This window comes from Methanocalculus sp. MC3 (assembly GCF_054767395.1).
Genome location: NZ_BAABMP010000002.1, coordinates 798777 through 856447 on the forward strand (window position 1 = coordinate 798777; position 57671 = coordinate 856447).

The following is a 57671-nucleotide window of genomic DNA, read 5'->3' on the forward strand; positions in this document are numbered from 1 at the left end:
CACGGTACTTTCCAAGATGCGTGAGGAGTGAGGCGATCGAGTGGATCGTTGATGATCCGGCAGGCTCCTCTTTCAGGAGCTGTGAATAGATATCGACTGCTTCATGGTACCGGCCCGCAGATTCAAGGGCGGATGCATACCCCCTGGTGAGCTGGTGATCATCCCGCCTCACCCTGAGGGCACGGGAGTAACTATCGATCGCCTCTTCATACCGTCCCATCCTGAGGAAGAGGGAGGCAGAGAACCTGAGGTATTCGATTGTATCGGGATTGTCTGCAAGGAGTGTCTCAACCTGGGCGAGGGCCCGCTCGTCTTCACCGAGAAGAGAGAGCACCCGTGCCTGGGCAAAGGAGGCTCCCGGAAGCTGTGCGGCTTTTTTGTATGCCGTCTCCGCCAGCTTCAGATCCCCGACCGATTCTGCAAGGCCACCGAGTTCGAACCATGTCGCGAGATCATGATCCTCCTCCTGGAGGTATTCAGAGAGGGCACTGCAGGCCTCACTCCACTTTCCTGAGAGGATCAGTGCCCGTGCCCGTCCCCGGTAGACCTCTGCCGGGGCATTGCCGGTTGCAATGGCACGATCATATGCCCGGACCGCATGTGCATATTCGGAATCTGCTGTCAGCGCATCACCCATGGCACGCCAGATACGGGGGTCATCGGGATGCACTTCCCCGGCATGTTTGAGGTTGCTGATAGCCTCTTTCTGCGCATCGACCTTCATGAGTGCATCGGTTGCTGCCATCAGGAGAACCGGGTCATCCGATGTCTCTGAGAGAGCCTTCCGGTATGCATCGGCCGCCTCCCCGGATCGGCCAAGCTGCGTCATCAGCTCGCCGAGCCGCCGGTTGACCATCGGAATATTCGGGTGCTGCCGTGCAATCGACTGGCAGATCTCTGCTGCATCATCCAGCCGCCCGAGCCGTGAGAGGACGCCTTCCATTGCAATGAGGAGTGCGGGGCTCTCCGCACCCTGGTTCATCGCTTCCTGGTATGCATCGCCTGCGAGCTGATCCTGGCCCAGGTGTTCATATGCGGTTGCCCTCGTGCACCAGCCCCCGATATCATCGGGGTGGCGTTCACAGAATTGTCCGAGGACTGTTTCTGCCTCGCCATAGTCACCGGTTGCATTCAGGAGAGAGCCGAGCCGGTACTCTGCATCGGGGATGGTATCCCTGACCTTTTGGTAATGTGCGATGGCAGCATGGTACTTCCCGATATGCTCTGCTGCCATCCCGGCGAGATAAAGGGCGGTCGGATCGTCGGGATGGGAAGAGAGGTAGCTCTCGAAGTGAGAGAGTGCGTCTGAATATCTTCCTGAGCGGATGAGCGACTCGGCTGCTAACGAGAGTGAGAGATCGGATTCGGATCTCCTGAAGGCATCTGCTGCTTCTGCATACCGCGAACGGAGCATCAGGATGCTGCCTGAGAGGGCATGGAGATGGAGGGATTTTGGATCGACGGAGAGGGCGGCATTTAAGTCAGAGAGTGCAGGATCAGGTTGTCCTGCACGCCTGAATGCATCTGCCCGTCCGATCAATGCAGAGGGATTATCCGGGTTGAATGAGAGGGATTCGGTGAAGGCATCGATTGCTTCGTCATACTGCCCAACTGCTGAGAGGATCTCCGCATGCATAAGGGCAAGTCCTCCGGTCTCACCCGGGATATCTTTCAGGCGGGATATGAGTTCTCCGGCATAGCCAAGATCGCCCATTCTGTACGCAAGGGTTGCGGTCTGGAGGACGGCACCGGCGTGTTCCGGATCGGCGACCAGAACCTGCTTCAGCTCCTCTGTTGCCTCTTCCATTCTTCCGGCTGCTTCAAGGGCAGAGGCCCGGATCATCCCGACAGACGGAGTCTTGCGGAGTTTATCGGGGAGATCGTCAAGGAGGGAGAGAGCTCCCCGTGCATCGCCGGTGAGAGAGAGGAGTTCGGAGCGGAGCACAATCGCCTGCCAGTCTGTTGGGGAGAGGTCGATGAGCGCCTTGAGATCCTCTCCGGCTGCGGTATATGAGCCAAGCGCAATCTGCGCCTCGGCCCTGCGCCGGAGTGCCCTGATATCTTCGGGATCATCTGAGAGGATCTGGCCGAAGATCTCAGCTGCTTCCCGGTATCTCTGGTTCTTCATCAGGATCTCTGCATAGAGGCGCCGGGATTGGGAGAATGCCTGCGGATCGCCCCTGACCGCTTCAAGGTGCTGCATTGCAGCTGCATAATTCCCAAGTGCAGCCTCTGATTCGGCAGATATCAGCTGTATCTGTATCGTCTTCTTCTCTTCAGGCGGGAGGCGGTTGATCATCTTCAGTGCGTCTTCATATTGCCCGACACCTGCAAGGGAGCGTGCCTGGAGACCGATCAGGACGATATTCTTCGCATCGATCTCGATCGGATCCTGTGCTGTGCCGCCCTGATCGAATGAACGCCCAAAGAGGCTCATCTCACCGTCGCTTGTCACCCAGGCGACCTTCTTTGTGCCATCGGGATGCTGCATCCTCCGGAAGCTCTCAAGCGCCTCCTTGTACCGGCCAAGGCTCATCATCGCAAGTCCCCGGCGGTACCAGCCGTTTGCATTGGTGGAGTCGTGCTTGAGGAGGTGATCAAAACATTCTGCTGCCCGTTTCACCCGCCCAAGCCGCTCTGCCGTGACACCGAGGAGATACCATCCCGGGTAGAAGTCCGGGTTTTTTGTGACGACCTTCTCAAAGCCATTGTATGCCTCCTCGTACTGGCCTGCCATAAAGAGGCAGTGGGATCGTGCAACACCAGCGGCACTGTCATCTGTTACCCCCCGCATCACCTCGGCATAGGATGCAGCGGCGGCGGCATAGTCGCCGTTTGATTCCTCGATCCGTGCCCGAGCATACCAGGTGCCGGGATCTTCGGAATTGAGTGCAAGGGCTTCCCGGTATGCGGCAAGTGCCCCTTTCATATCCCCGGTTCCTTCAAGGGCACGGCCTTTTGTGACATGCATCACTGCCGGTTTGTACCCGAGAGAGAGTGCTGATCCGATGGCGGCAAGGGATTCTGTGAACCTGCCAAGACGCATCAGGAGGTTGATTCGCCATGCGATGATCTTTCCATCTTCCGGGGTTTGGGCAAGGATCTCGTTGAGTACCTGCTCCCCCTCCTCATACCGGCCAAGCGCTTCAAGCCACTCGGCTTTCCAGAGAAGGATATCCCCGCGTTTCAGATCAGATGCGGGGAGGCGGTCAAGGCTTGCGACAGCCTCTGTAAACTTTCCGCACCGGGCATAGACACCTGCCATTGCAATCCAGACGGCAGGGTCATTGGGAGAGAGTTCTGTTGCCTTTGAGAACGCTTCCAGTGCCTGGGTGGTATTCCCGAGATACCGCTCCCCGGATCCGATCAGGTACCAGGCCTGGGCATTCCCCGGTTCGATATCGACCGCCCGCCTGCATTGCCGCACTGCATCCTCGACCTTCCCCTTCTCAAAGAGCGCCTCGGCCTTCTGGATGTATGGAGCGGCAGACTCACTTTTCCCAAGAATATTTCCAAAGAGATCCATCGTTATCCACTCTATCATTAGAGGTTGCTCTTCAAGAAGAAGGGTGTTGTGATCGATAGATCAGTGAGGGGAGGATGAATTGTGGAGAAAGGGGCGGAACACTCCTGAAGTACAGGGGATCCGGACACAATTCCGGGGCGGGATCGGCCATATAAAGGGGAATGGTTAAAAATTTTGGAGATTTACCATCTCCGGACTGCGAGCAGGGCAACCAGCAGGGCCGCAAAGACGGCAAAGACCGGGAAGGGTGTGGGAGTTGGCTGTGGCAGGGGGCTGAGTGTCGGTGCGAGATCAAGTGTTTCGCCACTGGCAATTGATAACGCACCGCTCCATGTGCCGTATCCCGCAAGTGAGATGGTGACCTGTTGGGGGCCTGCTGCGAGATCGGGAATGGTGACCGGGGTGATGCCATAGTACCTGTCACCGACGTTCACATTCGCCCCGGCAGGGATGGAGGTGACCCGGAGTGAGCCGGTTTCCGCCGGGAGAGGTGTTGGAACAGGAGTTGCCGGTGCTCCCGGGGAGACGAGATCGGCAACGAGCATCTCGGTTTTGCCGGGATAGACGGTGACGGATCGCTTCCAGTTATTATATGCAGGCGGCCTCAGCTCAACGATCTGGAGGCCCGCGGTGAGCCCTGAAACGGTGCCGGGGGTATTGGTTCCGGTATTTGCCCCGTTGATGATGATCGGGTACCCGGAGGGTGAGGAGGTGATAGAGATTGATCCGGTCTTTGGGAGGGCAAGGGGGTTTGCATTGATGATTGCAGTTGCACCTTCCGAGACCGCCACCCGCTCGGACCACGAGTAGTATGAGCCGGATTTAAGTTCGAGCACCCGGACGCCGGTCGCAACGCCGGTGAGTACCGAAGGCGTCGCACCCATCGGGATGCCATCCAGCAGGATAGTCAGGCCGGGATGGGCCCTGATATCGATAGATCCCATCTTCGTCGATGCCGTTGGTTGTACCGCCGGGATCGAGAGTGTCACAGTGATCGTATCATAGGCGCACCCGGCACATTTCGCCAGCGCACCGGCATGCTGCGGGGTGTCCGAGGCATAGACCGTATAGGTTCCGGCAGAGAGCCCGGATTTTCCGCTGATCCCCTGCGTAAACCAGGTATATTCCCACCTGCCTTCCGGCGTCACATAGGCCTTCACCATGTTCCCGGTCTCAGCAAGCGCCTGCCTGTCATTGAGCGAGACGCCATTTGGATTCATTCCGGGGCCGGTCATGAAGAGGTAGAGAACAGAGGTATGTTCTGCTGTGCCGGTGAGGGTGATTGGGTCTCCAAGGGTGAGATCAACAGATGACGGGGTCGAAAACGATACCGCGGCTGATGCCGGAAGGGCGAGGAGTGCAAGCCCGATCAGAAGATAGATGATCCTGTTCATGTTGTTTACACCGGCCTGATATCGATGATAACGCCATAGGCATATGGCTTGCCTGGATAGAAGAGCCCGGCAGGGGAGCCACGCTCCGGCACCTGTTCGGTGTGTGTGAGGATATTCTGTGAATAGAGATGTACAGAACGGGTTTTATACGGCATTCCGGAGTACCTGACCTCGGATGCGGTTTTTGGCGCATATCCTGGTTCAAACTGGTCGGTATTGTATGCGAAGAAGGTGAGCATCAGGGGATAGCCCGCGGTTGGGATTTGAGCCTGCCGTCCCCGTGCATTCATCTCAAAGCTGAGATAGAGGGCATTGTCCTGTGTCAGGGGAGATGCCGAGAGCGTGACTGGTGTTCCTGCCAGTTCAGGGGGAAGTACGATGATGGGCGATTCAACCGGGGCGATCGGCACCGAAGTCGGGGTTGGTGTGGGGATCTCCGGGGGTGCCTCTGCTTCTGATGTGCAGCCGGAGAAGAACGGCAGCAGGAGGCAGAGGAGAAGGAGGATGGCGATACGTTTCATGATAGATGGATGATCGCATGGGAATAAAAAATGATATCATGCCGGATCTGGTACAGTCCGGGATGCAGAAAGGACAGTATTTATTGCCTATTCGTCCATTAGTAGATCATATGACGGATGAGGGTTACCCGACAGCGAACGTGCAGGGGAAGGAGATCCCCTACGATCCCGAGACGCTCCGGCGGATTAAGGAGCATCCCTGCTTTTCAGAGAAGGCATGCCATGCATTCGGCAGGGCCCATCTTGCGGTTGCGCCGAAATGCAATATCCAGTGCAATTACTGTGTCAGGGATTTTGACTGCGTGAATGAGTCGCGTCCCGGCGTGACAAGCGAGGTGCTCAGCCCCGGGGACGGGGTTGCCCGCGTCAGGGAAGTGATGGAGAAGTTCCCGTACGTGAAGGTGATCGGGATCGCAGGCCCCGGTGAGCCGCTTGCAAACCCGGAGACGCTGGAGACGATCAGGCTTGTGCATGAGGAGTTTCCCCATCTCATCCTCTGCCTGAGCACAAACGGCCTCTTGCTCCCCGAGAATGTCGATGAGCTGGTGAAGTACGATGTCTACAACCTGACGGTGACCTTAAATGCAATCGACCCTGAGATCGGGGCGAAGATCTACTCGCATGTCACCTACAAGGGGAAGAAGTACGAAGGGGTGGAGGGCGCAAAGATCCTCCTCGAACAGCAGCTGAAAGGGATTCAGATGGCTGTCGAGCGGAAGATGATCGTGAAGATCAACACGGTCTACATCCCCGGCGTGAATGACGAGCATATCCCCGAGATTGCGAAGAAGGTCGGCGCAATGGGCGTCTATAACTTCAATATCATCCCCCTCATCCCGCAGTACAAGTTCGAGGGTATCACCCCGCCGACACCGGCAATGAAGCGGGAGATGCATGACCGTTGCGAACCGTATGTGAAGCAGATGAAGCACTGCCAGCGATGCCGGGCAGATGCGGTCGGCATCCTCGGAAAGGATGTGCAGTCCTGCCTTTCACACGGATCTGGCGAGAAGAAAAACGAGTAAATACACAATAGTTCAGGCAAGAGGCAATGAGCAGGATCGTGCTTGTTGATGAGGAGACCGGACAGCGGGTCCGCCACCCGCTCCGGACCCTGAAAGAGGCGGATCAGCACCGCGAATGGTACGAGCGGACGACCGGCCGGAAGTTCCGTGTCGTGAAGGTCTTCAGATCCGGGATCGGGGCCGGGCGGATTGAGAAGAAGGAGTGAGTTGAGGGGGCGAGCGGGGGAGGCCGCCCCTGTATGCTTCGTCCCTCTTCTCGATTATTCATCCCATCTTATTTTCTTACCCTGTGTCTCGTCAGGGGTATAAGATACAAAGATCGAAATTATAGTCTCTTTTAGTTTCATTCATTACATAACATATATAGAAGTTATTTATAAGATGGAAATATAGAGAAAGAAATATGAGGCTTACAAAACTTGCGTTTCTGTTTCTGATCATTCTTTGCGGAAACAGTTTTTTTCCTGCGACAGCTGCCGCGGACTGGCCCGAACAGGTCTTTGCCCCGTATATTGATTATGGGCTCTGGGAGGGTTTCACCATAAACGATGCGTATGATGCAACCGGAGTGAAGTACTATACGTTATGCTTCATAACCGTGAACAGCGCCGGTAAACTCAGATTTGCAGATCATACTGAACCTGACTGGAGACTGGGAGATATCAACGCCCTCCGCGCCAAGGGAGGCGATGTGATCATTTCCTTCGGCGGAGCAGGTGGTGAGGCAACCGAACCGGCGATCAAAATAACCAACCTGACCACTCTGGTTGAGGCATACAGTTCGGTCATCGAGACATATGGTGTTAACTCTATAGATTTTGATATAGAGGGAGCAGCTGTGCAGAACCCGGGTGCAAACAGCAGGCGCAACCAGGCGATAATACGGCTCAAGGAAAAATACCCGGATCTGAGGGTATCGGTTACTCTTGCGGTCACTCCTGAAGAAGGCTTCAACGCATTTGAAATGGCTTTTCTTAACGATGTACAGAGTGCCGAGGAGAGATACAAAGCTGCAAATCCCGGAAAAGAGGTGCTCATCTTCGACAGGGTCAATATCATGCTTATGAACTATGGCGACTGGTATGTGAAAGATCCAAGCAAAATGGGAAAATACGGGATAGATGCCTCAAATGCCGTGCATAAGCAGTTGAAACAGGGCTATTATAAAGGTAAGTCCGATGCCGAGGTATGGAAAAGGATGGGGCTGACCCCGATGATCGGCCAGAATGATGCAAAGGGGGAGATATTTTATCAAAAAGATGCCCGTGAGCTTGCAGAATTTGCAGGAAGCAAAGGCATCGGTATGATGTCCATATGGTCCCTGACCCGTGACCATGGTGGCTGTGACGGCAGGTACCCGCCTTCAGCTACCTGCAGCAGCATCCCTCAGGAGAAATTTGAATTCACCAATATCATAAAGAATTTCCCCTCGATGAAACCTTCCGCTACTGCCGCACCCCTGCCGTCGCAGGTCTATGCCCCGTATATTGATGTCTCGCTCGGTACACCCGACAAAACGATCACCAGCATAGCCGAGAAAACAGGGGTGAAGTACTTCACACTTGGTTTCATAAATGCAGGTAATAATAACGAGCCCATGTGGGGATGGCGCCCTGCTGACGGCTATTACAGGGATCAGATCGACGGCATCCGTGCTATGGGAGGCGATGTGATCATTTCCTTCGGTGGAGCGGGCGGTGAGACGACGGAGTTTGCACGGAGAATCACGGACCTTGATCATCTTATAGAGAAATACCGTTCAGTCATCAATGCATATGGTGTGAAAAATATCGATTTCGATATCGAGGGAGCAGCTCTAAACGATCAACCATCGATCGACAGGCGCAACCGGGCAATCAAAAGTCTTCAGGATTCGGATACTGCATTATATGTGTCATACACGCTCCCGATCAATCCCTCAGGACTCACACATGAAGGGCTTGCCCTGATCAAATCCGCAAAGGATGCCGGGGTCAGGATTGACAGGGTCAATGTCATGCTTATGGACTACGGTGGCTCGGCAGCGCCGGATCCGGATGGAAGGATGGGGGACTATGGAATAGAGGCTGCAAAGAACTTGTTTAAACAGTTAAAAGAGATATACTCTGAAACCAATGACGCAGAACTATGGGAGATGATCGGTCTGACCGTGATGATCGGCCAGAATGATGTACAGGCTGAGGTCTTTTATCTGGAGGACGCACTGAAGGTTGCAGAATTTGCAGGCGACAAAGGTGTCGGCATGATGTCCATATGGTCTGCCCACCGCGACAATGGAGACGGCGGCCGGAATGTGGTGGCAAGCTGGGCCTACAGCGGTATCGAACAGGAGGATTTTGCCTTCTCCGATATCTTCAAAAATTATGCCACCATGAGGCCTTCCGCCGTAATAACCCCTGAACCAACTCATGCAACCGGTTTTGTCCCGAAATGGGACTCTGAAAAGGAGTATGACACCGGTGATCGCGTACTTCACAATCTTGCTATGTACGCGGCGAGATGGTGGACCTTAGGCGAGGAGCCCGGTATCGAGTATGTATGGATGCTGGTTTCAGGTGAGCCAAAACCCACTCCCACTCCTTCAACAGGTCTGATCCTGGAGTGGAATGCAAATACGTTGTATTTCCCTGACAACCGTGTCCTTTATGAGGGTGATATGTACGCCGCAAAATGGCTTACAATAGGCGAAATTCCCGGCTCTACATTTGTATGGGAGCTTATTTCAGATATCAAACCCAAACCGGTCCCAACACCCGGCACTGTTACACCCACTCCTGCAACCGGCCTCATTCCGGAATGGCGATCGAATCAAATCTATGAATGCGGAGATACTGTCCTTTACGAGGGTGGTATGTACACTGCAAGATGGCGGAACAAAGAGGAGGTCCCGGGAAAATCATATGTATGGATGTCTGTTTCCGGTGAGCCCATGCCTGCTCCAACTCCCTCAACAGGTCTTCTTCAGGTATGGTCTGCATCAAAGATGTATCTCTCCGGCGACATTGTCATTTACAAGGATTATATGTACAGGGCAAGCTGGAGGACTAAAGGTGAAATCCCCGGAAAAGCATATGTTTGGGAGCTGGTTTCAGAAGTAAAAATACCGACACCCACACCAACACCCACTCCTACTCCGATTCCAACTCCGATTCCAACACCCACCCCCGATTATTCCAGGGGACTGCTACCCCCACCTGTTCCGGATTATTCAAGAGGATTATTACCAGTTGATGATAGGGATTCTGGATCTACGGATTCAGGATCTACGGATTCAGGAGGACTGCTGGGGGGATAATAAAACTCTTTTTTTTGAGGATGACCGGCCGCAGGTTCCGCGTGCAGAAGGTCTTTGAGTCCGGGATCGGGGCTAAGCGGATTGAGAAGAAATAAGGTATCAGACAGGTATCAACCGGGACGAACACCCCGATAATCTTCCAATACTTTTTCTGGATGGACGGCACAATATGTTACGGCGCGAGGGTAGCCAAGCCCGGCCAACGGCGTCGGACTTAAGATCCGATCCCGCAGGGGTCCGCCGGTTCGAATCCGGCCTCTCGCATACATCTCATTTTTTTCACTGAACTGACAGAATCAATTAGCTCAGGTTTATCTGCCATCTCTTTCAGGATTACTCATCCAGGATGACGATTAGAACCTGTTCCCTGAACGAGAACGTATGTATAATCCTCAGAAAAGGTGAGTGTTCATAGAACAGATTTTATATTTCAGAAATCGCAATACTACATTACCGAATAAGATGAGCGGTCCGTACCTAAATTATCAAATTGGTGAGATAAGGTCATATGAAATTCAGAGTGATCATTGAAGTCGACGAAGATGGGATCTTTGTCGCCGAATGTCCGTCCCTTCCGGGTTGTATATCCCAGGGGAAAACCAGAGCCGAAGCCCTTGAAAATATACACGATGCTGCAACAGGGTACCTGGCAAGCCTCAAGAAGCATAATGAGCCAATTCCCCCTTCAATATATGAAGAAACTGTAGAGATAACCGCCTGATATGCCTAAATTGCCAATATTGTCTTATCTTGAAGTAATAAAGGCACTTAATAAGATAGGCTACTCTGTTGACCATCAAACAGGTAGCCATATTATCCTCAGACAGGAAAAAGAACCTCATCGAAGGCTTACTATTCCAAACCACAAGGAAATTTCAAAAGGAACGATACAAAGCATCATCAGACAGGCGGGGCTCACAAAAGACGAGTTCATACAATTATTATAAGCGTAAAAACCTGAAATGAACAAATGCGGGTAGAATTATATAATCAGGAAGCTTCTAAACAATTTTTTTCCCAATAACCACATCCATCCGCGTGATAACAATCTCTCTGTGAATGCAATAGACATAAGATCCAAACCCCTGAAGATCTATCGGTTCGAATCCGGCCTCTCGCATTTATCTGTGGCAACACCGCTACTATGGAAATTGGTTGCCTTGAATAACCAAAAACCATTTTGTGAATGTTGTGGCATGCCCGGTGCGGGACATATCTCTGGATCTGTTTTATCGAGCGTCCAGGCTCAAATATGAAGAGAGCAGACAGTATCAGCAACCGGAAACCTCCTAGCTCCTCGCCCCGGTCGGCGAGAAGCCTATAAGAGAGTGCCCGTCGATGTAGTAGTCAGCCACATTCACCATGATCGAGAGCCAGAACATTGAATTCAAGGAGTCCTGGAAGGACGAGTATCTCAAGACCCTCTGTGCATTTGCAAATACAAACGGCGGTATAACTGCTATGGACTATGCATCGATTGTGCCGGAGGTATCGGAGAAGACCCGGTACCGTGATCTTCTCGATCTCGTCAATCGTGGCTTGCTGGAAGCATTCGGTGCGAAAAAGGGCAGAAAATACGTTTTAACCAGGCCACGTCCCGGGAAAGCCTGATGGGTCGAGAGTATATCTTGCAAGATAACGGACATTTATCGGACATTATCGGACATCTTCTGTTTTTGGGGTGTCTGATATCTGGCGTGTTCACCTCACCCTCACCCAGATAATTGTCTTAAACCCATATCAATGACAGCCACGAAGGATATAATCCGGCTATTACCTAAATTAGTAAAAGGAGTTTTTTACATTGGATATACCACGTATCTTTACTATTTCAGAAAGCGCTCACCGAATCCATAACCCGTTCACACCAGAGAAATACGCCACTCTCGGCAGAGCGTTACGCTTGGAGCCGGGGGCCCGCCTGCTCGATCTCGGCAGTGGTTCGGGCGAGATGCTCTGCACCTGGGCACGCGATTTTGGAATCACCGGTGTCGGCATCGATATGAGCCCGCTGTTCACCGAACAGGCGAAACTCCGTGCTGAAGAGCTCGGTGTCGCCGATCGGGTTCGCTTCATTCACGGCGACGCTGCCGGCTACATCGCCGACGAAAAGGTCGATCTGGCAGCCTGTATCGGCGCCACCTGGATTGGCGGGGGATTCGCCGGAACCATCGATCTTCTGGCAAAGAGCCTCCGCTCCAAAGGGATCATCCTCATCGGCGAGCCCTACTGGAGGCAGCTGCCGCCAACAGAGGACGTTGCCAGGGAATGCGATGCGAACTCCATCTCCGATTTCCTCATGCTCCCGGAACTTCTCGGGTCTTTCGACACGCTCGGATACGACGTTGTAGAGATGGTTCTGGCGAACCAGGATGGCTGGGACAGGTATGAGGCTGCCAAGTGGCTCACCATGCGCCGATGGCTCGAAGCAAATCCAGAGGACGGCTTCGCACCGGAAGTCAGGGCCATGCTGACCTCGGAGCCAAAACGCTACGCCGCCTATACGAGAGAATATGTTGGCTGGGGTGTCTTCGCCCTGATGGCGAGGTGATTGAGGAGGCACGGCAAGGTGAGAGGCGGGCGAGTGCGGTTGTTTGATCTGCTGCTGTAGGAACAGGGTTGGCAGGTCGAATCTGGTCTCTCACATTATTTTATTGCCTGTAGCTATTTTGCCAGAAGATCATGGGTCGCCTTGCGCTTTTTTATGAGCATATCGATAGCTTGCTCCTCCTCCTTTTCTTCAGCAATGATTGAGGAATAAACCAGGAGAACAAATTGAGGTAGAGTTGAATGTCAGGCTGAAGATAAAGATGATAAGTGGTGAATATTGTTCCCAGGAATGATAATTTGAGGCTGGGGAAACAGCCTCCTTATCTATGATGATTTATTCATTTAATCTATGAAAAACCTGAACACACGTCTGCTGCTTTGCCTTTGTGCTCTTCTTCTCATAGCTTCCCCGGTTGTAGCAGAAGATCCCAGAAATGACGCAACCTCATACACCCGTGCCATCAATACAGCTGAAGATCTTACTAAAACCTGGCAGAATCTAAACGATGATATTGAGTATGCAAACCGCGGACTTCTCGCAGCACCGGACTCGCGGATCATTCTCAACGCGGCTGGCAAACCGGTTCTGGACGTAACCGGGCTCTTTTATCTCCAAAACAACACCGCACCCGTGACAGTTAATGCTGCCCTGTACGAACAGGCGAGGCTGAACAGCATTCACGGGCTCTTTCAGGTTACTGATTCCATCTACCAGGTACGCGGATACGATATCTCCGTGATGAGCCTTATCAAAGGAGAGACCGGCTGGATCATTATCGATCCGCTGGGCTGTACCGAGAGCGCAGGGGCGGCTCTGGATCTCGTCACCGAAACGCTCGGCGAATATCCGGTAAAGGCAGTAATCTACACGCATCCCCACGCGGATCACTGTCTCGGTGTTGGAGGGGTCACCACTCAGGAGAAGGTCGACTCACGTGAGGTCATCGTCATCGCCCCTGAGGGGTTCATGGAGCACCTTGTCAGCGAAAATGTGTACGCCGGAACTGCAATGAAGCGCCGTTCGATATACATGTTCGGTTTGACGCTTCCGGTTGACGAAAAAGGCTATGTGGATTCGGGAATCGGGACGATGATGGCCCACGGAAGTATGACTTTTATCCCTCCGACGCATGATATTACCCATACAGGACAGACTGTGACGGTCGACGGTGTGGAGATGGTGTTCCAGCTGACGCCCGAAACCGAAGCCCCGGTGGAGATGAATATCTGGTTCCCGCAGGAGAAAGCGCTCTGTATGGCGGAAAACTGCGTTGGAACACTCCATAATATTCTGACTATCCGTGGTGCCCAGGTACGGGACCCGCTTTCCTGGTCACGGTACCTCGATGAAGCCCGCCAGCTCTATGGAGGGGAGGCCGGGGTGATGTTTACCTCGCACAACTGGCCGCGTTTTGGTAACGAGGCTGTTGTTGAAACGCTTGAGATACAGCGAGACATGTACAGGTATATCCACGATCAGACACTGCACCTCATCAATCAGGGATATACGATGGATGAAATCGCTCATATGATCACTCTGCCTGATTCCCTGAGGAAGTATGGATACACACACGAGTTTTATGGGACGGTCCAGTTCGCAGCAAAGGCCGTATATCAGAAATACCTGGGATTCTACGATGGAAACCCAACACATCTGAACAATCCCGATCCTGTTTTGTTCTCCTCGGTGCTGGTTGAGTATATGGGTGGGGCAGATGCAGTAATACCCAGGCTCAGAGAGGATTATCAGAAGGGAATGTATCAGGAGGTGGCAACGATTGCCGGCTACATTGTCTACTCAGACCCGACAAACATGGAGGCAAGAACTATCCAGGCCGATGCACTTGAGCAACTTGGATACCAGTCGGTCTCAGGCCCGTACAGAAATGCCTATCTGACGGCAGCCCGGGAGCTCAGGAGTACCGGTGAATCGGAGGCAGAAGATACCAGCACCCATGGAGCGGCCCCGGCATTGGGATTGCTGTCGGCACTGTCTCCTGATCAGATCTTTGAATATCTTGCAATACGGCTGAATCCGGAGAGAGCCGATGGGGAAAACGTTCGGGTTAATATCATCATGGAATCTCCGGAGGGCAATACTATAGCGGTTGTTCATCTGAAGAACTGTGTCCTCCATGCATGGATGGAGACGTTTGATGAAAATGCTGGTGTGACTATTTCAGGCGAAAAAACTGCAATGAAAAGGTATCTGCTCCAGGGCAGGCCTTCGAAAGAGAATCTGATGCGTTTTGCCACGGTCTCAGGAGATGTGGATTCGTTTATCCGTCTGATGGGCATGTTTGATACCTTCACCCCGGATTTCCCTATCGTCCTCCCATAAACTCAATATACAAAATCTTTTACCTACGGAGAAAGAGCCGGATAGAAAGTGTTGATCACTCCGGAACAGAGCACGTGGTTCTCTACAGGGAAAATCAGGGCCTGTCAGCCACTTCTCAGAGAGATGCCACAAGTGCCAAATACTGTGAGGTGTGATTATCGCATCCGGAGATGATCCCACCATGAAACATATTCCATTCCTTCTCACACTCGCGATTATTGTCTGCACCCTCCTGGCTTCGGGCTGTACCGGATCCGGTGAAGCGCCAGCACCCGCTGCCCCGGAGATTACCATGACCGTTCCTGTTGAACCCATCCCGGTCATGAGCAGCGGGGGGATGAACCTTGCCTATGAACTCGAATTCCACCCATCCGGTAATGAGACGTTCACACCTGAAAAGGTCGAGGTGATCGATCCCAGGACCGGTGCTGTACTGATAACCCTTGAGGGTGATGATCTCGACCAGCTCTGGCATCCGGCATCCTCTCCACCGCCAACCCGGGAGGAGATTGATACATTCACCAGCAAGATGCCGATGTCGCGGGTCTCTGTCTGGCTCGTCGTGAACCCGGAATCTGTCCCGGACCGGCTCATCCACCGGGTCACCCTGGACCGGAATGCAGACGGGCTCCCCCCGGCCATCCTTGAAGGCGGGGAGGTGGCAGTAAGGAAGGATCGTGAGCCGATTGTGATCGCCTCCCCGGTCCGCGGTCCCGGATGGCTGATCATCGAGACCACGTATCCATATACCCACCACTTCCTTGCACAGATTACAACAAACGGAGCAACACGGGTTCCGCAGCGGTACGCACAGGATCTGATCGGGATCGATCCGGAGACGGGCCGCCTTGCCTCTGAGAACATAACAGACATTCACAGCTGGTATGGATACGGAAAGGAGCTCTATGCAGTCGCAGACGCAACCGTTGCAGACACGCTCGACGGGCTGCCGGACATCCCGACCATCTACTCCACCCCTCCTGCCGACATCACGACCGCAGCCGGCAACTATGTCATCCTCGATCTCGGGAATGATAAGTATGCCTGCTACGGCCACCTGATCCCCGGATCACTTACGGTGCAGAAGGGCGATATGGTGAAAGAGGGGCAGGTGATCGGCCTTGTCGGGAACAGCGGGAACTCAGATGTGCCGCACCTCCACTTCCAGATCGTGACCGGCACCCCGTCCTTCCTCGGTGCGGAAGGATACCCCCACGTGTACCGGTCGTTTGAGTCAATAGGAAAGGCGGACCAGGCACTCATCGATACGAAAACCTCGCAGGAGGATTTCTCCGGCCTTCAGTTCTGGGAAGAGTATCCCGACTTTATAGCATGGTATGAGACGCCCATCCCCCGTGAGGCGATGCTGCCGGATAATCATAATGTGATCCGGCTTTTCTAACTTTTTTGAGGGAGATTGGGGAATATCCGTTCTTTCAATTCGGGATCCGGGTTCTTCACCACAAACTTCATTGTTTATGGAGCATTACAACAGCATTATATGTTTATTTTCATAGGAGTGGAGAGTATCTCATGAGAATCCTTTACATTTTTATTGTTCTTGCGCTGGTTGCTCCGGCGATGGCAATCATGCTCACCCCGGAGAATGCGGATGGTGCTGATACTGATATCGGGCTGAAAAAGGTTGCCGTATTCGGCAACGGCATACGCTACGAGGCGGGATCGTATCACGTCGTCGTCCTCTCCGGCACCTACCGGGAGATGGGACAGCAGTTCGGCGCCCTGATGAAGGATGAACTCAGGGAAGAGTATGCCATGCTCCGCTCCCACTTCACGGCATCGGGATACACCGAGGCAGAAGTGAGTGAATATGCTCAAACAGCAACGGCATTCCAGGCGAAACGGATGAAGGAGATACGGGCAGGCATCGCGGAGATGTCAGATCTTTCCGTTGATGAGGTCAATATTCTCTATCAGGGACCGATCGTCTATCTCACGACCTTTGGTGCGAAGGCAGGATGCTCGTTCATGGCAGTATGGGGCGACTACACCCCGGACGGTTCGGTCGTACTCTCCCGGAACTACGATCTTCCCGATGTCTTCTCGGTATTCTACCCCTACTACACACTCACAATCTACAACCCGACTGACGGGAGCAATGGTGTCGCGACCTTCGGCCCGGCAGGGGCACGTCCCGAAACCCTGATGAACAGCGCCGGACTCTTTATCGCCGATGATAACGCTGCGGATTCAGGAGGCGAAATCGAGATCGCCGGCAGACCTGACCTGATCGGGGAGTTCTTCCGGATGATGCTCGATTACTCTGATATGGATGAACTTGACGCCGGGATCATGAGCACCCGTGCAAACACCGCATGGATCGTAAATGCGGCCGGGCCGGATCGTGCCTACTCCTATGAGGAGACGGTGTACGATATCAAGCAGCGCGAGGGGGCTGGCGTGATTGCAGCCGCAAACCACTTTGTAGACCCGTCATGGCGGCTTGCGGCTCCACCTGCAGAACACTCGACCTCGCGGTATGCCAACCTGCTCCGCCTTGCCGAGGAGAACCGGGGTTCTATCGACGGGGAACGGATGGTCGCGATCCGCGACGTGCAGGTTGAGGAGTGCGGCGCGACCTTCCGGCACAGCATGCTCGGGGGTATGCTGTACTCATCGGAACATCAGGTGGTCTATGTCCCGGAGACCCGAATGCTCTGGATGAAGGTCGTGGACCGGGACTGGCAGAAGGTGGACCTCGGAAACCTCTTCTCAGTATGATCTCACCGGGAGAGGAATCGCTGAAGATGCTATTCCATCTCCGCGATTTCCATCGGGATCGGCGGGAATGATAAAAATGGGTGAAAGCTTTGGGATCAGGTGGTCACTCCGCCGCTCTGTCTTCCTGTATCCCGGTTCGGCTGCTGTCCTTCTTGCCGGAGATGCTCATCACGGCACCGATGTCCGGGTTAATCAGGCAAACCGGGAAGTACCCGAATAACGACCTGTAGTCGATCTTCAGCATCCGGTGCCGGATGAGATCGATCCCGATCTTCTCTAAACTGCCCTTCATCTGCGGGGTTACGCCCTCATCTGCGGGTGCCGTCTCGAGGGTTGAGATGGCCGGGAGGATCTCCTCCCGGATAGCCACGATCTTCGATTTCAAGAGGGTTTCCGCGAGCGTCCTGCTGTATCTCCCCTGAAAATGCCGAACCGCAATCATCTGCGAAAGGAAGATCAGGGCAAAGATCCCTATGTTGATGTGGACATCGGCTTCGGCAGATGTGAAACTGCCGTAGGTGATCCCGGGGAGGACGAGCGCTGCTATGAGAAGTATACCCGTGACGGTGATCAGGACAGCGGCGGTGAGTGCGAATTTCAGTCCCTTGCTCCAGGCTTCTTCATAATGCTCTTTGAAGGTGGAATGGATGCCGAGCACTTCCGAGAAAAAGCCACTGGAATACGGCTTCACATGCACAATCGCGATATAGAACACGATTAATGCAATGGACTGGACGGTGATGATGATGGAGGAGAACGCCTCGAACTGGCCGAAGACTGCCCAGCCTGCGAGTGCAAAAGCAGCGGAGAGGGCAAAGAGCATGAGAAAGCCCGGTGCCAGCGGCTGGCAGTTGATGAAGAAGAGGTTCCAGCCGAGTTCGAGGAGGTAGTTCCTCTGCCGGGTAAGCCCTTTGATCGTCTCGGTTGTGTCGGCAATACCGATGCTGCTTTTTCCGGAGGTCTCTTTTCCCGAAGCCTCTTTTCCCGAGGTCTCTTCGCCTGCGATCCCGTCCCGGCTCTTTCTCTCACGCACTGTGAGTTCCCTGACTTTGAGTTCCCTGATGTACCCTATATACATCTTTAAGTCTGCCATATCGGTCGGAAGCATGGTGAGGAAGGGGTTCACCATCAGGAATGTGAAGGACGCCATAATCCAGTACAGGTAGAACTTCCAGGTGAATGCAAACATGAGCCCCAGGTTGATTACGAGCGCCGCCCCGAGGATGAGCGAGGTATATTTAAGGCTCCATTTCGTCTCATCGAGGCGTTTCAGATCGTCTTCTGCGTTGCTGCAGATCTCTTCCGCTTCAGCCCGGGATGATCTGAGATTCTGAAAAAACTCCTCACGCGAGATCTCCGGGAGATCTTCCTTATTGGGTCTTATGAATTTGTTCAGGTAGGGAAGTTCCATCAAGGATGGTTTCGTTACGATTGCTAATATAGGTGCATCTTTCCCCGGTGCGGAAGGATACCCCCACATGAACAAGTCGTTTGAGGTGAGAGGAGAGGCGGATCAGGCACTCATCGACACGAAAACATCAGAAGAGGGTTTCTCCGGCATTCAGTTCCGGGACGAGCCTCCGCCCAAACGGGATCATCCTCATAGGCGAGCCCTACTGGAGGCAGCTGCCAACATTTTCGCCTATGGAATACTGATCGGAGCCCTCACGCAGTTTGGGATAGATCTGATGTCGAGGGTGTAATTGGTGTAAATGGTGTAGAGAGGCGGCAGGTGAGCACGTTTCGACCGCCACGTCTGTGCATTTTGAGACCGCCATTGACATTCTGCCTGCCGCTGACAAAAACCAAAAAGTGGCACAGGCTGTTCCACTTTTGACAATGACACATTCAGAGTGATCAATTCTTCGGGAGGGGAAAAACCAGTTTTTCCTCCTCCTCTTTTTCTTCAGCAATGATCCGGCTGATCAATGCATTGTTCATGCTCTCGACGGCCCGGACTATCGGTGAGGACGAATTGATCGAATACCGGGGAATCTTCCTCATATTGGCATTGAGGATTCCCCATGCAACAAACTTCTTCACCACTCTGCCAGCCGTCACCCGGCTGACACCAACTTCTTCCGAGAGTTCAGTGACATTGAATTCCATACCCTCGAGCGGCAGCAGGAATTCAAGCAGCCGCAGTTCACAGGTATTTCCAAAGACTCCTTCAAATGGACGGGGCATATGTATCACGTTTTTCGGATCATCGTTATTTATGATAGCAACTTCCACCCACAGCAGAGTGAAGTGATAACTTATTTTATCACATATGATAAAAATATTTTGCACTTATGCGAAGCGCTTAATTTTTTAAGAGTGAAATCCTCGATTAGGACTGAGATTCCTCCGTTTATAGAGGATATTCAGAATAAAAAGGTCCTCTTCAGAGAATTGAAAAACCATAGTAGCAAGAGAGAATTTAATTTCAGGTTATAAATATCAATATAGAGGCATGTAAGTCCAATTTTATCAGATTTCTGAGTGGCTATAAAAGTCAGGGTGGTTGAGAAGAAACTATTTCATAAAAACATCAAAAAGAATTAATTAATACGTTTCAACTGATAGATTATATAAAAACGAGTGTCCAATGAAAAAACGTTATCTTGCTCTTGATATGTTCTCCGGGGGTGGTGGCCTTACTGAGGGATTTGTCAGGCAGGGATTTGATTTCGCCGCACATATTGAAATGAATAAAGATGCAGCAGAAACTCTTAAAACACGCCTATGCTATCATGATCTCAAGCAGAATAAAGAACAGGACATCTACGCTGATTACTACAAGGGAACAATAAGTCGTGAGGAATTCTTTGCCAGAGCAAAGGAGACAGGTGCTGGGACAGAGTCTGTTATTAACAATGAGATAAACAACGAATGTGAAAATAGAATGATTGAATTGATTAAAAAGAATCTATTTGATCGATACGACAGAGATACAGTAGATGTTGTTATTGGCGGACCTCCCTGTCAGGCTTATTCATTGGTCGGAAGGGGGCGGGATCTGAATGGGATGAAGGACGATCCAAGGAATTACCTCTATCGGCACTATATCAGTTTCCTAAGGGCTTTTGAACCGGAATTGTTCGTCTTTGAGAATGTTCCAGGTATAATGAGTGCGAGAGACAAAACCATCTTTCCGGATATTCTTGAACAGTGTAAAGCAGCCGGATACTATATCGACCCAAAACCAAAAATACTCAATGCCAGCATCTTTGGGGTTTTACAAAATCGGAACCGCATCGTCATTATCGGATGGAAGGAAGAAAGGAATCACTCTTACCCAGAATTCGAACAATTACCCCTGAAAGGGCAGGTCTGGGATCTCCTAAACGATCTTCCGGAGCAACAGGCAATACGGGATAATAAGGATATTTTTCTTCCCTATACCAGAGATGCTTATGAATATACACGTAATGCAAAGATCAGAAACGGATTTGGCGGAGTCCGTCATCACGCAGCGAGGTTTCACAATGACCGGGACAGAGAGATATATCGTTTGGCAATTGAGCAGTGGAACAGGGGGAAAGGAACCCGCCTGAAATACAACGAGTTGCCGGAACAACTTCAGGGGCATAAAAACAAGGAGGTATTCATAGACCGTTATAAGGTGGTAAACGGTAATGGTCATTCCCATGCTGTTGTGGCTCATCTTGCAAAGGATGGGCATTATTTCATCCACCCGGATATTAAGCAGGCCCGCTCATTAACAGTTCGTGAAGCAGCACGGCTACAGTCGTTCCCCGATGATTATTACTTCGAAGGATCGCGTTTAGCAAAATATACCCAGATTGGCAATGCAGTTCCACCACTAATGGCTGAGGGTATAGCCGCAAAGATCAGACAAATGCTAAGATAATACTCACTTTTATATGCATGGGAACAACCATCATTTTCATCCTGAATATCTGTTGCCTTTGTGGGCATCATCTATGTTTTGTTTTCTGAATAGTTCCAGCAATACTGTTCACAATTGATTCGGGATCATTTCTCACATCATGTTCCCAGAACCTCAGGACAGTCCAGCCATCTCCTGAAAGCTCTGCATTGACCCGCAAATCACGTTCGAAATTTCCGTTTATTTTTTCCATCCAGAAATCCCGGTTCTTCTGTGGTTCCCTGAAACACTGTGGACATTTATGCCAGAAACAACCATCAATGAAAATTGCTACCTTCATTTTTATAAAGACAAGATCCGGCTTTCCAGGGAGATCATAGTGGATACGATAGCCCCGGACTCCTCTAGAGTAAAGTAAACTCCGAATAATTAATTCAGGTTTAGTATCTTTTCCACGAATAGCGGACATATTTCTGCTTCTTTGCTCAGGAGTGTGGATATCTGTCATGATAATAAAATATTGTTTAACAGGTTGTTTCATTTGAATAACTTGAACCAGAATTATTAATTTCCTAAATAAGAGGTTTTTTTCCCAAATATAGTTGCATTCATGTAAATAACAAGTCTTATCGTTATATAAAATAATGATTTTTCATCGGGGATAAATATGCGGGATGAATACATTTCTGAACTTATAAAAGAATTACGTGGCCCAAAATTTGGAAGAGAAGAGAGTCTTTATTCGAATCCATTCACTGAATATATTACAGGAGTCATAATTCCAAAAACCTGTAAAAAGGTGGAAATATCTCCAGATTCTGAGCAAGTTCGAGAGGGATCGGAGGAGAAGTTTTCTGAAGATACTGTAGATATTGTTGATTCAGTTTATGTTGTTCCAAGTGAGCTTGATCCTCAGATGAAACCCAAATCATTTGGCATTTCATTTACTCTTTCAGGAATGAATCCGGAATTATCTGTGTGTGTTTCATGGGCCAGATATTTTCCTGTAATCTCTGAGGATGACTCAGAGGGCATAGATAAAGAAAAGGAACACACTTCATGGAAAAGATGTCCATATTTAAAAGTAATTCATCTTAAACCCGAAGATCTTCAGAACGGAGAGTTCATAGTTTATGAAAACAGTGACGGGAAAGTTAGACTTGATATAAAAATAATCTCGCGTGAAATAAATTCGAAATATATTATCTTAAGCTTAATTAATAATTTAACCATTGGAGAATGTAAGGGCGAAAAACTTACTAAGGCCTCTCTCTTTCAGCCAACAATACGAGCCAATATTGAAAAAGATGGAGAATTAATTTTTTCTGATAAAAAGGCCACAACAGAATTAGAATATATATACACTGAATCTCCGGTAATGGCAAGGGGACACATGTGTTCAGCAGTTTGGAAAGATGTTGATTATCAAAAGAGAATAGATCCTCTCATTCTCTGGCCCGAATGCACACATTCTGAAGAAGCAAAACAGTTTATTGACTGTGATGTCCGTTCTGAATTTATTCCTCTTCATTCTTCACCTGCTCCAGAATTTGACTTGAGTGTTCCAAATACTACTAATATACCAGTATTTTCTGCACGTCAGTTATCTGAAATATGGACTCCCAAAGACATCGATAAGGCTCTTCAGCCACTTCTTACATCTTATCATGAATGGATAGTGGATCAAAAGAATCAGATAATGCGGGGAATTTTTGATGAGAACGCTATCAGCAGTAAGATATTGAAAGAACAGGAATTGTCGCTTAGAAAACTTGTAAGTGGTGTTAAATGTATAAAGGAAAATGAAGATGCCCGACTTGCTTTTTGTTTTGCAAACAGAGTAATATTACTTCAGAATACTTGGAAGAAAGGAAAGAAGGCTTCAGATGCTAGCATTGACTTCACATGGCGCCCATTTCAACTTGCTTTTTTTCTAGCAAGTATCGAATCGTTGTATAATCCTGATTCAGAGTACAGAAACACTCTTGATCTTCTCTGGGTTCCTACTGGTGGAGGGAAAACAGAAGCATATCTTGCGATGATGGCATTTACAATAGCTCTGCGTAGAAGGAACGCATTGAATGGAAAAAACGATTGTGCCCACGATCAGTCCGGAGCAGGCGTATCTGTTATAACCCGATATACTTTACGTTTGCTCACCGTGCAACAGTTCAGAAGAACACTTATGATGACAATCGCTGCAGAATACCTGAGAGTTCAGAAACAGAACGGCTTTCATGGTTGGAGGCCGACAGAATGCTTGTATAAGGATTCTTGGCTCTATGGATTGACACGCTTTTCTACAGGGATGTGGGTTGGTGGAGGTGTTTCTCCTAATCATCTTCGTGGGGATTATGGTGCGATTAAAGCTCTAGAGTCGAAAACTACTGAAGGGGAACCTGCCCAGATAGTTAAGTGTCCTGTTTGTGGCGAGTGGCTTTCTATTCCCCGTGCTGGCCTTTCTGAAGGGAAAAACAACATATTTCTGATAATACAGTCTGATTTGCCGATTGATGAGATTAACGAGCAAATTACTAGTATTATTTTTCCGGAATATGTTACCTCAGCAATTATTGTACAGGACAACCTTCCCTCTGGATATTGTACCCTAAAAATTTCTCTCTTTTCTACATCAAAAATTGTGGATAACCAATTAGATGAATTTGTAAGAGAGATGGGAAAAGCAGGGAAGTTTTCAGTTTCTTCCTTCAGACCATCACGTCCTGGTTATTTCCCTATATCCCCAGAGCCTTCAAGAACCAGTAAAAAACCCAGGGATTTTGAAATTTACTGCACAAATCCCGAATGTGATCTAAATACATTAGGAGATTGGAGTGAAGCTGTTCCGGGTCCATGGGGTAAAGATACGGGAATTGAAGGTATGAAATTCTGTATTCCTGAAGGGCCCTTTGCTAACGGTAACAGAATGCCGATTCCAGCTTATACAACTGATGAGCAGATTTATCATCGGTGCCCAACAGTAATCGTCAGTACTGCTGATAAAATGGCACGTCTTGCCTTTGAACCGCGGGCGGGTGCAATGTTTGGCGGAGTAACCAGATATAATAAGTATTATGGCTATCTTAGAGGAGATGATGAAAAATATTGTCCTTCAGATTCCCTGAAATCAGCTCTAAATCCTGAAAATACTATTGATATTAGTTCATTTCAACCACCAGACATGATTGTACAGGACGAATTACATCTGATGGAGGGACCACTAGGAAGTATGTTTGGCCTCTATGAAGCCATTATAGACGGTTTAATCATTCATGGAGGAGGCAGACCAAAATTTATTGCTTCATCTGCAACAGTCAATAATGCACGTTCTCAGGTGAAACAACTCTTCAACCGAGATACATTTCAGTTTCCTCCATATGGTCTAAGTTATAAAGATAGTTTTTTTGTAAAATTCCCCGAATCTGATACAGCTTGGGATGAGGAGAAGCCGGGAAAGATATATCTTGGAATTTATGCACCTGGAATGGGACCACTTACACCGATTATCAGAATCTGGTCAAGACTTCTTCAGACTGGATACGAACATCAGGAAGATAACTACATTAATAACTTCTGGACACTTGTCGGGTTTTTCAATTCAATTCGCGAACTTGGGGGAAATCGATCGCTCTATCGGGAGGACATTGTTGAAAGAATCAGCCAAATCTCCAATGGAAATCCCCGTATTCTTGATGCCGAAAAAGTAGTAGAACTTTCCAGCAGGATTGATTCAACTGACATCCCTCAAATTCTTGAAGAACTTGAAGAGGGCGGAGAAAAGAGATATACTGATAATCCTGATGCCATTTTTACAACATCAATGTTTGGAACGGGAGTTGACATCCCGCATCTTGCCTTAATGCTTGTAAATGGTCAGCCAAAAACTACAGCACAATATATACAGGCAACAGGGCGGGTCGGACGAAAACACGGTGGATTGGTGACCATATTCTATAAAGCAGGCAGACCACGAGATCTTAGCCACTATGAACTTTTTACCGGATACCATAACAGAATAAATCTTATGGTTGAACCAGCTTCTGTATCACCATTTTCCGAAGGTTGCCTTGAGAGGGCAGCAGGTCCGGCAATGGTTGCATTTTTAAGAAATATGACAACATCACAGAATAGCTGGTCATCAAATGACGGACACCTTGTCCAAGAACCAACGGCTAACGATGATTTCAACAAATTTTTAGATCTCTGTTTTATAAAACGAGGTGATTTAACACCTGATGTTATTGAATTCATAAAATCTCAATATAATCGTTGGGAAAACTGTTCCACAATTATCGGATCAGATACACCATTGATGTTTTATGAAAACGCACAATACAAAAAAGCTGAAAATCATGTGGTTCTTGGAGATCCAGCACATGAACGAAGACAATCACTTCGAACTGTTTTTAAAAATGCACCGCAATCACTCAGAGACATTGAAGAAACAACAGCATTTGAGGTGTAATAATGGGCAGAGATTTTCAGCATTTAAATAGATCGCAGTTTGTCCTTATTTATGGTCCGGGCTCAATTATCGAGACAAAAAATGGTCCGCGTCTGATTCCAAATCTTAGGAGAGGTCTTGGTAATTATTATAGTATAGATACATTCGAAAAGTTTGAAATCAATGATGTCAGGTTATGCAATTATATTCAGAAAAGTGCAAATGCAGAGAATAAAGCAAGAATTGTTGCACTCCCTTCAAATGCAGGACTAGAAAAAAAGCAAAATACACGAGTATATGCAACTCAGGTATTCCCCATTTGGAAAATCTGTTACGGAAGAAAAAAAGTAAAAAAGCATTCTCCGATTCTATATTCTGGGCAAGAATGTCCTTTATGTCACACAGATGAAGATTCTGGAGTTGTCAGATTTGTTGCTGCCTGTTCTGCGGGACATCTTGATGAGGTTGACTGGAACTATGCCATACATCAGAGTCGGGATTGTAAACCTCAGTATTACTACTGGAAAACCAGCGGAAGTTCACTTGCAAACATAGAGATAGAATGTCCAAAATGTCATTTAAAAACGACAATGCAGGACATTTATAAAATGGATTTTTTTTGCACGGGTCGTTTCCCTGAAAAGGAATCAGCATCATCAAATTATTCTCCATACTATACAAAACCAAACCGAAATCAAAATTGCAAAAAAAATATGAAAATTACACAGCGACAGTCTGCATCACTGAGGATTCCTGATACTATTACATTACTTACCATTCCAAAATATGACAACCAATTAACTAAAATTTTGCAGAGACGCTCTGTGTCAGCAATTCTCGATAGTTTTCTGAATATGCCTGAGGCTATGCGAAATAGTATGGAAAAAGCTGAACTCTCAGGCTGGCTGATAAGTTCTCTCTCTCAACAAATATCACAGGATGCAATGAAAATAATCCAGGAAGAAATTGAAAGGTTCGGGATTAATGAATTTCTTTCTTTTTATCTTCAGCTACACTCAGGAGGATCTTCCTTCATTGATCTTATTTATGAAGAATTTGAATCTCTTCTCTCCGGAGCGGGAGTACACAAGGATAATTTCATTATGGATGAATGTGAGTTTTTCCCACAATCTGTGGGTTCATTTATCCCCTCACTGAAGGTATATCCGGTTAAGAAAATTCGAACCATAACTGTTCAGACAGGTTATCGCCGGATGATATCTGGAGCAAATGAACATGATGCCATATCCGTTTCAACGGGAGTGAATCTGGATGACCATTACTGGTATCCTGGTTTTGAGGGGTTTGGAGAGGGGATTTTCATCACATTAGGTGATGGAAAAATTCCTGATATATCTAATAATAAAGCATATTCTGATTGGAAAAAATACAAACTTTCAGGGTATTCGGGCCAATCAGAATGGACTGATATTTGTGCTGAACCGGGTTTTGTATGGCTTCACACACTTTCACATGCCCTGATAAAAGCTCTCGCAAATTTCACGGGATATTCATCCGCATCATTACATGAACGAGTTTATTTGTCACGGGATGGTACAAACGGAGGTATACTCATCTATAACACATCACCTGGTGAAGATGGAGGTATGGGAGGGCTGACAGGTACAATTAAAAAATTTAGAGAGATTACACATGAAGCAGAAAATATAATCAAAATTTGCTCAAATGATCCTCTGTGTGATGATCTTAAAAAATCAGAAGATAGTATAAATGGAGCTGCCTGTTACAGTTGCCTGCTAGTCTCTGAAACATCTTGTGAACACAGAAATCTCTGGATTGACAGACATCTCTTTACCAGGTGAGTCAATGGAAGCAGATGTTATACCCGTTGCAACAGGAGATGACTGGATAGGATATGGCATTAGATCTTTTAAGTCAGTAATAAACGAATTGATTGAAAATGCAGAGAAAGAGCTAATTCTTACTATCTATGTCCTGACCAATTTGAATGTTGTAAGTGGTCTGTCAATTGCACTTGAACGCGGGGTTAGAGTTACAATATATCTTTATGATGATGGAAAGGATATAATAAATAATGATGCAGTTAGAAAAATTTTAGCCCTTTCTGAAGAATATCCATATCTAATAATAAAAAAAGTAAAAAAAAGAGTTCTTCATGCAAAGATTATTGTTGCAGATGGACGTAAGGTTCTTTCAGGGTCGGCAAATCTTACATATCCGGCATTAATTAATAATTACGAACTGGGCTTTCTTATAGAGAATGCAACAGTTGCAGGAAAAGTGATTGAAATTATCAAAAAAGTTGGGGAATAATGAGAAGATATTATCATTCATGCGTTATCTGTCCAACATGTCATGAACCTTATGCTGAATCCCATTCAGATCTCGTTTACTTTCAATTAAACGAAAACGGGAGAATCTTTTGTAATAATTGTAAATCCGAGTTTAATCAACTCATTGACTTTTCTTATCAAGAAATGTTTCAGGAGACTTACAGAACAATTGTTAATTTCAATCCCCATCATCCCTCAAAAAAAATAATTAAAATACCCCTATTTTGGTGTGTTGAACCAAATACTATAGAAAAATCATACATCGAATGGGTTGCAGAAAAACCACAGGGAGTTTTTCTTATTACTTGGCCTTGGGAAGAAGTCAGATTCATTCCCATTCTGCTTTCAGAATACCAAATAAAAAATTCGAAATCCAATATCGTTGTCATCGGAGATTATGGTAAAGCCATTCAGGACGCTAACCAGATCACCAATCTTTGTCTTCCTGAGATAATATCCAAAACGTTATTTATCGATGAACCTGTAGATCCATCTGTTGAGCTGAAAAAGGAGATGAATAATTTTAGAAAAGAGAAAACTCTTCTTTTTTATCGACGAATTGTCACCAAAATCAAATTCAAATCCTTTGGTTCACGGGATTTAGATGAGTCAATTTGCCTAAAAACACTTAAACAGTGCGCAAACGAGCATAAAAAGAAAATTATTCAAGATTACGGCATTGGAAGTCTAAGAGATATAGAACTTACCAAACTGGACGGAAGAACAGTTTCCGGATACACTAAAACAGAGCTTGAGTCAGGAAATATAGATACTGAAAATGGTAAGTGGTTATTACATTTGCGTGAGGAGAGGCAATGGTCCGGCAAACAGAATTATAATCATATTTGGTTGTATGAGATATTATCAAACCAAAATAAAATTGTAAGCTGTCAGGATTATCTGAAACCTTCTGTTCATTATTTGGTTGGTGAAGAAGATCATCCCAACCCCGGTAAAACACACCTGATTTCATCACAATCAGACCCAAATCAGATATTCAGATTGATAAAGGAGATACAGCCGGATCTTCTGATTATAGAAAATGCTGATTTTTTTATACAGGATATTAGATATCATGGATCTTCAAGTCGGGCATTGCTTGAATATATAAAAAATCCGGTAAATACCACCCTTTTATTTTCAACCGATCCTGAGAAAAGGCAGTTTTATCACCTCAATTCTCCGGAAAACGCATTTATTGAAGCAGGATGCAAGATACATACTCTTGATTCGGCAGAGGTAATGAAAAAGATTGGTGAAATATCTACAGAAAATAATTATCCATCTCCTCTCTCTAGCGGAATTAAAGATTATCTGCAAAAACAGAGATCAAATTTTTCTGTTCAGTACATTGAAGCGGAAAAACTAACAGATTTTTCTGATATCATCTTCCAAATTACCACTACAATCAATACAGAACTTGCAAAGGATATCAGATTTTATCTCAGACGTGTAATAGCATCACCTCTGAACATCATTGGGAGAGATTATTCAGATTTAAAATGTTTGACTGTTCATAAAGGATATTTTGGTCTTGAATTAACCTATAACATAATTTATAATGATCTTATTGAGTCTGCTAATGACGGAGATATCCCAAAAGGAATTCCTATTACATTTTCTCAAATGTTTGAAGAGCTTTATCTCCCAAATAAAACACAAAATGCCAATCCATTGCGGGAAATAATGCTAAACACAGCCAAAAACATTCTCGAAAAAATACCTACAGCATACGTTTCTCTTATTGTTCATTTTAATGAAGTGAAGGGTTTGGAAAGGATTATTCGGGATGATGAACTTATTCACGAACAATTAATGCCTAGGATAAATATTACAGGATGGAAAGGGCTTAAAAACAAAGAAACATTTATGGAAAAAGAAAAACCACATTTTGTCATTTCATCCCAATATCCTTCATTATCCTACAACCTCAGAAAGTCAGAAGTTAAAGAATTTATTTTTATCAGTGATAAAAAAGGACTCGAAGGAATTAAAGAAGTAATTTCAAAAAGATTGTTGGAGACATTCGCCCATCCGCTCTTTTTACCGGATGTAACAAGGACTATGCCCCCCCTGATTGCGGAGATATTAGATACCATTGATGTACCGGAACCCGGAAGAGTTGCTGAAATATATGATGATATTGACGACGAAGAAATTCGTTTCTCCGTAAGTACCCAGTCACAGAATCCAGTCCAAAGATCAGTCGATGAAGTGAATCCCGAGGTCTGTGGCATTGAACCAGGTGATGAAGCATTTCTTTGTATCGACAACCAAAATCGAGGTATTTTTTTCTCAGTTGGGCAGAGTGTTATGATTCGGAAAGATGGTTTTTTTTCGGATATTGAAACAGACAGTCGTCGTTCAGATAATTTAATAATAAAGGATCTTACTGGTGCTGAAATCATACTTGGAAAAACCGGAGTTTATTACTCCTTTAAAGCTATTTTTTTTAAATTTATGATGAGAGAAGGAGAACGCATAACATTCAGAAAAGAGCCATACAGCTGGAGAGGTTTTATAAACCTTTTTGAAACATCCGTTTTATGGATAAATCTGATCGAAAAAGCAACAGAAATAATAGCAGAAAAACTTTCAATTGATTTTGATTCTGCCCTTATCTTTGTATCAGAACAACTTACAAATGCGGAAATCACAGCAAAGGAGCTGGCTACAGTGATTGGTTGGTGTAAGCATCATGAGGAAATCACCCTTGAATCCGGAACATATCGACTTTATAGAACCGAACACCCATTCAAAAGAAATGATCTTAGAGTAATATTTGAAGTACTTAATTCTATTATTCCAGGAATTATACCGAATTATTGTGATCCCGATGAGATTTATGCTGCTGCTCTTTGTATGCAGAATCTCAGACTCAAAGTGTTCAAGAAAACATCAGACAAAATGGATGGTGCATATCAGCAAATTAGAATGGGTCTTGCCAAAGAATTTGACAATTTTATTTCGGGGGCAGACATAATAATACCTGTTGTTATTAAGCGTGTTATAGTGAGTAAATCAGTCAAGTCGATGCATATTTATGAAAACTATAATGATTTATTATGAAATTGCCAATAACAGCTCACATGAAGATGCAGGGCGGGCGGAAAGAGCGGGGATTGTCAATGGCGGGAGCGTGCCCGGCTGCCATCTCCATGTCACAGCTCATGGGAGTGTTGATCAATGGATCAATCCTGGAACCATCGGATAGGTTTTAACCGACTGCTAACATGCCGTGAGTCGGAGGGATTTGCCTCTCCATCAATGTTGATTGGCGAATACATTACTCGATGCTGGATATTAGATAATGGATATATGCTAAATAGAATGAGGTCCCAGAATTGCGATATATAGGTTAAATATAAATAGAATAAAAATTTACGATATATAGGTTAATTTTAAGTAGAATAAAAAATTACGATATATCAATTACGAGAAGAAGAACAATGATAGATAAAAAAGATTTTCAATATTTTGGAAGTAAGCAAGAGCGAGTTTATAGAGTATTACTCAGCGATAAAATAAAAAAACCATCAGGATATAGAGTCGCAAAATTAGCAGAAGTGAGCTATCCATATGTCCATACAATTCTAAATGATTTAGAAAGAGAGGGTATTTTAAAGGATCGTCAAATTATTGAGGTTGAAAAAATGTTCAACTACTGGGCCGAACATAGGGGCCCAATTTACGTCAGAGAATACAACATTCAAAATCCCAAGGACATATTTAGGAAAGCCCACATGGATTATGCATTTACGGGTTATTTTGCAGAAAACCTTGTTGGAGGCTATTTATTCCCGAGATCGTATGAATTATACATCAAGGACTATGAATTTGAGCAGTGGGATAATTATTTGTTGGAATCCGGGTATTTGGGAAAAGGGAATGTTAAGATTTTTTGTTCCGATCACCACGTTTTTTTTGAGAAACAAATTGTAGAAGGTTGGCCGGTTGTATCAGCTCAACAGCTTATTGTAGATTTAATTCGAGAAGGTGCGGATTGTGGGGAGGCAGGAGAACGCCTTATGAAAATGATTTATTATGCCTGAACAATTATACGATAGAGTTGAATACGAATCTGCTCTTACGGCACTAAAGGAAATTGTAGCCCAGCTCCCTGAGCCTTTTGTTCTCATTGGTGGCTGGGGTGTTTACGTAACGGTAAATGAATCATTTCAAGATGAACATGGAGCTTCATATTTAGGCTCACGAGATATCGACGTATGTTTTCAGGTAGATCCTGGATGCAGCGAGTCAGATTTAAGGGCGTGTACTTTTTCTAAAGCAATTGCCGTTATTCAAAGCATTGGTTATTCCCCGGATGGGGCTTTTCGTTATTGCAAGATAATCAAAAGAGATACCAGAGAAGTAATTACAAAAGAAGTCGCTCAAAAAATAGGATTGTATGACTTATTTTATTTATACATCGATGTGATGGTTGATAATGTTCATCCGAAACAAAAAGATGTTTTTGGGTTTGATGTTCTGAGTGAGCCAATAATAAAAAGCGTATTCGATGAGAAGACTGGTTTGGAAGTCAATTTCGAAGGAGTAAATTTGCTTATACCGCCTCCAGCTATGTTGTTAGCAACCAAACTTGCATCGATTCAAAATCGGACAAAGGACGACAAACTTACAAAAGATGCTTGTGATATCTATGCCATTCTATGGCATTCATCAATGCCATACAAAAAAATCATCCAGGAGATTCATCTTCAATACCCGCAAGAATGCAGAGCGGGTTTCGCTGCTATTACGGATGAGGTATCAGACAAAGCGGCTCGTCATTTAGGGATTGATGTAGAAACATATCGAGGTGTAATTCGAGGCCTTGTTGGGAGATGATTCCCTGGAATCTCCTTATTATTCGATTAAGTTATTGAGCACCACTTAAAGTATTTAATACATCGTCTATTCTCGCTCAGCGTGCCATTAATTCAGTTCTTTGTGACGAACTGGGATGCAACGCAAAGGAGATAATACAAACAAGACAGTATCAAGCAGGCTTCGATCAACCCTCCCCCAAACCCCACCCCTCCAAAAAAACCCTCCCTAACAGGAAAAGATCTCTTGTACTAGTACTGCTCACAACAATAACACGATAACATCCGGATCGAAAAAACACTCACACCCTGCCGCTCTTTCTTATATACCCATGAAACAAACAGAAGAGGCAGAAACGGAAAGAATGAAAGGACGAGGTTCTTTCCGGAACTGAGAGTGGAACCTCTTTTTCTATAACCTGCTGAGTAACAATAATTACACGATAGTACCTGTTGTCCGGCAGTTCCAGCCCCCCCTCACCCCTTTTTTCCAGACAATTTCCATCAAACCCCATTCACCCAAAAGAACTATCGTATCTTTTCACCAATCCCCTGATATCTGATACCACTCACGAAAAAAAGCAAAACAAAAACCCACAAAACATAGCCAAAAACCCAACAAAAACCCGAGAAAAACCACATGACCCGAAAAAAATTCACTCCGATCCTCACCCTCCCCCTCACCCTCCTCCTCACCGCCGCCTGCCTGCTGTCAGCGGGGTGCACTGTGCCTGCAGATGAAAACGGCGATCCGGATATTAGCACCGTGCCAAAAGGCCAGATCACACCACTCTATTTCACCTCCCTGTATTCCATGCAGAGAGCACTCGATCCGGAGATCTGCCTTGCCCTCCCAGGCTATCTCCCGGAGGGGTATCTCTTTACTGACGGTTCCTGGGCGCCTGCATCAGATACGGGCTGGCGCAGCGTAGGGTACCAGCGGGGCAGCGAGAGGATCACGCTGTACCAGCAGCCCCTTGATAAGGGAACATTTCCGATTGGAAGCGCCGTGGCTTCCATGGCTCCGGCAGATACAACAATCGCTGGCGAACCGGCCACCCTGGTTGTAGGGAAGATGACCGAGCTCTTCTGGAGCCGGGATAACCTTACGTTCCGGCTGACGGGAACCCTCACGGCAGAAGAGATGATCAGCATTGCAGAGTCTGTTCATCCTGCCCCTTATGATCCGGATACAAACCCTCCCTACGAGTACCTGCCTCCGGCAAACCCGATGGAGAAGAGATTTGAGATCGGCCAGACACTCTCGGCAGACAACCGCACCGTCACCTTTGTATCGCTCGAATGCAACCCGGATGGGTGCGAGGCGGTCTTCCTGGTCGATCTTGTCGCCTCGCCCACCATCGATCCGCCCCCCGGCGGAACCAGCCCGCCCAGATCGCCCGATCCGGTTGCCGTGTTCCGGGTGGATAACAGCACTCCCCTCCGGACAACGGGATCATTTGGCTACCGGGGGGAGGGGGATGGCACCCTCATCTTCTGGCGAACCGATCCCATCCCCTCTGACGCCAACATCTTTCATGCAACCTTTACGCAGTTCCGGGAGCAGATTGGTCTCTGGGAGTTTAGCGTGAGCCTGTAAGGATGAATAGCAGGAGTCCTGTGGCAGAGGTGGTCGTGAAAAGGCGAGGCAACAATCCGGAATTTCCGGATAGTTGGCTTCTTATGAGGACATGATTAGGGAAACCTGACAAATTCACCAGATCAATGAAATGACCTGTGTACTTGTTAAGTTGCCATTTCGTGTACCCGGTACACATTTTTGCAACCAATTATGTGGGAGATGTACACATTTTCCTAACTTAACCTATGAAGAACTCTGGTTTGAACGATCTCCATCAAAGACACCCAGGCATCCACCCTGCCCGGATGCATGCCCGGATTACAGCAGTAAAATCCTCCACGCAATCCTATCCCCTGCCCCCCCATCCGATCAGTTATCATATCAGAGACGAGAAGAAGAAAGAGGAGTATACGCGATGATCCACCCCCACAAAAACATCATCCTCATCGGCATGCCGGGTGCCGGGAAGAGCACCGTCGGCGTCATCCTGGCAAAGACGCTCGGCATGCAGTTCATCGACACAGACATCCTGATTCAGCAGCAGACCGAAAGAAGGCTCCAGGAGATCCTTGATGAAGACGGCCCCGATGCATTCCGGCAGATCGAGGAGGAGGCGATCCTCTCCCTTCACCCCCGAAATTCCGTGATCGCAACCGGCGGGAGCGTCGTCTGGAGCAGGGCGGCGATGGAGCACCTGAAATCACTTGGATGGGTCGTTTACCTGAAGATCTCCTTTTCAGAGATGGAAAAAAGGATCAGAAACATCACCACACGGGGAATTGTCCTCATGCCGAACCAGACTCTCCGCGGGATGTATGACAGCCGGGTGCCGCTCTATGAGCAGTATGCCGATAACACAATACCGTGTTCCGATGAAGACCCCGAATCTGTTGTAGGGAGCATCATCACAATCAGCCGGCAGGAGTAGAGTAACCCGTAAAAGAGAGAGGATGGGGGGAAAAGACCGCTACTCAAAGTCGATTTCTGCCACCAGGACCCACTCTCCCTCCTGTTCATCTAAGCGGACCGTAAGCATGCCCCCTTCATGCACGCTATAATCCGAATACGGCTCATTTAAGAGCGTTCCCTGAAACGACATGCCATCCTCTGACTGGCTATTCAGGCGAACCCAGACCAGTTCGGGTTGGATGACCTTGTCGGTGGTGAAAAGCAAAACCGATACATCATCAAAATACACAGGGGCCCTGAACCTGTCGATATCCACTCTCTTTCTCAATGTGTGCAGCATCTCCGGTTCGTAATAGAGCATCCATCTCTGTTCTTCAACAATCGGGAGATTCTGCAGATCTTCACCTGAGAGCAGTGTATATGACCCCACGTCATCAGAGATGATGATCAGGCCCTCGCCATGATCTTTAAAATGGTGAATGATCTCCGGCAGCGTATCGGGACGGCGCCGGCACAATGAATGGATACGGAAGAGAATGCCTTCTTCATGATCCACATAGAAATAGCCGATGCAGCTGTCGGCATCCGGCAGCAGCAGCCCCTTCCCGGAGAGTAGATCGGAAATCGGAGTATTAATCTCCGCCACCGCCCACCTGTTGACGATCTCCCGATCCCTGGTGCGTGTATGTTTCGTGTCCATAGTACCTGGTACATGCTCTTCATCCACAGAGGTAAAGTGGTTTCGAATTGTTCAGGGAATTGTATTGATTCCTGGATTCAGACAATAAGATCCTAACAAAGACACTCACGATTATGAGAGATGACCCAACAGATGCATCACCGGGTGCACTATCCCATGCTCTGGAATCATGTAGACAGATAATTATTCCAGGAAGACGATGATATGCAGATAGTACAAGGCACCGGATCATCGGCGACCAATAAACTGTAAACGCAGAACAGACAGGGGGTGGAGTAGGTGAATGTTCGGAACCAGATAATTGTCATCATCGTCCTCGTAATCGCAGCTCTGGTTTTGGGGCTTGGTGTTGCCACCCACACGCTCATTCTCAATGATTTTGCCGATCTTGAAGACGATCACCTCGAAGCAACAATGGAGAGGACCATCAGGTCAATTGAGAGGGAGCAACAGTTCCTCTCAACAAGTGTGATGGACTGGTCAGACTGGGATGACACGTACTTGTTTGTGCAGGGGATGGATCCTGAGTATGAACAGAAGAACCTTGATGAATCGGTATTTCAATATTTCAACCTCAATGCAATGATCTTTACCGGACCGGATGAAAAGGTCATATATGCGCGTGGATTTGACCCGGATGAGGGTGAGGAGAGAGAGGTTCCCCCGCAGCTCTACACACTCCACGACTCCTTCCTCCGATCTGGTGCCGAAGAGCTCTCCGGGATCTTTGAGACCGAAGACGGGCTGATGCTTGTTGCAGTACGGCCGATCCGGATGAGCTGGGGAGAGGGTCCGATCATGGGCACCCTCCTCTTTGCACGTGCAATGGATGAAGGATGGATTGAAGAACTCTCGGCTCTCACCGGATATCCGATCCAAATCGCCGATATTCCGAACGATCCCCTTCCAGCCGGCGAACCATCTCTTTCCATCGTAAAGGAGGGAGATACCATCACCGGATCAACCATAGTATCCGATATTTTCGGAGAGCCGGTGGTCTCGCTCTCGATAACCCAGGAGCGAACAATCTATCAGAGGGGGATTCTCGCCTACGAGTCGGGAGTGATAGCGATTCTGATCTTCTCAGGCATCACCGCATTGCTCTTCTATCTGCTCATCAACCACTTCTTCCTTAGAAGAATTACCCGCCTGAACCGGGAGGTACAGGATATCACCGGCAGCTCTTCTACCTCTGCATCAGTTGGAATCGACGGTGATGACGAGGTGGCAGAGCTCGCAGCCTCGATAAACGGTATGCTCGATTTCATAGAGAAAGATCAGCAGGTGATCCGTCAAAGCGAGGAGAAATACCGCCTTATCGCCGAAAATACCGCAGATACCATCTATATCAGCGATATGAACCTCAATCTCACCTATATCAGTCCTTCGGTTACGAAGCTGAAAGGATTCACCGTTGATGAGGCGCTTGCGATGCCGATTGAAGAGAGGAATACTCCCGCCTCCATAAAAGAGATCATGGCACTCTTTACTCACGAGATGGAGAATGAAGCCACGGGTACTGCCGATCCGGGCAGAACCATCACGTTTGAGAGCGAAGAATACTGCGGGAATGGATCTATCATCAAGGTTGAGAACTCTGTCCGGTTCCTGAGGAATAAAGAGGGTGAGCCGGTTTCAATTCTGGGTATCGGCCATAATATAACTGATCGGAAAAAGGCAGAAGATGCACTTCAGCTCACAAATGCAAAACTCCAGCTCCTCTCCTCCATCACCCGCCATGATATCCTGAACAAGGTGATGATTGTGAAGGGATACCTCGGGCTGGCAGAGGAGGAACAGGGCGGGGAGATGCTGACAGAGTACCTGAAACAGGCACAAACAGCAACTGATGAAATTCAAAGACAGATCGAGTTCACACGCGAGTATGAGCAGCTCGGGATACAAACCCCCTCATGGAAGACCATCAGCAGCCTGATAGAATCAATCGATGACACAAAACTCCCGATCGCCTGTGATTGTGCTCACGTCTCGATCTATGCAGACCCGATGATCGAGAGGGCGTTCTTCAACCTCTATGAGAACACCCTCCGCCATGCAGAAGGGGCAACCGGTGTGCAGATTTCATGTGAAGAGACAGAAGGGGGCCTGCTGATCACCTGGGAAGATGACGGCCCCGGCATCCCGGATCATGAGAAGGAGATAATCTTCGAACGCGGATATGGCAAAAACACCGGTTTTGGATTATTCCTTGTCAGAGAAATCCTCGATATCACCGCGATTACCATAACCGAGGATGGAATTGTCGGGGAAGGGGCCCGGTTCAGGATACTCGTGCCGGAAGGCGGGTGCCGGATCAGATAGATCCGGATATCAGGGGATCCATCACAGGCTACCCGCCAGCTATTCTCTATCGAGAGCGCTAAAACCGGCATCTCCCCATCCCAAAGCCTTTATATATACATACATGACTTTTACCCATATGCGAATTGGAATACACCTTCCCGCACTCATCATCCTGATGATTGCTCTGCTCGCTTTTGCGGGCTGTGTCTCTGATCAGCCGGTGTACCAGGAATCAAGCATCGGCGAGATGGAATATAACAAAGGGCTTGCCGAATATGAAGCCGGCAACTACCGGGCCGCAGAGGCCGCATTTGAGGGATCGGCGGCCTGGTATTTCGCCAATGGGTTCCCTGATGCCGGAATTGCATCACGGAATGCGATGTTTACGGCGATCCGAACATATGGCGAGTTTTCACTGGATGAAGCCGCCGCACGGGATGCCCTGAAAGAGGCGGTTTCCGGCATCACCGAAGAAGAGATCAACAGCTGGCTCGCAGACAAAGCCCAGACACTTGTCTCTGACGGCAAGACCCTCTACTTCTCTGATACCGCAAAGAACTACCTCTATGCCCATCCTGAACTCCTTCAGAAACAACAGCTGCCATTCACCTTTGCATTCATGTCCCGGTACGCACTGGCAGATGATGTCCGTTCAGGCAACCTGAAGGCAGAGGAACTCCCTTACAGGAACCCGATCCACTATGAAGGGACGATGCACCTAACGATCGCAGAAGCGGATCTCCCGGCAGGAGGCACCATGAAGATCTGGTATCCGCACCCAATTGCAACCGATATCCAGCGTGATGTCTCGGTCACGAACATGGCATACCCTGAGTATATCGTAAATGGGCCGGATGTCAATCACGAGATCGGGATCATCTACTACGAGATCCCAGTCGGGGCAATACAAGGCGATCTGGTCATAACAGCCGACATCAAATTCAGCTCCTATGAAGGGATCTTTGTGATCGACCCCGAAAAAGTCGGTGAATATGACAGAGCCGATCCCGAATATATCATCTACACAAGAACTGAGCGGAACATCGAGATAAACGACGCGATCCGGAATAAAGCACGTGAAATAGTCGGAAGCGAAACAAACCCGCACAAGCAGGCGCAGATGATATACAACCATATCATCACCACATACCCCTACAGCCATGTCCCGCATCTCTCACTTGATGCGAAGACCCCGAAGGTGGCTGAATCGACCCATATGTTCACCACAGGCCATGGCGACTGCGGCACCCAGAGCATGCTCTTCTCTGCATTCTGCCGCTCGCTCGGCATTCCTGCACGTGCCACAGGCGGGTACCAGATGATCCTTCAGGATGCGCCAAGCCCCCACTTCTGGGCAGAGTACTATCTCCCGGGATATGGGTGGGTGCCGGTTGATCCGACTGTCGCCGAGGGTGCCGACTGGTTCGATATCCCTGAAGATGACCGGATAGCCTTCAGGCAATACTATGGAACCAACATCGACCCGACAAGGATGGTCATCCAGAAGAACGTCGATGCAAACGTCGAGCCCGATTATCCGGACGATGCTGCGATCTTCAGGCTTGTCAGGCAGTATCCGGCGATTATAAGCGACGTATCCATGGAGGATATGGAGTTAATCGCAATGGGAAGCTTCAAAATAGATCTTGTGGTGAAGAACTAATTCTCCTTTTTTAAAGGAATCCGCAGGTCTTCACGAGCCATATAATACCGGACGAGTTCAGGGTTGAATATCCAGCAGACTTTTCCATTGGCATCAAGGGTGATCTTGTTTGATTCAATCAGGTACTCGATAGCGGTTTTAAAGGTCTGGTACATCATTTTTCGTGGGAGGGATGACCAGAGAGCCCGCCGCCGGAATTCACCGCTATGATCCTGAACAAACTCCTCGATCATCCGGATTGAATCAAGTGTAGGAGAGTGTGCCGAAGTACTGGCAACTGACATACTGATTGTTGTGTTATATAAATATATATAACTAAAGCTCTTCACAGCCTGAATCAGGAATCGCCATTCACGCCCTCTAATCCCCGGATTCCTCACGCTCAAGCTCCCGAAGAAATGCGACAAGGAACGCATGCCTCTCTTCGGCTATCTCACGGGCAGTCTCCGTATACATCCGGTCCTTCAGCTTCAGCAGCTTCAGATGGAAATGAGCGACAGCACCGGGAATGCCACTGCCCTCCTCCCCTGCCTGCATGAAGGTCCGGGCGATGCCGGTTGCACCCATCGCATCCAGCTTGTCGGCATCCGAGAGGATCTCCGCCTCCAGTGTAAAAGGCGCAATCCCCGAGCTAAACCGGTGGGCACGGATTGCGTGGCAGATTGAATGGATCATATCGCCGGGATACCCGACAGACCGGAGATACTCTTCTGCCATATCCGCACCCTGCTCTTCATGGGGGATACCGGTCTCCTCCTCAAGGGGGCGGGCGATATCGTGGAAGAGGGCGGCCGGGATCAGGACTGCCATATCCGCACCCTCCCGGATGCCGATAGTCCGGCAGAGGCGGGTGACACGGGCAGTGTGATCGAACCCGTGGGAGCCGGACTCCTGAAGAAATGCCTGTACATGCCGTGTAATCAGATCTATCCCGCCATCCATGGGATATGGTTCACTGTATAGCGGGAAAAGGATCGCCTTTTGTGACTATTCCAGAAAGAGAGAGGGGAGAGATCGGCGCTCTTGCAGGGGTCTGGCATCAGGCATTCAGCCAGAACTATCTGCTCAATACTCTCTCAATCACCCGGACTGCACTCGCCTTGATGGCGGCAACCACATCCATACCGGGGGAGAGATCAAGATCTTCTACGGAGCGGCTCGTGACGAGGGCAATGATCGGAAAACCGGCATTGAGATGTACCTGGGTAAGGGGGCCGCCAAGAGGGATCACGGCAGTGATCGTTGCTTTGAAACGGTTTTGCGCCGAACCTGCATGGCCATCACCAACATGGAGCGTTACATCGGCTGCCCGGAAGGCAATATCGACAGAGCTGCCGGGAGAGATATTTGAAACGGCAAGAACACTCACTCCTGCAACCTCTATTGAGGCAAGACTCGAGGTTCCGGCTCCCACAACACCAGAGAGAATATTCTCCATACCAATAAAACGGGCAACAGCAGAACTCTTCGGGGTTTCAAATACGGAATCAACCGGTCCCTCCTGCATCCGGACACCATCGATGATCACCGCACAACGGGTTGCCATACGAAGGATCTCTTCCCGTGCGTGTGTCACCTGGACAATCGTGAGATGCTCTTCCCGGTGGATCCTGAGAAGATCTGCAATAATCTGTTCACGGGTGATTGGATCAAGTGCGGCGAACGGTTCGTCAAGGAGGAGAATTTCCGGATCAGAGGCAAGAGCACGTGCAATCGCCACACGTTGCTGCTCTCCTCCACTCAGGGTTCCCGGATACCGGTTTCTCAGATGAGAGATCCCAAACTGCATGAGAAGCTCATCCACCCGGCGATCAATCTCATCACGGGGACGTTTCTGCATCTTCATCCCAAACCCGATATTCTTCTCAACCACCATATGAGGGAAGAGCGAGTAATCCTGGTATACAAGAGAAATCCGGCGTTTCTCCGGGGGTATCAACGTTGTATTGGAGCCATTTATGAGCACCTCTCCTTTATCAGGGAGATGAAGCCCCGCAATCGCCTCAAGGATAACGGTCTTTCCGGCACCGGATGGACCGATGATAAAATAATAATCTCCCCTGTTGATTTTGATACTCACATCACGGAGTGCAAAATCTCCAAGTGCAAGAGATAAATGCCTAAACTCGATCATCGTGCCTCCCGATAAAGCGTGACAGGTACCGGAGTGCCAAAAAGACTGCAAAACACGCGAATATCATAATAAACGCAATGGTGCTGCTCTCCTTGAGACCCCCGGTTGTGAAGCGGTAATAGAGCAATGTTGAGATCACCATCGGATAATAGGCGATCATGATGATGGCTGCAAATTCCCCAATCGCCCGCCCCCATGAAAATATTGCCCCATTATAGATGTATCGTGCAGAGAGCGGCAGGACAACATGCAGGAATGCCAAAAACCGGGATGCGCCAAGAGTTCTCGCGACATTCTCAAGATGCACCGGGACTTTCTCAAAACCTTCCCGTGCCGAATTGATGAAATACGGGGAAGAGACAAAGAGCATCGCAACAACAATCCCGGGATAGGCATCTTCGAATGAAAACCCGATATCATAGAGAGGCCCCCCGATCAATCCCCGTTTCATAAAGAGGATATACACAAGAATTCCTGCAACCGTGTGGGGAAGCATCAGAGGGATATCAACAATCGTCTCGACAAATCTCTTTCCCCGGAAATCTGTCCTGGCAAGCACATAGGCAAGCGGGATGCCGAGGAACACAAGAATTACAATGGCGTTTGCACCGGCTGCCATGGTGAGTATGATCGAGTCAATCACTTTTGAGTCGGCTGCCACCTGCAGCAGGTGGGGAATATCTGAGAGTTCCCGAACCGTCATATTCAGGAGGGCAAGTAATGTGAGCGAAAGAATGAGACCGCCGAGGAGGGAGAAGGAGATGAGGCAGCGATCACGGAGAACTGGGATTTGAGCCATAGGTATCGGGCAGAAAAAAAGTTAAGGGTGTCAGGCGGTGAGTGCCTTCAATACTGAAGGTACAGAGCCAAATCCGCCTGCGGGGACAACCGGGGGCTGGCCCTGGCCATCCATAATAGCCTGCCCGGTGGGACCGATTAACATCTCGACAAATGCAAGACCTGCATCAGGATTCTCTGCATTCTTCGGGACAGTTGCACCGTAGACAATTGGCAGTCCCTTCATCATGCCGCCTTCAGTTTCAATAAGAACAGTGGCATAGGCAGACTCGTACTGGATGGATGAGAGGTCGATTGCCTCAGGAAGTACGATGAATTTGAGATCGTGCTGCACAGCAACCGACTGGTACTCCCATGCATAGTCGAGGCCGCCGCTCTGGAGCATCTGGACAAGTTCAACAGATTTCGGACGGATCTGGATGTTGCCTTTTGGCTCAGGTGATTTTGCGTGGACAGTAAAGATGCCATTCTCTTCAGTCACTGTGATTGCAGAGTTTGCTCCAACGAGCCGGTCAAAGATGGTATCATCGCCATAGTGTGCTTCTGCGAGCTGTATTGTCATCAGAGAGCGGTACCCGCAGGGGTCGAGATTGGGATCAGAGAAGGCCCATGCCACATCGGGTTTTTCGAGGATTGTATACCAGTTGTCGGCATTGATCTCATCCACATACAGGCTGTCATCTGTATAGCAGAGCACCATCCGGTTTTTGGCAAATGTAACATACCAGTCGGCATGCGATGGAACCAGCAGTCCCGGGATGAGCGTGTAGTCAGCTGATGCAAAGACATCGGCGCTCTTATCGAGGTCGGAAATATCCTTGGCAAGTTTCGTTGAGCCGGCAGGAACGAGCTGTACAGTAGTACCGGGATATTTTGCTTCAAATGCAGCCGCCAGCTCCTCAAAAGGAACCGTGAGGCTTCCGGCATGGAAGACCGTTACAATGCCGGAGATTTCCGGAGTGGTTACTGTCGGTGCAGGTTCATCCTGGCCCACGCAGCCGCAGAGGAATACTGCAGCCACAACAAGAGCCAGAGCGATGAAAATACTCTTCATCTCTTTCATATCAGGAGATTGACGATTATGTAAATTAAATATACCCATTTGTTTCTGATGTAAAGGTAGTTTAATTAACTTATTGAACAACGATCGATAAGAACCATTATAGTTCTATGAACACTGAGCAGAATGGGCAACATTTTTGCCCCAAAAGAACAAAAAAACCTGAAAAAAGAGAGAAGAGTCAATACTATGCAAAAAAGATCTTTTTGGTTAACGTGGATTATAACGGGAATCCCCGTGCCCCCAGATCGGATCGCACCCATACTGCTCCATCCAGCCGCTATCATATCCTTTATCTGCCCCACGTGCCTGTTCTTCATCAGAAAACGGAATCTCATACCCCATACAGTACTCAATCAGTACCTCATATGCCTCATTCAGGCGGATCATGCCATTGTGCGTCTCTTCGGATTCATAGCCGGAGACATCCGGATGCCACTCCCGTGCAAGGGCATGATAGCAGGTGCGAATCTGGCTGATGCTTGCCGCATCACCAGTACCCAGAATATCCGCAGCCTCCCTGAGAGAAAGGCATTTACGAGCAGCCATACGATATCATGTGACCACAGGACGATAAATGAACCCATTGCGACAGGTCTTTGAAGACCATGCAGGTGATTATGACCGCTGGTTCGATGATCATCCCCATATCTATTCCGCCCAGCTCTCGATGCTCCGGGATGCGATGCCAACAGAGGGGCTGGGGCTGGAGATAGGCGTTGGTTCCGGGCGTTTTGCAGCCCCCTTAGGCATATCTCTGGGTATCGACCCATCACCCGCACTGGCAGCACAAGCACGGGCACGGGGGGTAGAAACTGTGATCGGCGTTGGAGAGCACACCCCGTTCCGCAATACTACCTGTGATGCCATCCTGATGATGACTGTCATCTGTTTTCTGAATGATCCATTCCCTGTCTTTCAGGAGGCATACCGTCTCCTGAAAACGAACGGAACACTCGTGCTTGGCTTCATCGAGCGGGATGGGGCAATCGCACGCAAATACCAGAATGAAGATGTAAAAGGGCGTTTTCTCCGGTATGTCACCTATTATTCAGTTGATGAGGTCACCGCCATCTATAGAGATGCGGGTTTTTCAGAGGTTTCAATCTCACAAAGGTCACGGGGGTTCGCGGTGATCGTCGGGAAAAAGCTGTAAAATACCTAAATCTCCTCTGGCTACTCCACAACACCATTCCGGCATCTCCGGAAAGAGACATATACCGGAGAGCAGAGGGTCAAGGCACGATCGATGTACGGTTCAAGCCGCAATCATCTGCATTCATCCCCTTGACCAAAATGACGCCAGATACCCATCCATATATTCGAAAAACCGCTCCACCGTCTCCATTGAGTACGGTCCCTCCTCATATGCCGTCATCAGGGTAAGTTCTCCCCTGAAGGTATAGGCGGTGACCAGAAACCCATTTGGCCAGCAGATGCAGGGGATGAAATGGAACTGTTCAAGGGAGAGGAGTTCTCCGTCCTTTCCGGGCATAGGGAGATAAGCCTCCGGGCTGATGATTCCCAGGTTTGCAAAGACCGGGTTCTTCTCGCCATCTGTTCTATACCGTGTGAGCATCCCGTCAAAGAACGCCTCCACCGCATCCATCCCGCCGGCATAGATCTTGTCATAGAAATGAATGCAGCCCGGCCCGATCCTGCCATCCTTCCGGGTTTTCATGAACGCCGTCACTTCGGGGAGAATATCCATAATCCCTGCCCCGGATTCAACATCAAGTGTCAGCTCAAAGGCAACCGAGAGGTTCATCGGTGGGAGGCGTTCCTTACCCGGCAGAAGCCGCCGCATATCTGCGGATGTCAGGATACCGCGGGGAGCGCCGCGATCTGCGGGATCATCCCTGATTGCTAAAAACGCCAGAAAGAAACCAGCAATCAGGACATCATTGACGGTGGCTCCATACTCCTTTGCAATCGCCTTGATCCGGGGAAGGCGATCCGCCGGGAGTGTCCGGTATGCAGCCCTTTGCGTCCCCCTTCCGACCCATTCGGCCGGGAAATGCCAGCGGTCGATGAACGGCTCCTCTTCTGCAATCGCCAGCCTGCACTCCTCTTTGGTAAAGAGGGAGAGGACGCGATCTGTGGTCCGGTCATAGCAGCCGGTGGAGGGGGGGCAAAATCCGGGATCCTGCATAATCTCCCGGTATGCCGAACAGAGATCCTCTGCCATCGTGAGGATACCCTGCGCATCGCAGAACCCATGATGGCAGGTAACACAGATGGTATCGCCGCCCGTTCCCCGGTACACCGTCACCCGGATCTGCGGGCCTGCACGGACGTCAGGAGGCCGGGGAAGAACGGCAGGCGGAGGGGCGTCAGACCCGCCGGAATGAAGAAGAAACGCCCGTTCCCACTCCTCTTCCCTGATCTCTTCCCAGACCGGCTGTCCATCCAGAACCGCAAATCTCGATCTGATATAGGGATTTGATCCGATCAGCCTCATTGTCGCAGTCTTCAGTATGTCTTCATCGACTTGTGCGTCAAAGGTGAGGACGACGGTCATTGCCGGGTCATAGATCTGTTCGAAGAGGACATTGAAGAGATCAAATACAGGCACGGGATGGCGGGGGGGAGGAGGGGTCATCACCTGAATACTTCTCCCCGTAATGTTATTGCTCTTTTCACCGGGCAGGAGAAGATACGCCACCACAGGGGAGGCGGGACTGAGAGACCGGATCTTTTTTCACTCACCGGTTCCATCCTTTGCAGATGAAGAGTGACAGTGAGATTCTCAGGGAAGCGGTCCGGCATGCCCTCAGGCTCGGGGCGGACGTGGCAGGCACAATCCCGGCAGCCATGCTCAAAAACTGTCCATCAGCCGAGGCAGACGGCAACCAGGGATCAGTGAGAGACGATGGCACCTACATCATCCTCGGGCTCTTCCATGATCCCGCCACGCCGGAGATGGATCACTGGGAGGAGGGGCGTGGCACACCGGGGGATCGACAGCTTGGAGCAATCGGGAGATCGATTGCCGGGTGGCTGAATGAAACACACGGGATCACTGCGGAATTGATCCCCTACCAGCTCGATGACGGCGGGATCTATCTCAAGGATGCCGCAGTAATCGCAGGAATCGGCATTATGGGGAGAAACAACCTTGTGCTGGTGCCGGGATTTGGGCCGAGGATCAGGTTCCGGGCAGTCTGGGCGGATATCGAATCCAATCCGCCGGCACCAGTCGATCTCACAAACCCCTGCCCTGAATGCCCCGGGTACTGTATCAGCACCTGCCCGATGGGGGCGTTTGAAACCGGAACATACAGCCGGGAGCGGTGCATGCAGAGGATGAATGCAGATAAAAAGAGAGCCAGAGAGATAATCGACCACTGCCGGGCATGCGAGCTCGCCTGCCCCTAACGCTTCTCTGCTCTCAGCTCCTCAAGCTTCGCGAGCACCTCTTCAACATGCCCCTTCACCTTCACCTTCCGCCAGATGTGGGCGATATTTCCATCAGGATCGATGATGTAGGTGCTCCGTTCAACCCCCATATACTCCCTGCCGTACATCTTCTTCTGTTTCCAGGCGCCATACGCCTCGATCACCAGGTGTTCGGGATCTGAGAGGAGGGAGACGGTGAGCTTTTGCTTCTCGGCGAAACGCCGGTGGGTTGCGATCGAATCCGGGCTGATTCCAAAGACAGGCGTATTATCACGGGCAAACTCCTCCATCGTATCAGAGAAGGAACGGGCTTCAAGGGTGCAGCCTGAGGAGTTGTCTTTTGGATAAAAGTAGATGATCACAAAGACGCCCCGCTCCTCTGCAAGGCATACCATATGCTCATCGATATCTGGGAGGCAGAAATCCGGTGCCTTCATCCCAATCTCCAGTTCTGTCATGGGAGAACCTCTCAGGTAAGAGCAATAAACATATCCATCCCATCAAAAGAGTGGCTTTTGTCCGTGCAACAGCCTCGCCTCAAACAATATAGCCTTTTGAACGAAGCATTTCACGGTATTCATCTTCAGTCACAGTACATGCAATATAGTTCTGAAGATCGGCTTTTGTCGTGAACATCATCTGCTTGTACATTTTCGAGAGGAGGCTCTCTGAAATATCCCCATTACCTCCATGGCTCACTTTTGTATGGATGCTGTCAACAATCTTTCCCTCGTGATCCTTGAAGCGATAAAAGATATGATCTCCTCTTCTGATTTGGAGAAAACCTTTATTTTTGGCAGCCCGTTCAAAGTCACGTTTTTTTATGGGCATCTCTATGCCCCTCCATATCTTGTATCAATAAGGCCTTTTACCTCATTGAAATCAAGATATTGGAGGAGTCCCTGCTTTAATTGGAGTGAACTTTCAGAGTGCATATCATCAGGATATTCACTGAAGCTGAGAATATGTCCCTCTATCTCCTCTTCAAGAGACTGAATTGCTTTTTTGTAATTATCTCCACACCCATAGAGAGCAAGATCATTGTTGAACAGACACCATTGTTTGTCATTATTGTCATAGGAGACAGTGAAGGTAATTGGTTTCAACAGGATGTATTGACCAATTTTATGAAGAGTTTCAAACTTCACCTGCTCCAGATTCTCTACTGAGTCAATTTTATAGTTTTTTTGTGTCTGTATCATATTTCCGGTCACACGAACCCATTTTTTATAGAGGTTTTTCACCTGATCTTCTATTTCAGGTTTGAAATAGCAGTTGATGTTCCGTCCGACGGTAGTATTTACGATAAAGTACGAGAGATTATCGCCACGGATACCTACGATAACTCCCTGTATAGTGACAATACCTGTACCTCCGTATTTGAAGACGAGTTCTTCAAGGTATTCCTTCTGATGTTTTGGAATGAAGCTTCCATGATCCGGTTGTTCAATGGAGGTTTTTATTTCTATGGTGGATCCGGACGAGGCGAAAGAAAGGAGGCTTTTAAGAAGACCAATTCGTGCAGATGGATCTTCGATCTCCTTGTCAAGGTGTGTTGGAAACGCATCCGGATTGGTATTCAGAATATCCATAAGCCGCTCAAAGCACCCGGTAATATCGGTAAAAGTGTTCTCGCCGTCAAGGCCGGTTCCGTATGTTACCGGGAATAAAGGTACAATGATACTGCCTTCCCTGATCTCCTTAAGATAAAGCCGGAAATCTTCTTTTTTATAGGCCTTTCCGAATTTTGAAATACCAATATTATCAACAGCACGCTGCATATTGGAGACTGCCTCGGCAAAAGCCAGGGCTTCTATAGCATTATCCTTTACTGTCGCTCCGTCACGGATAATAATCCATGTCTTGGGTTTTTCTTGAGGCGCCATTTCGCTTCTTTTCTTTACACACTCTAATCATATACACCTTATGCCTTTTCCTGAGCGAAAATGATATAATATTAATAAATATATTTTATTTTAATCTCCCATAATTCCCCACATTTCTATAGCACTCCGGGTACTTGGGGCATATATTTCTTCCATCCCGCCCAATTGGTAACCACGATGAGAGAGAGCCCCGAATTTGCATGGAAACAATGCCTGATCGTCAGGGACGACGTGAAGATGAGCTGCGGGAAGAAATGCGCACAGCTTGCCCATGCAGCCGTCGGCGCCTATGAGAAGGCCAGTGCCGCCTCAAAACGTGCCTGGATGGATGAGGGGCAGAAGAAGGTCGCCCTGAAGGTGAGCGGGGAGCGGGCGCTCTATGAACTGAAGGTGATTGCAGAAGCAAACGGCATCCCGGCATGCATCATCCAGGATGCAGGGCTCACCGAGATCCCGCCGGGAACCGTCACTGCTCTTGGCCTTGGACCCGCAAAATCCGAACTCATCGACCGGATCACCTCAGATCTGAAGCTGCTATGATGCAGAGTCCCTATCCCCTGGAACACGAGCTTCAGATGCGCTATTACGGGGACGACCATCCCGGTATCGGCGGAAAACTGAGAACCACCCCTGAAGACTTTGTTGTCGAAGAGATTCCAAAGCCATTCACCGGGAGCGGGCCCTACCTGATCTGCACCGTTACCCGCCGCTCATGGGAGCACCAGCACGCAATCCATGAGATCGCAAAACGGCTTGGGATCAGCAGGAAACGGATCGGCTGGGCTGGCACAAAAGACAGAAACGCCGTTGCCACCCACTACATCTCGCTCTACAAGGTTGAGCCAGAACAGATTCATCAGCTTTCATTCAGGGATATGAAGGTGGAACCGGTAGGCCAACACCAGTTCAGCCTCTCGCTTGGCGATCTTGAAGGGAACCGGTTTTCTCTTCTGATCAGAAACTGTGAACAGGAGAAGCTCACCAATCTTCCCGGCATAACAGAAACCGTACAGGCGGGCATCCCAAACTACTTCGGGCTTCAGCGGTTCGGTGCCCAGAAACCGGTCACCCACCGGGTCGGATCGGCGATCCTTCGTGGCGAATACCGGGAGGCGGTTGATATCTACATCGGCGATCCCTTCCCAAATGAAGACGAGGAGGTAAAAACGGCACGGGCGGCATTCAGGGAGACGGGCGATGCAAAGGAGGCATTATATGCACTTCCGGTCAGGCTTGGGTTCGAACGGGCGATGCTCGATTATCTCTCAAAACACGAAGGCGATCACAAGGGAGCTCTCAAAGCCCTCCCCCCAAAACTCCTCACCATGTTCGTCTCGGCATGGCAATCCTACCTCTTCAATGCCGCCATCTCGGATCGCTTTGACCGCGGCCTCCCCCTGCATGAGCCCGAAGCGGGAGACACCCTTGTCTACTTAAACGGGAGATCTGACCGGGCAACAGAGAAGAACCTCCCGACTGCACGGCAGCATATCAAACGGGGGAGGGCGATGATCGCGGCATTCATGCCGGGCGGATCATCAATCTCAAACCCGGGCACGATGGAGGAGTATATGCTCAGGCTCTCGGAAGAGGCCGGGATCGGATCAGGTGCATTCAGGGAGGCGGCAGGCTACCTGGAATGCGCATTTGACGGATCGATCAGGCCGATCGTGCTGAGAACAGAGATACACGCAGAAACAGAAAGTGATACTGCCCGGCTTACCTTCACACTCCCCCCCGGCCACTATGCAACGTCAGTCTGCCGGGAGTTCATGAAGAGCGATCCAATATCACTCGTCTGAACCCCTCTGCGCGGGTGATTCACGGAAAAAATCAGCGGGAACGGGCGATCTCCCGGGCCCCGGCGATTGCATCCTGGAGGTTGCCGATCTCATCAACGAGCCCGATCTCAAGAGCCTGTTCGCCACGGATCATTCGTGCATCTTCGATTGATTCACGGGTGATATTTCGCTGGCTGCTGATATCCGCAAAGAGCCGGTTGAAACTCGCATCAACGAGATCCTGGGCGACCTCCTCCTCATCTGAAGTGAGCCCGCGATATGAATGGGTCATATCCTTCATCTCACCTGATTTTACAATATCGATCTCAAGCCCCTCTTTCCTGAGCTGATCGCTTGTATCATAGAAGATCCACATCACCCCGATACCCCCGGTCATGGTATCATGGCTCGAATAGATCCGGTCAGCATATGCGGCAACATAGTATGCACCAGAGGTTGCAATATCGCCCATCGAGACGACAACCGGCTTCTTCTGCTTTGCATAGATGATATCACGGATGATCTCCTGGGCTGCTGCCGGGGTGCCGCCGCCGGAATCGATCCTGAGCACGATCGCCCGTGTCAGGGGATCGTCTGCTGCCTTTCGAATCTGGCTGCCGATATATTCGCTTCCGGTATAGCCGCCGGACCGTGCTTCTCCGGTGATCATCGTCCCTTCAATCCTGATCACCGGGACATCGGTTCCGCCCATGGGATCGATGAGGCTGAAGATACCGACAATGGCAAAGATACCAAGAACAAGGAAGAGAAGAATAAGGCCTCCTTTTTTAAGCTGCCTGATCCTCTGTTGCTGTTTTATCTGACGTTCAATGTAATTCATGATTTAACGGGATAGAGTACATCATATTCGGTGACGAGGTTGGTGCCGCAGAGATAATGGGTGCGGAGTTCAAGCCGGATCATCTCGTCTTCGGTCTCTATATGCATCCCACCGACAAGTGAGGGCGTATCATCTCCCCCGACAATGAAGGGCAGGTGGATGAGCCGTATCTCATCGACAAGGCAGTTGTGCAGCATATGGTAGTTCAGGGTTGGCCCACCCTCGACCATCATCTTCCGGACACCATACTGTTCATAGAGCGTCTCAAGGAGGAGGGGGAGATCCACTTCGGTCTCTCCGCAGACAACCACCTCAGCGCCGGTTGCCCTGATCGCATCGATCCGTTCGCTGGATGCAATTTCAGAGACGGCAATGACGGTCTGTGCATCAGGCTTGAAGATATTGGCAGTGAGCGGCAGATCGCCCCTGCTGTTTGGGATGACGCGAATCGGGCTCTTGCCGGGGACTTTCCTGACCGTCAGAAATGAGTTGTCGATCCGGATCGTGCGGGATCCGACCATAATCGCGTCGCATTCTGCCCGTGTCGTATGGAGAAGGGTCTCGGTCTCTTCTGCCATGTATTTCATCAGGATCTTGCTCGATGCATCCTTCTTTAATGTCAGCTTACCATCTGCGGTGATCTCGGACATCATCAGGACCTGTGGTTTTTTCGGATGCGCTCTCATACTGATCCTCTCGATTGATATATCTCTTTGAATACCTTAAGAATATAGGGTTTATTACAGGCTGGTTGAGGGAAATATGAACATTACCACATTACGTCCACACTGCATGCGGTATCTGGAACCGATCGCTAACCTCTGTGTACGTCTGGGTCTCTCCCCAAACCAGATCACCATACTTTCGCTTATTTTCGGAATCGGGTGTGCTTTATCCTTTGTTTATCAGCAGTTCATTCTGGGATCCCTCCTCCTCTTCATCTCTGCAATCCTCGATCTCGTTGACGGGAGTGTCGCGCGTAAAACCAATCATGACAGTAATTTCGGCGCGGTTCTCGACTGGATTGTTGACAAATACATCGATGTGCTTGCACTCCTTGGTGTCGGGCTCTCGGGAATTGCCATTATATCCGGTTTCACCACGCTCCCCCCGATAGCGGATTTCGGGGTTGTCGCACTCGCCATCATCGGCTCCATGATGAACACCTTCATCAAGCCGGTTGTTTATGCGGAGGTTGGCTATTCAGACCGTGTCTGCGGCAAAATTGACGATCCGCTTGAAGGGGTCGGGTTCTTTGGAAGACCCGAGACCCTGCTTGTGCTGATCCTCGGCGGCGTCACCGGATTCATCTGGGTCTCGGTGATCATCATCGCGATCTGCACAAATCTCTCGGCAATCCAGCGGATCATCTACCTTTCAGGAAGACTTGCCTGATATCCCGGATATACTGGGAGACCAGCTTCTCTGCAAGTACCCCAAGATCGGGGATTAAACGGAAGAGGCCATAGGCGATTGCTATCAGGACAACAAGTGCAAGAAGCTCGCAGAAGACATTGTGTGCCCAGAAGAAGCTTTCATACCCGTAATTACCATTTCCAACAAGATCAGGGAACCAGGGGTACCACTGGCCGGTATATGCCATGATCACATAGGCATTCCTGAAGAGATTCAACAGGTAAATTGTCGGTGCAATCAGGAGGAATGAGAGGATCTTCTGCCGGGTTGTCGTCGGCACCATATTTGCAACCGCGAGCATGATCGCTATGCTGGTGATTCCGGTGCACCCGAGGATGATCTCGACACGGAACCCGATATCAAAACCCGGTATCGATCCTGCCATGATCGTATTCCATTCATAGAGGGTCACCGGATACCTGAGAAGTTCCAGCACCCATACCGTCTGGTTGACGACGACCCCGATCAGCCAGTTCTTCAATGGCTCATAAAAGCCAAATGGAGCATAGATCAAAAAGGAGAAGGCAGCCGCCCTCGTCAGGCTTCCAACAACAGGATCCTTCATCAGAAGCCGCCGTGCCGTAAGATAGACAAACGGTACCGAGAGGATTCCAAGGATCGGATAGAGGAAATTATTGATCTGAAGAAAACCCGGCAATTCGAAAAGGAGGAGAAGTGATATTGATGCCCAACCGACTATCCCTGCATACCAGTTATACCTGTGTGGCAGAAGAAAAAGGAGAAAGCCGATACAGGAGAGAAGAACCAGGTATTCGTTCATTACAATATATTGAACGGGGGATCAGAAAAAGGATGAGGAAGACGTCACTAGCATATCAGAATGGCGGAGTCTTTAAAGATCCAGTGCATATACTATAGTCATGCGTTTCTGCCCAGAATGTAAGAGCCTGATGATCGCCAGATCCGGAAAGATGCATTGCCGGAGATGTGACTATTCTGAAGATATCACCGATTCCGAATCCCTCAAAGTGACAAAAACCAGAGTCGAGAAAGAGATCGTGATCGTTGACGAAGATGATGCCATCCCGACACTCCCGACCTGTGCCATCCGGTGCCCGGAGTGTGACCATAACGTCGCGTACTGGTGGCTCAGGCAGCTCCGGTCCGCGGATGAAAGTGAAGTCCGGTTCTTCCGGTGTGTCTCCTGTTCCCACACCTGGAGACAATACGACTAAAACAGAGCAGAAATCCATCACTTCTGCCCAAACAGGGAGAGAACAGAATACCCTCCCCCATATTCCAGGGTTAAAATCCCAGAATACCATGTTTTTATATGATGCCGGAGAACCGGATCTATCATTCTACACAATTAATCATGTCAATTTGGAGGGACCATGTCCGAGAAGCAGGTGACATTGAGCACAAAGAAGTACATGCCTGATCCTGAATACAGGAAAGAGGCATGGTGCAAGGATGCCGAGCACGCGTACCAGGGGTATATCACTGATCCGGATGGATTCTGGTCACGAATCAGCCATGAGCTTGAATGGTTCCAGCCCTGGGAGACGGTGAAGGAGTGGAAGCATCCCTTTGCCCGGTGGTTCATCAATGGAAAAACCAATATAAGCTATAACTGTCTGGATCGGCATATCGCCGGCCACCGGAGAAATAAGGTCGCAGTCTTCTGGCAGGGAGACGACGGATCGACCCGGAGCCTGACATACTGGCAGCTTCTCCGTGAGGTTGAGCGGTTTGCAAACGGCCTGAAGAGCCTCGGTGTCGGAAAGGGCGATACCGTCTGCATCTACATGCCAAATGTCCCCGAGCAGATCATTGCCATGCTCGCCTGTGCACGTATCGGTGCAGTCCATTCGGTCGTCTTTGCCGGATTTGGATCCGATGCGCTGCATGCACGGATCACCGGTGCCGGTGCCAAAGTTGTGATCACCGCCGATGCAAGCATCAGGCGTGGAAAGACCATTCCCCTCAAGCCGATCCTTGAGGAGGCGCTGATCAATGCGACAACTGTTGACCACGTCGTTGTGCTCAGGACACAGACTCCGAAGATCAGCCTCCTCTCCGAATTTGAGAGAGATTTTTATGAACTGATGGAGGAGAGTGAAAAGAACTGTGCATCTGAGCCGATGGATGCAGAAGATCCCCTCTTCATCCTTTATACCTCCGGGACAACCGGCCAGCCGAAGGGTATCGTCCATACAACCGGCGGGTACATGGTCGGAACCTACTATACAAGCAAGTACATCCTCGATATCAAGGACTCCGATGTCTACTGGTGTACAGCAGACCCCGGCTGGATCACCGGCCATTCCTATATCGTCTATGGCCCGCTCCTTGTTGGTGCGACCATCTTCATCACCGAAGGCACCCCGGACTACCCGGATGCCGGGATCTGGTGGAAATATATCGAGAAGTTCGGGATCTCCATCATGTATACCGCACCGACCGCAATCCGGATGTTCATGCGGTTTGGCGAGGAGTACCCAAACAAATACGACCTCTCCAGCCTCCGCCTCCTCGGGTCGGTGGGAGAGCCATTGAATCCCGAAGCATTCGAGTGGTTCTATCACACAATCGGAAAGGGCAAACTCCCGATTGTCGATACCTGGTGGCAGACCGAGACCGGGATGCATATGATCACCACGATGATCGGAGAGCCGATGAAGCCCGGATTTGCAGGAAAGCCGATCCCAGGTGTTCTCGTTGATATCGTCGACAAGGAAGGAAAACCAGTACCGCCGGGAATATCCGGGCAGCTGATCATCAAGGAGCCCTGGCCGTCGATGGCGCGGATGGTGCACCAGAATGAAGAGCGGTACCGGATGTACTGGAGCGGACCTGAGGATACCTTCACTGCAAGCGATCTTGCTGTCCGGGATGAAGAGGGGTATATTATGATCCTTGGCAGATCAGACGACCTGATCATCGTCTCCGGCCATAACATCGGAACAGCGGAGGTCGAAAGCGCACTGGTTGCACACAAGGCCGTTGGAGAAGCGGCGGTCGTCGGGATACCTGATGAGATGAAGGGCAACCGGATACTGGCTTTTGTCCTTCTGAGGGAAGGGTTCATCGAGACCCCGAAACTGAAACAGGATCTCCTCTACCACGTGAGAATCACCCTCGGCCCGATTGCACTCCCCTCCGAGATCAGGATTGTCGACTCGCTCCCAAAGACAAGGAGCGGCAAGATCATGAGACGGGTCCTCCGTGCACAGGAACTTGGTGAAGATCCAGGTGATCTCTCAACAATCGAAGAGTAACCAGATCACTTCTATTTTTTCAGAATAGTTTATATAGTGAATAGTAATAGTTATAAACATGACATTCAATCCCGAGGATTCGCTCAAGATTGAAAATATCGTAGCATCCGCCAAGGTTACTGAATCACTCGATCTCCCCTCACTCGCTGCCGAGATAAAGGGTGCCGAATACAACAAAAAACGGTTCCCCGGTGTTGTTCTGAGGATGCAGGATCCGAAAATTGCCGCTCTGGTCTTTGGATCGGGGAAAGTCGTCCTGACAGGTGCGAAAAGTATCGAGAGCTTAAACCGTGGCCTTGAGATTCTCGGGAACCTTCTCCGGGATCTCAAGATCGATATCCCGGACGAACTGACCTACAAGATCCAGAATATCGTCACCTCCGCCGATCTCGGGACACCAATCAACTTAAACAAGATTGCAGTCGGCTTCAACCTTGACCGGATCGAGTATGAGCCCGAACAGTTCCCCGGCCTCGTCTACCGGCTTGAAGAGCCGAAAGTCGTTGTCCTTCTCTTTGGATCGGGGAAACTGATCATCACCGGCGGAAAAGTACCTGAGGATGCACAGGGTGCGGTGAAGAAGATCCTAAACGATCTCTCGAATCTCGGGATGCTCTGAATATAACAGATACCCTTTCTTTTCTCCCGCTCAAAGAACATTCAGTAATCTGAATGGAAGCCCTTTTATATTATAGATAATAAATAATAGTACGAGGAGTATTTAACATGGATAACGGAAACTTCGGAACGTTAACACCAAAACAGGAAGAACTTGTCAGTCTGTTGAATGGAATCGGGATGAAGAGAAATGTTGCAAAAGTACTTGTCTTTCTCTCTGAGCTGCCTGAAGCAAGCTCCCGTGAGATCGAACGCGGCACCGATCTCCGTCAGCCCGAAGTGAGTATCGCAATGCGGGACTTAAAAGAGCATGAGTGGGTCACCTGTCGGGAGAGCAAGACTGAAAATAAAGGGCGCCCGGTGAAGATCTACTCTATTGCTCTTGGACTGGCTGAGATAACGAATATCCTGGAAGAGAAGAAACGCCAGGAAGCCGAGAGCCAGATATCAATGATCAACCGGATGCGCGAGTGCATCGAATCCTGATATTACTTTTTTCCAACAATCAGCTCTGTCTTATCAGT

At 49.0% G+C, this 57671-nt stretch carries 53 protein-coding genes and 1 tRNA gene (2 of these 54 cut by a window edge); 33 read left to right on the top strand and 21 right to left on the bottom strand.

The annotated features are described in order from the left end of the window. The 3 genes from ACYUBO_RS07610 to ACYUBO_RS07620 all read right to left on the bottom strand — a co-directional run. On the bottom strand, positions 1–3544 hold the 5' portion of the coding sequence (locus ACYUBO_RS07610) for a tetratricopeptide repeat protein (RefSeq protein ID WP_460373359.1). 458 nt of this gene lie to the left of the window's left edge; the window shows 3544 of its 4002 coding nt (coding positions 1–3544); its start codon is at positions 3542–3544; the stop codon falls past the left edge of the window. 164 nt (positions 3545–3708) lie between these two features. Continuing rightward, positions 3709–4920 (bottom strand): PEGA domain-containing protein, encoded by a 1212-nt coding sequence (locus ACYUBO_RS07615; protein ID WP_460373360.1) that lies wholly within the window; start codon positions 4918–4920, stop codon positions 3709–3711. A 5-nt stretch (positions 4921–4925) separates the two neighbouring features. Continuing rightward, positions 4926–5441: a hypothetical protein gene (locus tag ACYUBO_RS07620; RefSeq protein ID WP_460373361.1), complete on the bottom strand. Its 516-nt coding sequence runs from the start codon at positions 5439–5441 to the stop codon at positions 4926–4928. 110 nt (positions 5442–5551) lie between these two features. Here ACYUBO_RS07620 and nifB point away from each other — a divergent pair, with 110 nt between their 5' ends. The 11 genes from nifB to ACYUBO_RS07675 all read left to right on the top strand — a co-directional run bounded on the left by nifB (position 5552) and on the right by ACYUBO_RS07675 (position 17394). Beyond that, the gene (gene nifB / locus ACYUBO_RS07625; RefSeq protein ID WP_460373362.1) at positions 5552–6466 is read left to right on the top strand and encodes a nitrogenase cofactor biosynthesis protein NifB; all 915 of its coding nucleotides are present in this window, start codon (positions 5552–5554) and stop codon (positions 6464–6466) included. A 26-nt stretch (positions 6467–6492) separates the two neighbouring features. Next, the gene (locus ACYUBO_RS07630) at positions 6493–6672 is read left to right on the top strand and encodes a hypothetical protein (RefSeq protein WP_460373363.1); all 180 of its coding nucleotides are present in this window, start codon (positions 6493–6495) and stop codon (positions 6670–6672) included. 197 nt (positions 6673–6869) lie between these two features. Then, positions 6870–9761 carry a chitinase gene (locus tag ACYUBO_RS07635; protein WP_460373364.1) on the top strand — a complete coding sequence of 964 codons (2892 nt, stop codon included), beginning with the start codon at positions 6870–6872 and terminating at the stop codon, positions 9759–9761. A gap of 179 nt (positions 9762–9940) precedes the next feature. After that, a tRNA-Leu gene (locus ACYUBO_RS07640) sits at positions 9941–10025 on the top strand. Positions 10026–10269: 244 nt separating this feature from the next. After that, a complete protein-coding gene (locus tag ACYUBO_RS07645; protein WP_460373365.1) occupies positions 10270–10482 on the top strand; it encodes a type II toxin-antitoxin system HicB family antitoxin in 213 nt (70 codons plus the stop codon). Between the two features lies 1 nt (position 10483). Then, complete coding sequence (locus ACYUBO_RS07650) at positions 10484–10708, top strand: type II toxin-antitoxin system HicA family toxin (RefSeq protein ID WP_460373366.1); 225 nt, start codon at positions 10484–10486, stop codon at positions 10706–10708. 415 nt (positions 10709–11123) lie between these two features. After that, positions 11124–11372 (top strand): AlbA family DNA-binding domain-containing protein, encoded by a 249-nt coding sequence (locus tag ACYUBO_RS07655; protein WP_460373367.1) that lies wholly within the window; start codon positions 11124–11126, stop codon positions 11370–11372. A 193-nt stretch (positions 11373–11565) separates the two neighbouring features. After that, positions 11566–12312, top strand: a complete 747-nt coding sequence (locus ACYUBO_RS07660; RefSeq protein WP_460373368.1) for an SAM-dependent methyltransferase — start codon at positions 11566–11568, stop codon at positions 12310–12312. A gap of 348 nt (positions 12313–12660) precedes the next feature. Continuing rightward, positions 12661–14652, top strand: a complete 1992-nt coding sequence (locus tag ACYUBO_RS07665) for an alkyl/aryl-sulfatase (protein ID WP_460373369.1) — start codon at positions 12661–12663, stop codon at positions 14650–14652. A gap of 181 nt (positions 14653–14833) precedes the next feature. Then, positions 14834–16054, top strand: a complete 1221-nt coding sequence (locus tag ACYUBO_RS07670) for a M23 family metallopeptidase (RefSeq protein WP_460373370.1) — start codon at positions 14834–14836, stop codon at positions 16052–16054. A gap of 131 nt (positions 16055–16185) precedes the next feature. Beyond that, the gene (locus ACYUBO_RS07675) at positions 16186–17394 is read left to right on the top strand and encodes a C45 family autoproteolytic acyltransferase/hydrolase (protein WP_300334458.1); all 1209 of its coding nucleotides are present in this window, start codon (positions 16186–16188) and stop codon (positions 17392–17394) included. Positions 17395–17497: 103 nt separating this feature from the next. Here the strand turns inward: ACYUBO_RS07675 and ACYUBO_RS07680 are convergent, their stop codons facing one another. Continuing rightward, positions 17498–18805, bottom strand: coding sequence for a hypothetical protein (locus ACYUBO_RS07680; RefSeq protein ID WP_460373371.1), 1308 nt, complete (start codon positions 18803–18805; stop codon positions 17498–17500). A gap of 67 nt (positions 18806–18872) precedes the next feature. Here ACYUBO_RS07680 and ACYUBO_RS07685 point away from each other — a divergent pair, with 67 nt between their 5' ends. Then, entirely contained in the window at positions 18873–19097 is a 225-nt protein-coding gene (locus ACYUBO_RS07685) for a hypothetical protein (RefSeq protein ID WP_460373372.1), read from the top strand. A gap of 154 nt (positions 19098–19251) precedes the next feature. On the opposite strand, the gene ACYUBO_RS07690 is transcribed toward ACYUBO_RS07685, so the two are convergent. Then, positions 19252–19581: a hypothetical protein gene (locus ACYUBO_RS07690; RefSeq protein WP_460373373.1), complete on the bottom strand. Its 330-nt coding sequence runs from the start codon at positions 19579–19581 to the stop codon at positions 19252–19254. 403 nt (positions 19582–19984) lie between these two features. On the opposite strand from ACYUBO_RS07690, the gene dcm reads away from it, so the two are divergent. Continuing rightward, positions 19985–21250 (top strand): DNA cytosine methyltransferase, encoded by a 1266-nt coding sequence (dcm, locus tag ACYUBO_RS07695; RefSeq protein ID WP_460373374.1) that lies wholly within the window; start codon positions 19985–19987, stop codon positions 21248–21250. Positions 21251–21317: 67 nt separating this feature from the next. On the opposite strand, the gene ACYUBO_RS07700 is transcribed toward dcm, so the two are convergent. Beyond that, on the bottom strand, positions 21318–21737 hold the full coding sequence (locus ACYUBO_RS07700) for a very short patch repair endonuclease (RefSeq protein WP_460373375.1): 420 nt from the start codon (positions 21735–21737) through the stop codon (positions 21318–21320). Between the two features lie 159 nt (positions 21738–21896). Here ACYUBO_RS07700 and drmA point away from each other — a divergent pair, with 159 nt between their 5' ends. From drmA to ACYUBO_RS07745, 9 genes are all read left to right on the top strand, one after another. Next, complete coding sequence (gene drmA / locus ACYUBO_RS07705) at positions 21897–25694, top strand: DISARM system helicase DrmA (protein WP_460373376.1); 3798 nt, start codon at positions 21897–21899, stop codon at positions 25692–25694. A 2-nt stretch (positions 25695–25696) separates the two neighbouring features. Further along, positions 25697–27496: a DrmB family protein gene (drmB, locus tag ACYUBO_RS07710; protein ID WP_460373377.1), complete on the top strand. Its 1800-nt coding sequence runs from the start codon at positions 25697–25699 to the stop codon at positions 27494–27496. Positions 27497–27500: 4 nt separating this feature from the next. Then, positions 27501–27968 (top strand): phospholipase D-like domain-containing protein, encoded by a 468-nt coding sequence (locus ACYUBO_RS07715; RefSeq protein WP_460373378.1) that lies wholly within the window; start codon positions 27501–27503, stop codon positions 27966–27968. A gap of 164 nt (positions 27969–28132) precedes the next feature. Then, positions 28133–31057, top strand: a complete 2925-nt coding sequence (locus ACYUBO_RS07720) for a hypothetical protein (protein WP_460373379.1) — start codon at positions 28133–28135, stop codon at positions 31055–31057. Further along, complete coding sequence (locus tag ACYUBO_RS07725) at positions 31044–31202, top strand: hypothetical protein (protein WP_460373380.1); 159 nt, start codon at positions 31044–31046, stop codon at positions 31200–31202. Before ACYUBO_RS07720 ends, ACYUBO_RS07725 begins: the two co-directional genes overlap by 14 nt. A 235-nt stretch (positions 31203–31437) precedes the next feature. Then, positions 31438–32040, top strand: coding sequence for a hypothetical protein (locus tag ACYUBO_RS07730; RefSeq protein WP_460373381.1), 603 nt, complete (start codon positions 31438–31440; stop codon positions 32038–32040). Next, positions 32033–32836, top strand: coding sequence for a hypothetical protein (locus ACYUBO_RS07735; protein WP_460373382.1), 804 nt, complete (start codon positions 32033–32035; stop codon positions 32834–32836). Before ACYUBO_RS07730 ends, ACYUBO_RS07735 begins: the two co-directional genes overlap by 8 nt. Positions 32837–33454: 618 nt before the next feature. Next, a complete protein-coding gene (locus ACYUBO_RS07740) occupies positions 33455–34414 on the top strand; it encodes a DUF4367 domain-containing protein (protein ID WP_460373383.1) in 960 nt (319 codons plus the stop codon). Positions 34415–34811: 397 nt separating this feature from the next. Next, entirely contained in the window at positions 34812–35324 is a 513-nt protein-coding gene (locus tag ACYUBO_RS07745) for a shikimate kinase (RefSeq protein ID WP_460373384.1), read from the top strand. Positions 35325–35363: 39 nt separating this feature from the next. Here ACYUBO_RS07745 and ACYUBO_RS07750 read toward each other — a convergent pair whose 3' ends face one another. After that, the gene (locus ACYUBO_RS07750; protein WP_460373385.1) at positions 35364–36005 is read right to left on the bottom strand and encodes a hypothetical protein; all 642 of its coding nucleotides are present in this window, start codon (positions 36003–36005) and stop codon (positions 35364–35366) included. A gap of 279 nt (positions 36006–36284) precedes the next feature. Between ACYUBO_RS07750 and ACYUBO_RS07755 the strand changes: the two genes are divergently transcribed. Both ACYUBO_RS07755 and ACYUBO_RS07760 read left to right on the top strand, forming a co-directional pair. After that, a complete protein-coding gene (locus ACYUBO_RS07755) occupies positions 36285–38327 on the top strand; it encodes a sensor histidine kinase (protein WP_460373386.1) in 2043 nt (680 codons plus the stop codon). A 118-nt stretch (positions 38328–38445) separates the two neighbouring features. Continuing rightward, a complete protein-coding gene (locus ACYUBO_RS07760; protein ID WP_460373387.1) occupies positions 38446–39972 on the top strand; it encodes a transglutaminase domain-containing protein in 1527 nt (508 codons plus the stop codon). Here ACYUBO_RS07760 and ACYUBO_RS07765 read toward each other — a convergent pair. The 6 genes from ACYUBO_RS07765 to ACYUBO_RS07790 all read right to left on the bottom strand — a co-directional run bounded on the left by ACYUBO_RS07765 (position 39969) and on the right by ACYUBO_RS07790 (position 44513). After that, positions 39969–40256 (bottom strand): hypothetical protein, encoded by a 288-nt coding sequence (locus ACYUBO_RS07765; protein WP_460373388.1) that lies wholly within the window; start codon positions 40254–40256, stop codon positions 39969–39971. The two genes, ACYUBO_RS07760 and ACYUBO_RS07765, sit on opposite strands and share 4 nt — an antisense overlap. 76 nt (positions 40257–40332) lie before the next feature. Continuing rightward, entirely contained in the window at positions 40333–40914 is a 582-nt protein-coding gene (locus tag ACYUBO_RS07770; protein WP_460373389.1) for an HD domain-containing protein, read from the bottom strand. Between the two features lie 115 nt (positions 40915–41029). Beyond that, positions 41030–42106 (bottom strand): ABC transporter ATP-binding protein, encoded by a 1077-nt coding sequence (locus ACYUBO_RS07775; protein WP_460373390.1) that lies wholly within the window; start codon positions 42104–42106, stop codon positions 41030–41032. After that, positions 42093–42905 (bottom strand): ABC transporter permease, encoded by an 813-nt coding sequence (locus ACYUBO_RS07780; protein WP_300332625.1) that lies wholly within the window; start codon positions 42903–42905, stop codon positions 42093–42095. The genes ACYUBO_RS07775 and ACYUBO_RS07780 overlap by 14 nt, the downstream gene beginning before the upstream one ends. A gap of 30 nt (positions 42906–42935) precedes the next feature. Further along, positions 42936–43967 carry a tungstate ABC transporter substrate-binding protein WtpA gene (gene wtpA, locus ACYUBO_RS07785; RefSeq protein ID WP_460373391.1) on the bottom strand — a complete coding sequence of 344 codons (1032 nt, stop codon included), beginning with the start codon at positions 43965–43967 and terminating at the stop codon, positions 42936–42938. Between the two features lie 207 nt (positions 43968–44174). After that, positions 44175–44513, bottom strand: a complete 339-nt coding sequence (locus ACYUBO_RS07790) for a J domain-containing protein (protein WP_460373392.1) — start codon at positions 44511–44513, stop codon at positions 44175–44177. Between the two features lie 28 nt (positions 44514–44541). On the opposite strand from ACYUBO_RS07790, the gene ACYUBO_RS07795 reads away from it, so the two are divergent. Then, the gene (locus ACYUBO_RS07795; protein ID WP_460373393.1) at positions 44542–45120 is read left to right on the top strand and encodes a class I SAM-dependent methyltransferase; all 579 of its coding nucleotides are present in this window, start codon (positions 44542–44544) and stop codon (positions 45118–45120) included. Between the two features lie 123 nt (positions 45121–45243). Here ACYUBO_RS07795 and ACYUBO_RS07800 read toward each other — a convergent pair whose 3' ends face one another. Continuing rightward, complete coding sequence (locus ACYUBO_RS07800; RefSeq protein ID WP_460373394.1) at positions 45244–46566, bottom strand: condensation protein; 1323 nt, start codon at positions 46564–46566, stop codon at positions 45244–45246. 125 nt (positions 46567–46691) lie between these two features. On the opposite strand from ACYUBO_RS07800, the gene ACYUBO_RS07805 reads away from it, so the two are divergent. Continuing rightward, the gene (locus tag ACYUBO_RS07805) at positions 46692–47342 is read left to right on the top strand and encodes a hypothetical protein (RefSeq protein ID WP_460373395.1); all 651 of its coding nucleotides are present in this window, start codon (positions 46692–46694) and stop codon (positions 47340–47342) included. On the opposite strand, the gene bcp is transcribed toward ACYUBO_RS07805, so the two are convergent. The 3 genes from bcp to ACYUBO_RS07820 form a co-directional block, all read right to left on the bottom strand. Then, positions 47339–47821 (bottom strand): thioredoxin-dependent thiol peroxidase, encoded by a 483-nt coding sequence (bcp, locus tag ACYUBO_RS07810; protein WP_460373396.1) that lies wholly within the window; start codon positions 47819–47821, stop codon positions 47339–47341. The genes ACYUBO_RS07805 and bcp overlap by 4 nt on opposite strands. A gap of 79 nt (positions 47822–47900) precedes the next feature. Next, positions 47901–48194 (bottom strand): hypothetical protein, encoded by a 294-nt coding sequence (locus tag ACYUBO_RS07815; RefSeq protein ID WP_300329179.1) that lies wholly within the window; start codon positions 48192–48194, stop codon positions 47901–47903. A 2-nt stretch (positions 48195–48196) separates the two neighbouring features. Continuing rightward, positions 48197–49249 carry a hypothetical protein gene (locus tag ACYUBO_RS07820; protein WP_460373397.1) on the bottom strand — a complete coding sequence of 351 codons (1053 nt, stop codon included), beginning with the start codon at positions 49247–49249 and terminating at the stop codon, positions 48197–48199. Between the two features lie 177 nt (positions 49250–49426). Here ACYUBO_RS07820 and pth2 point away from each other — a divergent pair, with 177 nt between their 5' ends. Both pth2 and truD read left to right on the top strand, forming a co-directional pair. Next, positions 49427–49789 (top strand): peptidyl-tRNA hydrolase Pth2, encoded by a 363-nt coding sequence (pth2, locus tag ACYUBO_RS07825; protein ID WP_460373398.1) that lies wholly within the window; start codon positions 49427–49429, stop codon positions 49787–49789. Further along, a complete protein-coding gene (truD, locus tag ACYUBO_RS07830) occupies positions 49786–51051 on the top strand; it encodes a tRNA pseudouridine(13) synthase TruD (protein ID WP_460373399.1) in 1266 nt (421 codons plus the stop codon). Before pth2 ends, truD begins: the two co-directional genes overlap by 4 nt. A gap of 31 nt (positions 51052–51082) precedes the next feature. Here the strand turns inward: truD and sppA are convergent, their stop codons facing one another. Together sppA and ACYUBO_RS07840 are read right to left on the bottom strand one after the other, a co-directional pair. Next, entirely contained in the window at positions 51083–51871 is a 789-nt protein-coding gene (gene sppA / locus ACYUBO_RS07835) for a signal peptide peptidase SppA (protein ID WP_460373400.1), read from the bottom strand. Then, positions 51868–52557: a dihydrofolate reductase family protein gene (locus ACYUBO_RS07840; protein ID WP_300329164.1), complete on the bottom strand. Its 690-nt coding sequence runs from the start codon at positions 52555–52557 to the stop codon at positions 51868–51870. The genes sppA and ACYUBO_RS07840 overlap by 4 nt, the downstream gene beginning before the upstream one ends. Positions 52558–52633: 76 nt before the next feature. Here ACYUBO_RS07840 and ACYUBO_RS07845 point away from each other — a divergent pair, with 76 nt between their 5' ends. Further along, entirely contained in the window at positions 52634–53266 is a 633-nt protein-coding gene (locus ACYUBO_RS07845) for a CDP-alcohol phosphatidyltransferase family protein (RefSeq protein ID WP_300329162.1), read from the top strand. Here the strand turns inward: ACYUBO_RS07845 and artA are convergent. After that, positions 53238–54068: an archaeosortase A gene (artA, locus tag ACYUBO_RS07850; RefSeq protein ID WP_300329157.1), complete on the bottom strand. Its 831-nt coding sequence runs from the start codon at positions 54066–54068 to the stop codon at positions 53238–53240. The two genes, ACYUBO_RS07845 and artA, sit on opposite strands and share 29 nt — an antisense overlap. A 100-nt stretch (positions 54069–54168) precedes the next feature. Between artA and ACYUBO_RS07855 the strand changes: the two genes are divergently transcribed. The 4 genes from ACYUBO_RS07855 to mreA all read left to right on the top strand — a co-directional run bounded on the left by ACYUBO_RS07855 (position 54169) and on the right by mreA (position 57633). Next, on the top strand, positions 54169–54483 hold the full coding sequence (locus ACYUBO_RS07855) for a transcription factor S (RefSeq protein WP_300329153.1): 315 nt from the start codon (positions 54169–54171) through the stop codon (positions 54481–54483). A gap of 159 nt (positions 54484–54642) precedes the next feature. Next, positions 54643–56529 (top strand): acetate--CoA ligase, encoded by a 1887-nt coding sequence (gene acs / locus ACYUBO_RS07860; protein WP_460373401.1) that lies wholly within the window; start codon positions 54643–54645, stop codon positions 56527–56529. A gap of 58 nt (positions 56530–56587) precedes the next feature. Next, the gene (locus tag ACYUBO_RS07865; RefSeq protein ID WP_460373402.1) at positions 56588–57148 is read left to right on the top strand and encodes a TATA-box-binding protein; all 561 of its coding nucleotides are present in this window, start codon (positions 56588–56590) and stop codon (positions 57146–57148) included. A 107-nt stretch (positions 57149–57255) separates the two neighbouring features. Beyond that, positions 57256–57633, top strand: a complete 378-nt coding sequence (gene mreA / locus ACYUBO_RS07870; protein ID WP_460373403.1) for an MreA family transcriptional regulator — start codon at positions 57256–57258, stop codon at positions 57631–57633. Positions 57634–57635: 2 nt separating this feature from the next. Here mreA and rpiA read toward each other — a convergent pair whose 3' ends face one another. Next, a protein-coding gene (gene rpiA / locus ACYUBO_RS07875; protein WP_460373404.1) for a ribose 5-phosphate isomerase A crosses the window boundary here: on the bottom strand, positions 57636–57671 show its end. The gene runs 621 nt beyond the window's last position; only the last 36 of its 657 coding nucleotides appear in the window; the start codon falls outside the window, past its right edge; the stop codon is at positions 57636–57638.

Bases quoted from the DNA above. Each gene is read 5' to 3' on its own strand.
- ACYUBO_RS07820 (WP_460373397.1), bottom strand. From the start codon at position 49,249: ATGGCGCCTCAAGAAAAACCCAAGACATGGATTATTATCCGTGACGGA.
- ACYUBO_RS07815 (WP_300329179.1), bottom strand. From the start codon at position 48,194: ATGCCCATAAAAAAACGTGACTTTGAACGGGCTGCCAAAAATAAAGGT.
- ACYUBO_RS07855 (WP_300329153.1), top strand. From the start codon at position 54,169: ATGCGTTTCTGCCCAGAATGTAAGAGCCTGATGATCGCCAGATCCGGA.
- ACYUBO_RS07720 (WP_460373379.1), top strand. From the start codon at position 28,133: ATGTTTCAGGAGACTTACAGAACAATTGTTAATTTCAATCCCCATCAT.
- ACYUBO_RS07845 (WP_300329162.1), top strand. From the start codon at position 52,634: ATGAACATTACCACATTACGTCCACACTGCATGCGGTATCTGGAACCG.
- ACYUBO_RS07745 (WP_460373384.1), top strand. From the start codon at position 34,812: ATGATCCACCCCCACAAAAACATCATCCTCATCGGCATGCCGGGTGCC.
- drmA (WP_460373376.1), top strand. From the start codon at position 21,897: ATGCGGGATGAATACATTTCTGAACTTATAAAAGAATTACGTGGCCCA.
- mreA (WP_460373403.1), top strand. From the start codon at position 57,256: ATGGATAACGGAAACTTCGGAACGTTAACACCAAAACAGGAAGAACTT.
- ACYUBO_RS07775 (WP_460373390.1), bottom strand. From the start codon at position 42,106: ATGATCGAGTTTAGGCATTTATCTCTTGCACTTGGAGATTTTGCACTC.
- ACYUBO_RS07700 (WP_460373375.1), bottom strand. From the start codon at position 21,737: ATGACAGATATCCACACTCCTGAGCAAAGAAGCAGAAATATGTCCGCT.
- ACYUBO_RS07770 (WP_460373389.1), bottom strand. From the start codon at position 40,914: ATGGATGGCGGGATAGATCTGATTACACGGCATGTACAGGCATTTCTT.
- ACYUBO_RS07780 (WP_300332625.1), bottom strand. From the start codon at position 42,905: ATGGCTCAAATCCCAGTTCTCCGTGATCGCTGCCTCATCTCCTTCTCC.
- acs (WP_460373401.1), top strand. From the start codon at position 54,643: ATGTCCGAGAAGCAGGTGACATTGAGCACAAAGAAGTACATGCCTGAT.
- ACYUBO_RS07730 (WP_460373381.1), top strand. From the start codon at position 31,438: ATGATAGATAAAAAAGATTTTCAATATTTTGGAAGTAAGCAAGAGCGA.
- ACYUBO_RS07765 (WP_460373388.1), bottom strand. From the start codon at position 40,256: ATGTCAGTTGCCAGTACTTCGGCACACTCTCCTACACTTGATTCAATC.
- ACYUBO_RS07665 (WP_460373369.1), top strand. From the start codon at position 12,661: ATGAAAAACCTGAACACACGTCTGCTGCTTTGCCTTTGTGCTCTTCTT.
- ACYUBO_RS07620 (WP_460373361.1), bottom strand. From the start codon at position 5,441: ATGAAACGTATCGCCATCCTCCTTCTCCTCTGCCTCCTGCTGCCGTTC.
- ACYUBO_RS07800 (WP_460373394.1), bottom strand. From the start codon at position 46,566: ATGACCCCTCCTCCCCCCCGCCATCCCGTGCCTGTATTTGATCTCTTC.
- pth2 (WP_460373398.1), top strand. From the start codon at position 49,427: ATGAGAGAGAGCCCCGAATTTGCATGGAAACAATGCCTGATCGTCAGG.
- sppA (WP_460373400.1), bottom strand. From the start codon at position 51,871: ATGAATTACATTGAACGTCAGATAAAACAGCAACAGAGGATCAGGCAG.
- ACYUBO_RS07655 (WP_460373367.1), top strand. From the start codon at position 11,124: ATGATCGAGAGCCAGAACATTGAATTCAAGGAGTCCTGGAAGGACGAG.
- ACYUBO_RS07840 (WP_300329164.1), bottom strand. From the start codon at position 52,557: ATGAGAGCGCATCCGAAAAAACCACAGGTCCTGATGATGTCCGAGATC.
- ACYUBO_RS07635 (WP_460373364.1), top strand. From the start codon at position 6,870: ATGAGGCTTACAAAACTTGCGTTTCTGTTTCTGATCATTCTTTGCGGA.
- ACYUBO_RS07690 (WP_460373373.1), bottom strand. From the start codon at position 19,581: ATGCCCCGTCCATTTGAAGGAGTCTTTGGAAATACCTGTGAACTGCGG.
- ACYUBO_RS07725 (WP_460373380.1), top strand. From the start codon at position 31,044: ATGATTTATTATGAAATTGCCAATAACAGCTCACATGAAGATGCAGGG.
- artA (WP_300329157.1), bottom strand. From the start codon at position 54,068: ATGAACGAATACCTGGTTCTTCTCTCCTGTATCGGCTTTCTCCTTTTT.
- ACYUBO_RS07630 (WP_460373363.1), top strand. From the start codon at position 6,493: ATGAGCAGGATCGTGCTTGTTGATGAGGAGACCGGACAGCGGGTCCGC.
- dcm (WP_460373374.1), top strand. From the start codon at position 19,985: ATGAAAAAACGTTATCTTGCTCTTGATATGTTCTCCGGGGGTGGTGGC.
- ACYUBO_RS07740 (WP_460373383.1), top strand. From the start codon at position 33,455: ATGACCCGAAAAAAATTCACTCCGATCCTCACCCTCCCCCTCACCCTC.
- ACYUBO_RS07650 (WP_460373366.1), top strand. From the start codon at position 10,484: ATGCCTAAATTGCCAATATTGTCTTATCTTGAAGTAATAAAGGCACTT.
- ACYUBO_RS07750 (WP_460373385.1), bottom strand. From the start codon at position 36,005: ATGGACACGAAACATACACGCACCAGGGATCGGGAGATCGTCAACAGG.
- bcp (WP_460373396.1), bottom strand. From the start codon at position 47,821: ATGACAGAACTGGAGATTGGGATGAAGGCACCGGATTTCTGCCTCCCA.
- ACYUBO_RS07790 (WP_460373392.1), bottom strand. From the start codon at position 44,513: ATGGCTGCTCGTAAATGCCTTTCTCTCAGGGAGGCTGCGGATATTCTG.
- ACYUBO_RS07645 (WP_460373365.1), top strand. From the start codon at position 10,270: ATGAAATTCAGAGTGATCATTGAAGTCGACGAAGATGGGATCTTTGTC.
- ACYUBO_RS07795 (WP_460373393.1), top strand. From the start codon at position 44,542: ATGAACCCATTGCGACAGGTCTTTGAAGACCATGCAGGTGATTATGAC.
- ACYUBO_RS07760 (WP_460373387.1), top strand. From the start codon at position 38,446: ATGCGAATTGGAATACACCTTCCCGCACTCATCATCCTGATGATTGCT.
- wtpA (WP_460373391.1), bottom strand. From the start codon at position 43,967: ATGAAAGAGATGAAGAGTATTTTCATCGCTCTGGCTCTTGTTGTGGCT.
- ACYUBO_RS07615 (WP_460373360.1), bottom strand. From the start codon at position 4,920: ATGAACAGGATCATCTATCTTCTGATCGGGCTTGCACTCCTCGCCCTT.
- ACYUBO_RS07680 (WP_460373371.1), bottom strand. From the start codon at position 18,805: ATGGAACTTCCCTACCTGAACAAATTCATAAGACCCAATAAGGAAGAT.
- drmB (WP_460373377.1), top strand. From the start codon at position 25,697: ATGGGCAGAGATTTTCAGCATTTAAATAGATCGCAGTTTGTCCTTATT.
- ACYUBO_RS07805 (WP_460373395.1), top strand. From the start codon at position 46,692: ATGAAGAGTGACAGTGAGATTCTCAGGGAAGCGGTCCGGCATGCCCTC.
- ACYUBO_RS07715 (WP_460373378.1), top strand. From the start codon at position 27,501: ATGGAAGCAGATGTTATACCCGTTGCAACAGGAGATGACTGGATAGGA.
- truD (WP_460373399.1), top strand. From the start codon at position 49,786: ATGATGCAGAGTCCCTATCCCCTGGAACACGAGCTTCAGATGCGCTAT.
- nifB (WP_460373362.1), top strand. From the start codon at position 5,552: ATGACGGATGAGGGTTACCCGACAGCGAACGTGCAGGGGAAGGAGATC.
- ACYUBO_RS07735 (WP_460373382.1), top strand. From the start codon at position 32,033: ATGCCTGAACAATTATACGATAGAGTTGAATACGAATCTGCTCTTACG.
- ACYUBO_RS07670 (WP_460373370.1), top strand. From the start codon at position 14,834: ATGAAACATATTCCATTCCTTCTCACACTCGCGATTATTGTCTGCACC.
- ACYUBO_RS07675 (WP_300334458.1), top strand. From the start codon at position 16,186: ATGAGAATCCTTTACATTTTTATTGTTCTTGCGCTGGTTGCTCCGGCG.
- ACYUBO_RS07685 (WP_460373372.1), top strand. From the start codon at position 18,873: ATGAACAAGTCGTTTGAGGTGAGAGGAGAGGCGGATCAGGCACTCATC.
- ACYUBO_RS07865 (WP_460373402.1), top strand. From the start codon at position 56,588: ATGACATTCAATCCCGAGGATTCGCTCAAGATTGAAAATATCGTAGCA.